This is a genomic window from Candidatus Competibacteraceae bacterium (genome assembly GCA_016699715.1).
Taxonomy (GTDB): Bacteria; Pseudomonadota; Gammaproteobacteria; order Competibacterales; family Competibacteraceae; genus Competibacter.
The window spans coordinates 2925001-2982671 of sequence record CP065007.1 but is presented as its reverse complement, the minus strand read 5'-3'; the positions used below and the strand labels follow the sequence as shown (position 1 = coordinate 2982671).

Here is a 57671-nt window from a genome sequence, read left to right as displayed (position 1 = left end):
TGCTGGGGCCACCCGGCGGTGACGGTCGCTGGAAGCTGGACTTTTCGGGCGTCTTGACCAGGTAGGACTGCCGCTACGGGAGCGGCTTATTCCCTTCAATCCCGCAAGCACACCACCCCCATCACGCGATCGCAAAGAAACAACCAGGGAGAAAACGGCGATGCAATTACGACTGCGCGGATTATTGGCCCTTCTGACACTACTGGTGCTAGCCGCTTGCGCCGCCGGACCGGCGCCGGCGCCGGTCCGGCTTACAGCCAGCGCGAGCGTACCCTCCGATGCGGCGTTTCCAGCCCCACCGGAACTTCAACCGCAGGTTGAGTTCTGGAGCAAAGTCTATGGGGTTTGGGGGCGCAATCAGATTGCCTTGCACGACGACCGCTATATGGATGTCATTTACGGGGTGATTACCTTGCCCGGCTCGGTGGGTGAAGGCCAAACCGCCGAGCAGAAGAGCTTCGCCAAGGAGCACTATGAAACCTTGAAGGAACTGTTGCGCCAGGTGGAGTTCAAGTCGGCGGCCAACATCCCGTTGACACCGACCGAACAAGCATTGGCGAATCATGTCCGCAAGAGCAGTGGCGGACCTGGTGCCATCGTCGGCGCCAGCGAACGGCTGCGCAGCCAGCGCGGCCTGCGCGAGCGATTCAAGCGGGGTCTGGAAATCAGCGGTCGCTACGATGCGACATTCCGCGGCGTGTTCCGCGAGGCCGGATTGCCGGAGGAACTGGCCTATCTGCCACATGTGGAGTCGTCTTTCCAGAATCATGCCGCTTCTTCGGTCGGCGCGGTGGGCATGTGGCAATTTATGCCGGGCACCGCGCGGCAATTCATGATGCTGAACGCGGCCGTGGACGAACGGCGCGATCCCGTGGCATCGGCGCAGGGCGCCTCTCGCTATCTGCGGGATGCCTACGACCGCCTGGGTAGTTGGCCGCTGGCGCTGACTTCGTACAATCACGGCGTCGGTGGCATGCGGCGCGCTCAGCAGGCCTACGGCAACGATATTGGCGCCATCGTGCGGAGCTACTCGGGGTCCAATTTCGGGTTTGCGTCGCGGAATTTCTATGCCGAATTTCTGGCGGCCCGCAATGTTGCCCGTAATCCTCAGCGGTTTTTCCCGGAGGGCGTCAGCTACGAACCTCCCCTCAACCTGGATCGCATCCGGTTGCGGCAATCGGTATCCATGCCAATGCTGGCGAGTTATTACGAAGTAAACTCGTGGGAGTTGATTGATCTGAACAAGGCATGGAAACCCGCGGCGCAAGATGGACGAGTTGCGCTGCCCGCGGGAACCATGGTTTGGTTGCCAGCTGGAACGGTATTACGCCTGACCCAGCGCGGCACCGCCGACCGGGCGCTGGCGCTGGCCGAACCTGTCAGCACCGCTCATCTGCGCTGATAACGTCCAAGTTTTCCCTCATAAAAACCCCTCCGATTGGAGGGGTTTCCGATGGTGCCAGGGACAGACGTCAACCCAATTTCTTGAGCAGTTCTCTTGCTTGTTGCTGTTGGGAGGCGGTGCCCTCTTGCAGTGCCTCCTCCAGCAGGCTGCGTGCTCCCACCTGATCGCCCATATCCAGATAGGCCGTGGCCAAGTCCAGTTTGGTTTCCACGTAATCGGCGGCGGTTTCCCGATTGCCGCCGCCGGGGGTTGACGCGCTGTCAGACACCATCGTGCCGAGATCGAGCGATCCGTCGCCGATCCCCCGCAGGTCCTCGTCCAGCTTCAACGGCTCGACGGACGCGCCGGGTTGCTCCAGTTCCTGGGTGATGTCGGTGAATTCGAATTGCCGGGAGGGTGGCGGCATGGACAGCGGTTCGATCTGAAGAGGGGGTGCCGGTGGAGCCGGCGGTTCGGTCATCGGTTCGAACGTGTCGGGTGCCCGCGGTGGCGGATTGGCTGTTGCGCTCGATTTGGCCGGCCCCAGTTCCAATGGCGGCAAGTCGGTTTTCGGCCGCGCGGTATTTTCCAACCCCAGGTCGCCAAAGTCGAAATCCAAATTGTCCAGCCGCAGCTCGGAAGGAAGGTCTGCCTGGGGAGATTGCGCGGGCACTTTGTCCGACGCCGGTTCCGCCGAGAGGAATGGATTGGCGGCTGTGCGGGTTACCGAAGCCGTGGGAGGCTCGGTATCAGGCAAGCGCGGTGTTTCCAGCTTCTGCGCCGAGGCAGCTTCTTTTCCACTCACCGCCGCGTCTCCTAGTCCGAAATCGATGTCCTTGAGCAGTTCGTCAATTGGTTTGGGAGGCGTTGCCTCAGGTTTGGATGCGGCGGGTTTAGACGCCGCGGGCATGGCTCCAGTCTCAGCTGAGGCCGGGGTCGTCGAACTCGCGACGGCGGGTCTCGGCCGAACGGAACGAGGCTCGCGAATCTGGGTGCGAGTCATCGGTGTGGAAGATTCCGGCGTAGGCTTGGGCTCGTCGATCGCTTCCGGCTGAACCGGTGGTTGCTTCGGTTTGGCGGGGCGCCGCAACAGTGGTAGCAGCACCACCGCGGCCACCGCCAGCACGATCATGGCGATGGCGATCCAGACTATGGGGTTGGCCAGCCAGCTGAATCCGTTTTCCTCCGGTTGCGCGGCCGGCGGTTTGGCGGTCGGTGGCGGCCGGACGGACGCCGGTTCCGGTTGGGCCACGGGAGGTGGGGGTTCCGGCTGCGCGGCCGGTTGCGCCTCGGATGCAGCGTCAATTGGCGTTGGCGACGTCTCTCCCTCCGTTTGCGGGATACTGGCTTGAGGGATGATCTCCCGCAACGGTTCGACCGGCACCGGCAACGGTTGGGGTTCCACGAGCGGCGTCGTCGTCGTGGCAAGCGGCGGTGGTTCCGGCTCCGGTGCCGGCTCCGGTGACGAGACCACCGCTTGCGCGCTCGGCTCGACCAGCCGCGGTGGGATCGGTGTGGTCGGTGGTAGTTGGGTTGGGGTGGATTCGGTGGGTGCCGCCGCAGCCACATCTGGAACGGGTGGGGTGGGTACACCCTGCACACCCAGCGCCTGCGGGGTCGGTACCTTGAGCACCGAACCGGCGCGCAGCGCGTTCGGATTGCCGTTGACGAACGCCCCTGGATTGCCGGCCACCAGGATCGCCATCATTTCCGGCAGCTTGACGGCGGTTGAAGGGCGAACCTGGCTGGCGATTCCCATCAGTGTTTCGCCGGATTTGACCGGCCAGGACCTGGCTCCCTCGAAGCTGACCGGCGGGGCCGGCGGCAACCCCGGAGCCGGCGGCTCAGCGGCGGCGGGTTCGGCCGCAATCGGTGGCGGAACCACGACCGGGGGCGGCGGTGGAGGTGGCAACCGGCGGTCGGCGTACAGTTCCGGATCGAGCTGGACTGGAAATCCCCGCAGCAACCGGCCACGCGGCCACGCCAGTTCCACTAGCAGGGTAAAATTGGGCTCGCGGAGCGGCTCGGTCGAGGTGATCTTGAGAAGGTTCGGGCCGCCGGGCGGCGTCTGAACCGAGAAACGCAGCTTCGATAGAAATTCATATCGCTCGGCTCCCGCCCAGTCGAAATCCTGCTGGCGCGGGATCCGGACGGTCAGGCCGATCAATTCAACGGGGTTGCTGCTGATCAGGGGGATTTCGGCTTCGAAGTTCTGATTGAGCGCCGAACGTACCTCGAGAGGGCCGACACCCAGGGCAAAGGCGCACAGCGGCGCCACCAGCCCGGCCAAAAGGGATAGTCGGATTAATATCCTGGTCGGCATGGACTGTCTCCATTCCGCCGCCGGAGCGTCGCTGTGCCGGCGGGATTGGCTTGGTATTGCCACCGGCGCATTGAGCCAGTGGCCTTCCCGCTTCGAGTGGTCGAAACCTGTCGAAGCTTCCCCTTAAAGATACTCCTTAATGCAGAGGATTTCCGCGATTTGGATGTAGTTTCGAGAAGCGGCGCGGAAAACCCCACCCACCGGCGGGCTGGCGAGTAAATGATCGGCGGGGGAAATTACGCTTCCAGCAAAATGCGCAACATGCGGCGCAACGGTTCGGCGGCGCCCCACAGCAACTGATCGCCGCAGGTGAAAGCACCCAGATATTGGGGCCCCATGTTGAGCTTGCGCAGGCGACCGACCGGCACGGCCAGAGTACCGGTGACGGCGGTGGGAGTCAGCTCGCGCATGGATATCTCGCGCTCGTTCGGTACTATCCGCACCCAGTCGTTAGCGGCGCCGATCATTTCGATCAGTTCGTCCAGAGGTACATCCCGGACCAGTTTGACGGTCAGCGCCTGACTGTGGCAGCGCATCGCCCCAACCCGCGCGCAGATGCCGTCGATAGGGACGGGATGGTCCGCGCGTCCCAGGATTTTGTTGGTTTCGGCCTGCCCCTTCCATTCCTCGCGGCTTTGGCCGTTATCGAGCTGTTTGTCGATCCACGGGATCAGGCTGCCGGCCAGCGGTACGCCAAAGTGGGTGGTTGGAAAATCGCTGGAACGCAGAGTGTCGGCCACGATGCGGTCAATTTCCAGAATCGCCGAGGCCGGCTGCTCCAACCGGTCGATCACGGCGGCATGGATCGCGCCCATCTGCTGGATCAGTTCGCGCATGTTCTGGGCGCCAGCGCCGGAAGCGGCCTGATAGGTCATGACGCTCGCCCACTCCACCAAACCGTGCGCGAACAACCCACCCAGTCCCATTAGCATCAGACTGACCGTGCAGTTGCCGCCGATGTAGTCCTTTGCTTCCCGCGCCAGTGCATCCTCAATCACGTTGCGGTTCACCGGGTCGAGAATGATGACCGCATCATCCTTCATCCGCAGCGCCGAGGCAGCGTCGATCCAGTAGCCTCGCCAGCCGGCGGCGCGCAGTTGCGGATAAATCTCATGGGTGTAATCACCGCCCTGACAGGTGACGATGACATCCAGCGCCTTTAAATCGGCGATGGAGCGGGCATCTTTCAGGACCGGGATATCCCTGCCGATGGCCGGACCTCGGCCACCTACATTGGAAGTCGTGAAAAACACCGGATCGATCAGGGCGAAATCGTTTTCCGCCATCATCCGATCCATCAGCACGGAACCCACCATGCCACGCCAGCCGACCAAACCCACTCGCTTCATCATCGCCATACCCTGAAATAGCTCGATCATCAAAGAGTTGCAAAAAACGGAAATTTTCCGCCCGAACAGGCCGTATCCTCGACCCCGGCCTTCGCCTTCTCACTCCATCAGTGCCGCCACCACGGCGTCGCCCATGGCCTGGGTACCGACCGGGGTCATGCTGGACGCCGTGATATCCAGGGTGCGCAGACCCTGATCCAGCACCCGGCCGACCGCTTCCTCGATCCGTCCGGCCAGTTGCGGCTGGTTCAGGCTGTAGCGCAGCAGCATGGCCGCCGACAGGATGGTGGCCAGCGGATTGGCCAGGCCCTTGCCGGCGATATCGGGCGCGGAACCGTGAATCGGCTCGTACAACCCCTTGCCGTGGCGATCCAGCGAAGCCGACGGCAGCATGCCGATCGAACCGGTCAGCATGGCGGCACAGTCGGATAGAATATCGCCGAACAGGTTGCCGGTCACGATCACGTCGAACTGCTTGGGCGCGCGCACCAGTTGCATGGCGGCGTTATCCACATACAGGTGCGACAGCGCCACGTCCGGATAATCTCCAGCCACCCGTCCGACTACTTCGCGCCACAATTCGGAGGCTTCCAGCACGTTGGCCTTGTCCACCGAACACAGCTTGCGGTGGCGCTTGCGGGCTGCTTCGAATGCGACCCGGGCGATACGCTCGATCTCCGACTCGCTATAGCGCATGGTGTTGAAGCCTTCGCGCTCGCCGTTCTCCAGGGTGCGGATGCCGCGCGGCTGGCCAAAGTAAATATCGCCGTTCAGCTCGCGCACGATCAGAATGTCCAGCCCGGCGACGATGTCCGGCTTGAGCGCCGACGCCGTCGCCAATTGCGGGTAAAGCAGCGCCGGGCGCAGATTGGCGAACAGTTCCAGGTCGGCGCGGATCGCCAGCAGGCCGCGTTCCGGGCGCAGCGGTCGCTCGATCCGCTCCCATTGAGGGCCACCGACCGCGCCGAGCAGGATGGCGTCGGCTTCGCGTGCCTGGCGACGGGTGGTCTCGGGGTACGGCGCACCGAGTTCGTCCACCGCGCAGCCGCCCAGCAGGCCATATTCCAATACCGCATCCAGACCGTGTTCCTGACGCAGGCATTCCAATACTTTCGCCGCCTCGGCGACGATCTCCGGGCCGATGCCGTCGCCGGGCAGGACAAGAATCTTATGGGTCATGCGTGTTCACTTCCTCCGCGAAATTCAGGAAAACAGCCAGGGCGCCTGCTGGCGCCGCCGCGCTTCGTAGGCGCGGATTTCGTCGGCATGGCGCAGGGTCAGATCGATGTCGTCCCAACCGTTGAGCAGGCATTCCTTGCGAAATGGATCGATTTGGAAACCGAGCACCGCGCCCTGGGGGGTGAGCACGCTCTGCGCCAGCAAATCCACGGTCAGTCGGTAACCGGGTTGCGCCGCGACCGCCTTGAACAAGTGCTCGACCGTCTCGACGGGCAGTCGCAGCGGCAGCAGGCCCGACTTGAAGCTGTTGGTGAAAAAGATGTCGGCGAAGCTGGGCGCGATCACGCAGCGGATGCCGTACTCGTCCAGTGCCCAGACCGCGTGCTCGCGCGAGGAGCCGCAGCCGAAATTTTCCCGCGCCAGCAGGATGCTCGCCTTCCAATAGCGCGGATGATTGAGGGGAAAATCGAGATTTCTCGGTCTTTCCGAACAGTCCATGCCCGGCTCGCCGTGATCCAGATAGCGCCATTCGTCGAACAGATAAGGGCCGAAACCGGTGCGCTTGATCGATTTCAGGAACTGCTTGGGAATAATCGCGTCGGTGTCCACGTTGGCGCGATCCAGGGGGACCACCAGACCGTCGAGTCGGGTAAAGGCTTGCATCGGCATCTTCCTCAGAATATCCGCACGTCCACGAAATGGCCGGCGAGCGCCGCCGCCGCCGCCATCGCCGGGCTGACCAGATGAGTACGCCCACCCTGCCCCTGCCGCCCCTCGAAATTGCGGTTGGAGGTCGAGGCGCAGTGCTCGCCGGACAGTAAGCGATCGGCGTTCATCGCCAGGCACATCGAACAGCCCGGCTCGCGCCACTCGAAGCCGGCGGCGGTAAACACCCGATCCAGCCCCTCGGCCTCGGCCTGTTGTTTTACCAAGCCGGAACCCGGCACCACCAGCGCCTGCTTGAGGTTCGGCGCAACCTTGCGGCCCTTGATCACCGCCGCCGCCGCGCGCAGATCCTCGATGCGGCCGTTGGTGCAGGAGCCGATGAACACCCGATCCAGCTTGATCGAAGTGATCGGCATGTTCGGCCGCAAGCCCATGTAACGCAACGCCCGTTCCATACCGTCGCGTTTGACCGGGTCGCTTTCCTGAGCGGGATCGGGAATGCGTCCTCCCACCGCCGCCACCATTTCCGGCGAGGTCCCCCAGGTCACCTGTGGCTGGATTGTCGCCGCGTCCAGCGCCACGACCTGGTCGAATTCGGCATTGGGGTCGCTGTGCAGTTCGCGCCAAGCCGTGACCGCCCGATCCCACCATGCATCTTGCGGCGCGAACGGCCGGCCCTTGACGTAGGCGAGGGTGGTGTCGTCCACCGCGATCATGCCGGCGCGGGCCCCGGCCTCGATGGCCATGTTGCAGACCGTCATCCGTCCCTCCATGCTCAGCGCCTGGATGGCGTCGCCGCCGAACTCGATGGCGTAACCGGTGCCGCCGGCGGTGCCGATCCGGCCGATGATCGCTAACGCGATATCCTTGGCGGTCACGCCCGGCCGGGTCCGACCGTCCACCCGCACCAGCATCGCCCTGGATTTTTTCTGGATCAGGCACTGGGTCGCCATCACATGCTCGACCTCGGAGGTGCCGATGCCGAAGGCCAGCGCGCCGAACGCGCCGTGAGTCGAGGTGTGCGAATCGCCACAGACCACGGTCATGCCTGGCAAGGTGGCGCCCTGCTCCGGCCCCACCACATGAACGATGCCACGGCGGGCGTCGCCGATGGGAAAGTAGCGCAGACCATGGGCGCGGGCGTTGGCATCCAAGGTCTCGACTTGCAGGCGCGACACCGGATCGGCGATGGTGGTGAAACCGGGATCGGTCGGGGTGTTGTGATCGGGCATGGCGACCATGGATTCCAAGCGCCACGGCCGGCGGCCGGCCAGTTGCAGGCCCTCGAAAGCCTGCGGCGAAGTGACCTCGTGCACCAGGTGACGATCAATGTAGAGCAGCGCCGTACCGCCGGCATCGGTTCGCACCAAGTGGGTGTCCCAGAGCTTGTCGTAAAGGGTCTTACCGGCCATGCCTTACCTCCCGCCTCAATATATCGTTCAGCTTAAGGCGCCTTAATGGATAATACAAATTCATATTTTTCATAATTCATATAAAATAAAAGAATCTATTGTGACCGCCAAAACGACACCCATTGCCATGGATATCGCCGGATTGCAAGCTTTCGTCACCATCGCCGACAGCGGGTCGTTCTCGCTGGCCGCCGAGCGGTTGCATTTGACGCAACCGGCGGTCAGCAAGCGGCTGGCGGCGCTGGAAGCGGAATTGGGTACGAGGCTGTTCGACCGACTGGGTCGGGTGGTGCGGTTGACCGAGGCCGGCGGCGTGCTGCTGCCGCGAGCACTGCGCATCCTGGCCGAGTTGGACGACACTGGCCGAGCGCTGCGCAATCTGTCGGGGATCGTCACCGGGCCGCTGGCTCTCGCCACCAGCCATCACATCGGCCTGCATCGCCTGCCGCCGGTCTTACGAACCTTTTCCAGCCGCTATCCGCAGGTGCGCCTGAATATGCGGTTCATGGATTCGGAACTGGCCGGGGCGGCGGTGCTGCGTGGCGAGGTGGATCTGGCGGTCATTACCCTGCCGCCACGGCTTGAAGCGCCACTGGAAGCGTTGCCGCTTTGGCCGGACCCGTTGATTGCGATTGCTTCGCCCGCGCATCCACTGGCGGAGCCGATCACCGTCACACCGGAAAGATTGAGTCAATATCCCGCCATCCTGCCGAGCGAGGCGACCTTCACCCGGCGGATCATTGAGGAGGGTCTGGCGCGGCTGGGGGTGATGCCGCTGGTGGCATTTTCCACCAACTATTTGGAAACCATAAAAATGATGGTGGCGGTTGGGTTGGGTTGGAGCATACTGCCACGCACCATGCGTGATGAGGAATTGATCGAACTGAACGTTGACGGGTTGCGGCTGGAACGCAGCTTGGGGGTGGTACGGCACACGGGCCGCACTCTGTCGAACGCCGCCCGGGCGATCCTGGACACTTTGCGGGAGTGATGCCACCGGCGGGGAGAAAGGGTTTGCGTAAGGGCCGCGCGACTTTGATTGTCGCGCTGGATGCCCTGGCCTCTTTTCGCCGTCTCCGGCGTCGATTTTTCCATGTCGGCTTGTTCTCTCTGGGAATTTAGTTAATTCTTTAAGCGCTTAAAGACAAACGCCCATCCGTGGCGGATTCGGTCGAACCCATTGAAGCCATCATCACGAGGAGAGGAGTCGCTTGATGAACACCTTCAGCCGTAATGTTCTAAGTGCCGCCGTCGGCGCGGTCGTTCTGGTTTTGGGCGGGGTAGCGCAGGCCGCCGATACCATTAAGATCGCCGTGGCCGGCCCGATTACCGGCCCGGTTGCCCAGTACGGCGACATGCAGATGATGGGTGCCCAGATGGCGGTTGAGCAAATCAATGCCAAGGGCGGCGTCAACGGCAAGCAGTTGGAAGCCGTGTTGATGGACGATGTCTGCGAGCCCAAGCAGGCGGTTGCCGTCGCCAACCAGATTGTGAATGACAAGATCAAATATGTGGTCGGTCACCTGTGTTCCGGTTCGACCCAGCCGGCCTCCAAGCTGTACGAGGACGAAGGCATTCTGATGATCACCCCGGCGGCCACCAACCCGGATATCACTCACCAGGGCTACAAAATGGTATTCCGCACCATCGGTACCGATGACCAGCAGGGACCGACCGCCGGAAAATACATCGCTGAGCAGATCAAGCCCACAAACATGGCGGTGATCCATGACAAACAGCAGTACGGTCAGGGGATTGCCGAGGAAGTCAAGAAAACCGTCGAGGCCAAGGGTGTCAAGGTGGCCCTGTTCGAAGGCGTGAGCAAGGGACAAACCGATTTTTCCGCGCTCTGCACCAAAATGAAAAGCGCGAATGTCGATTTCGTTTATTACGGCGGCTACCACCCGGAACTGGGCCTGATTCTCCGCCAATGCCGGGAGCAGGGCTTTGATGCGGGATTCATGGGACCCGAGGGCGTCGGCAACAAGGATATCAGCGCCATCGCCGGTCCAGCCTCGGAAGGGTTGCTGGTCACGTTGCCGGCTGATTTCAGCGCCGACCCGGCCAACGCCAACCTGGTTAAGGCCTTCAAGGACAAGAGCCAGGATCCTACTGGCCCCTTTGTGATGCCCTCCTACTCGGCGGTGCAAATTATCGTGGACGCGATCAAGGGTGCTAAGACCGAAGATCCGGTCAAACTGGCTGACTATATCCGCAAGCACAGCTTCGACACGCCGATCGGCAAGGTGGCCTTCAAGGAGAACGGCGACCTGAAGGAATTCCAGTTCGTAATCTTCGAGTGGCACGCCGACGCGACCAAGACGCCGGTCAAGTAACTGTTCAAGGCAGCATGGGTTTCCAGCCTGTGTTTGAACGGGCTGGAAACCCATGCTACATCGCCCGCCCAGCGCCCACATCCGGTTACTCCATGCTCGAATTCTTTCAGCAGGTCATCAACGGCCTGACCTTGGGCAGCATCTATGCCCTGATCGCCATCGGCTACACCATGGTGTATGGCATCATCGGTATGATCAATTTCGCTCACGGCGAGATTTACATGATCAGCGCCTATATCGGGTTGCTCACCATCACCGCACTCACCGTGCAATTCGGCGTAGAGACGGTTCCCCTGATTTTACTGTTCACCCTGGTGGTCAGTATTGTGATTACCAGCGCCTATGGTTGGACCATCGAGCGGGTGGCCTATCGACCGTTGCGCGGCAGACCCCGCTTGATACCGTTGATCTCAGCGATTGGTATGTCCATCTTTCTGCAAAACTATGTACAGATCGGCCAAGGCGCCCGGGATTTATCCATGCAACCGCTGATCAGCGGCGGCTGGCGATTTGGCCCCGAAGACGGTTTTCAGGTCTATCTGTCCTATATGCAGGTGTTGATCGCCGTCGTGACCGTGGTTTTCATGACTGCACTGACTCTGTTCATCGCCCGTTCGCGCCTGGGGCGAGCCTGTCGCGCCTGCTCTCAGGATCTGACGATGACCAACCTGCTGGGTATCGATACGAACCGGGTGATTTCCCTGACTTTCGTGTTGGGCGCGGCCCTGGCGGCAGTCGCCGGAGTGCTGATCAGCTTGTATATCGGCAAGATCAACCCCTTCATCGGCTTTGATGCCGGTATTAAAGCCTTCACCGCGGCTGTGCTGGGCGGCATCGGCAGCATTCCCGGCGCGATGCTGGGGGGTATAATTCTAGGGTTGTCGGAAAGCTTCGCCTCGGCCTATCTGCTTACCGAGTACAAGGATGTGGTGGCGTTTAGCCTGTTGGTGTTGGTGTTGCTGTTTCGTCCGACCGGGTTGCTGGGCAAGCCTGAGATCGAAAAGGTATAAACAGCGATGCCCAGACACTTTTCCGAGGCGGCGCTGGTCGCCCTGTTGGCCGGATTGCTCACAGTACCGATTCTCGGTATTCAGATTCAGGTCGAAGGCATCGACGTCTCCCTGGAAGGGGACCCACGGCCGGTATTGCTGGCCATGGCGGTGGTGTTTGTGGTGCGACTGCTTCAGGTTCCCTTGAAAGCGGCTTCTGGTCTGATGCACATCACCCGCCGATTACCCCTGCCGACCCATGTACCGACGGCCTATCGTCCGTTTTTACTGGCCCTGGTCATCGTTGCCGCCGCGATCTGGCCATTTACCGCCTCGCGGGGTTCGGTCGACATCGCCACGCTGGCGCTGATCTACATCATGCTTGGCTTGGGCCTGAATGTGGTGGTGGGTTTCGCCGGGCTGCTGGACTTGGGTTACGTAGCCTTTTACGCGGTGGGCGCCTATGGCTACGCTCTGCTGTCGATGCATTTCGGCCTGTCCTTTTGGGAGTGTTTGCCGCTATGCGTGATCATGGCGGCCACCACCGGTTGCTTGCTGGGGTTTCCGGTCTTGCGACTGCGCGGTGATTATTTGGCTATCGTCACCTTGGGCTTCGGCGAAATCATCCGCCTGCTGCTGAACAATTTGGATCATTTAACCGGTGGGCCGGATGGAATTGGCAATATTCCCAAACCGACCCTGTTTGGCCTGGAATTCGCCCGCCGGCCAAGCGTCGAAGGAGGAGCCACTTTTCATGAGTTCTTCGGCCTCGATTACAGCGGCGCTGACACCGTGGTCTTTCTCTACCTGGTGGCGCTGGTGATGACCCTGTTGATCCTTTATGTGATTAACCGCTTGATCCGCATGCCAGTGGGACGGGCCTGGGAGGCTTTGCGGGAAGATGAAATCGCCTGCCGCTCGCTGGGCTTGAATCCAACCACCATCAAACTCTCCGCATTCGGTTTCGGGGCGTCGACCGCCGGTTTCGCCGGTGCGTTCTTCGCGGCTCGGCAGGGCTTCATCAACCCGGAATCCTTTACCTTCATCGAATCCGCCATTGTCTTGGCCATCGTGGTGCTCGGCGGCATGGGTTCCCAAATCGGGGTCATTCTGGCCGCCATCGCCCTGACCGCGCTGCCGGAGATTGCCCGGCAGTTCGCCGAATACCGCATGTTGATCTTCGGCCTGGTGCTGGTGCTGATGATGATCTGGCGACCCCAAGGCTTGTTGCCGGCCGCTCGGCCCCGGCTGGAGTTACCGGTACGCGCGGAAGATTCCAATGAGTAATACCGTTTCTGAATAGAATTGAGCTGTTAGCCCAGCATCCAGGCTCATTGTTGGGCAACGCTGCGCTTTTGCCCAACCTACGACCTACAGGCAATAGCGTAAAATCTATGCAGAATTGGTATAAGGTGACTCCTCTCGCCACGCCCATTACCGCGCCGATGGGTTCCTTACTGCAAGTCCGTCATCTAAGCATGCGCTTCGGCGGGCTGCTGGCGGTGGATAATGTTCAGTTCGATGTGCGTCGCCACCGGGTTTTTGCCGTTATCGGCCCCAATGGCGCGGGTAAGACCACCGTTTTCAACTGCATCGGTGGTTTTTATCGACCGACTTCGGGAACCGTGCTGCTGGACGGTGAATCCATTCAGGGGCTGCCCAGTCATCGCATTGCCCGGCTGGGGCTGGTACGCACTTTTCAGAACGTGCGGCTGTTCAAGAACATGACCGTGGTCGAAAACCTGCTGATTTCCCAGCATACGCAACTGGAAACCCGGTTTTTGCGCGGTTTGTTTAAAACCCCCAAGTATCGTCGCGCCGAGGCCGAGGCGCTGGAACGGGCGGCGTTCTGGCTGGAAAAAGTCAATTTATTGCCGGTCGCCAATCGTGAGGCCGGCAATCTCGCCTACGGTCAGCAACGGCGGTTGGAGATCGCCCGCTGCATGATTACGCAACCCAAGTTGCTGATGCTGGACGAGCCGGCGGCGGGCCTGAATCCGCAAGAGACCCGCGATCTGGATCGGCTGATCAATGAGTTGCGCGCCGAACATGATGTGGCGGTGCTGTTGATCGAACATGACATGAGTCTGGTCATGGGTATTTCCGATGAGATCCTGGTCATGGAGTACGGCCGGCCGATCGCCACCGGTACGCCGGATGAAATCCGCAGCGATCCACGGGTGATCAAGGCCTATTTAGGGGAAGAGTGATGATGTTGAAACTGGACAGCGTCCACACTTTCTATGGCCAAATCGAGGCGCTCAAGGGCGTGTCGCTGGAGGTGCATCCCGGCGAAATCGTCACCCTGATCGGCGCCAACGGCGCCGGCAAAAGCACCCTGCTCATGACCATCTGCGGCTTGCCGCGGGCGACGAACGGCAGTGTGATCTTCGAAGGGCAGGACATCACCTGCAAGCCGACCCACGTCATCATGCAGTGCGGGCTGGCGCTGGTGCCGGAAGGGCGGCGTATTTTCTCCGGGTTGACCGTGCGGGAAAATCTGCAAATGGGCGGCTTCTTCGCCGACAAGGCGCGGCTGGAGACCGATCTGGAGCGGGTATTCACCCTGTTCCCCCGGCTCAAGGAGCGTCGTGGCCAGCGCGGCGGCACCTTGTCCGGCGGCGAGCAACAGATGCTGGCGATCGGTCGCGGCCTGATGAGTCGGCCCAACCTGCTGCTGCTGGATGAGCCCTCGTTGGGGCTGGCGCCGATCATCATCGCCCAGATTTTTCAGATTCTGAGGGAAATTCGCGAGGAGGGCGTGACCATTTTTCTGGTCGAGCAGAACGCCCACCGCGCCCTGCAACTGGCCGATCGCGGCTACGTACTGGAAAACGGCCGCATCGTGTTGGCCGACACCGGCGCCAACCTGCTGGCCAACGATGAGGTTCGCAAAGCTTATCTGGGCGGTTGAGCGCCTGGAGCCGGTGTCGCAAGCCGACCATGCCGTCGCCCGTCGCCCACGCGTGCTAGGCGGCGTCCATGCTGCCAAGTATCCGGCCTTGTTGTAGTATAAGCGCCCTTCCTTCCATCAATTCAGCATGACTACAAAAGGCAAGTTCCATGATTCTGGACAGAGTAGGTGCCGGTCACAATCTCCCGGACGAGTTCAATGTCATCATTGAAATCCCCGCACATTCCGATCCGGTGAAGTACGAAGTGGACAAGGAATCCGGCGCGCTGTTCGTGGACCGCTTCATGAACACCGCGATGCATTACCCCTGCAACTACGGTTACATTCCCAATACCCTTTGCGAGGACGGCGATCCGCTGGACGTGTTGGTAGTGGCTCCGTTGCCGGTCATCAGCGGTTGCGTGGTGCGCTGTCGGCCGCTGGGCGTGCTGAAAATGACCGATGAAGGAGGGGGAGACGCCAAGTTGCTGGCGGTACCCATCAAACAGGAATGCGCTCTGTACGACCACATTGAGTCGGTCGAACAGATGTCCAAGGCACAGTTGAATCAGATCGCCCATTTTTTCCAGCACTACAAGGATCTCGATACCGGCAAATGGGTTCGCCTCGATGGCTGGGGTGGTCTGGAAGAGGCCAAGGCCGAGATTTTGAAGAGTGTGGATCTCTATGGCCAGGGAAAAGACAAGTAAAGCGCGAACCCTTTTGTGGGCGTCCGTCACCGCCGCGCGCCGCGCGGTCGCAACGGGCCGAGCGTTGATGGTCGCCGATGATCGAAGCTGTATGTTATGGTTATCCTTGACCTATTCTTAGGGAAGTGTGAAAGGCCGTTCTGGATTCCTCCACCCGATGACTTGGACATGGTGTCGCGTCCAAACCGGGTTTCGGGATTCGCCCGGCCGGTCGCGCGAATAAACGAACAAATATCGCACAATAATTGGGAGAATATCATGCGGATACGTTATTCACACCCTGGAGGAACCTTGTCATGGCGGCGATAGGATTGATCATCGCGTTAGTCTGCGCTATCGGCGCGCTCGTCTACGGCGTCCAGTCGGTTAAATGGGTATTGGCCAAGGACCCCGGCAGTGCCCGGATGCAGGAAATCGCCGCCGCCGTCCAGGAAGGCGCCAGCGCCTACCTGAATCGGCAGTACACCACCATCGCCATCGTGGGCGTGGTCATTGGCGTGGTCATCTTTTTCACCTTGGGCGCATTGTCGGCCATCGGCTTCGCCATCGGCGCAATTTGTTCCGGTGTGGCCGGTTACATCGGTATGTACGTCTCGGTGCGCGCCAATGTCCGCACCGCGCAAGCGGCCCATGATGGTCTGAACGCGGCCTTGCAAGTGGCGTTTCGCGGCGGTGCGATCACCGGCATGCTGGTGGTCGGCCTCGGTCTGCTCGGCGTCGCCGGATATTACGTCATCTTACTGCTGATCAACTCAGCGCCCGACCAACTCCCTGATCTCGGCCCGCTGGTTGGCCTGGCCTTTGGCAGTTCGCTGATCTCGATCTTCGCCCGTCTGGGCGGCGGCATCTTCACCAAGGGTGCCGACGTCGGCGCCGACCTGGTCGGCAAGGTCGAAGCCGGTATCCCCGAGGACGATCCGCGCAATCCGGCGGTCATCGCCGACAACGTGGGCGACAATGTGGGCGACTGCGCCGGCATGGCCGCCGACTTGTTTGAGACCTACGCGGTGACCATCATCGCCACCATGCTGGTCGGCAGTCTGATGTTCACCGGAGACTCCACCCAGAACGCCATTATCCTGCCGCTGGTCATGGGCGGTGTGTCGATCATCGCCTCGATCGTCGGCACCTTCTTTGTCAAGGCCCGTGAAGGCGAAAAAATCATGAACGCCCTGTATCGCGGGCTGGCAGTAGCTGGTGGTATCGCCGCAGTGGCCTTCCTGCCCGTCATCTTCGTGCTGATGGGCGGCCAGAACCCCTGGGGCCTTTACGGTTCGGCACTGGTCGGTCTGGGCTTGACCGCAGCGATGGTAGTTTTCACCGAGTACTACACCGCTACTGAGTTCAGCCCGGTGCAAAAGCTCGCGGAAGCCTGCACCACCGGTCACGCCACCAACATCATCGCCGGTCTGGCGGTATCCATGAAAGCCACCGCCCTGCCAGTGCTGGCGGTCTGCCTGAGCATTGGTCTGTCCTACTCTTGGGCCGGGTTGTACGGTATCGCCATTGCCGCGACCTCGATGCTGTCGATGGCCGGCATCATCGTCGCCCTGGATGCCTACGGACCGATCACCGACAACGCCGGCGGCATTGCCGAAATGGCGGACATGGACGAGAAGATTCGCGGTATCACCGACCCGCTGGATGCGGTGGGCAACACCACCAAGGCCGTGACCAAGGGTTACGCCATTGGTTCGGCGGCGCTGGCGGCGCTGGTGCTGTTCGCCGATTTCGAGCATAAATTGGCGCTGGCGCACATTAAGGTCAGTTTTGAACTGACCGATCCGGTGGTGATCATCGGTCTGTTCATCGGCGGCATGATCCCGTTCCTGTTCGGAGCGATGGCGATGGAAGCGGTCGGTCGCGCCGCGGGCAGCGTCGTGGTCGAAGTGCGCCGGCAGTTCCGCGAAATCCCCGGCATCATGGAAGGCACGACCAAGCCGGATTATTCGCGGGCGGTGGATTTGCTGACCAAGTCGGCGATCAAGGAGATGATTGTGCCGTCGCTGTTGCCGGTGCTGACGCCGATCGTGGTAGCGTTCGGCATGGCGTGGCTGATGGGTCCCGAGGCCGGTCCGAAAGCCTTGGGTGGCCTGCTGATGGGTACCATCGTGACTGGCCTGTTCGTGGCGATTTCCATGACCGCTGGCGGCGGCGCCTGGGATAACGCCAAGAAGTACATCGAAGATGGCAACTTCGGTGGCAAGGGTTCGGAAGCGCATAAGGCTTCGGTCACCGGCGACACCGTCGGCGATCCCTACAAGGATACCGCCGGTCCGGCGGTCAACCCGCTGATCAAGATCATCAACATCGTCGCGTTGCTGATCGTGCCGTTGCTGGCCGCCATGTAGGGGGTTATGCAACACGGGCTTCCCGCCCGTGTTGCAACGGGCGGGAAGCCCGTTCCCCCCGCAAGTGTCAAGTATCTTTGATGAGGGGCGAGGAACCATCCTCGCCCCATACGTTTCCCCGCTACCGCTTCTCTCTTCCCCCGCCATGCCCCTGACTCATTTCAACGCCGCCGGCGAAGCCCACATGGTGGATGTTGGCGACAAGGCCATCACCCATCGGACCGCGGTCGCCGAAGGCTGTATTTTGATGCAATCGGCGACCTTGGAACGCATCATCGCCGGTGAGTACGCCAAGGGCGATGTGCTGGGCGTGGCGCGCATTGCCGGTATCATGGGTGCCAAGCGCACCGCCGAGTTGATCCCGCTCTGTCATCCGCTGGCCCTGACCCGGGTGGCGGTGGATTTACAGCCCCTGCCGGAGCGCAACGCCGTTCGCTGCCAGGCGACCGTGGAAACCCGGGGTTCCACAGGGGTGGAAATGGAGGCGTTGACCGCGGTGCAAGTCGCGCTACTGACGATCTACGACATGTGCAAGGCAGTGGATCGCGGCATGATCTTGAGCGATATTCGCCTGTTGGAAAAGACCGGCGGTCGGTCCGGCGCTTGGCGGCGTTCATGAACGACCTGCTCTATATCGTCGATCAGCCGGCGTTGACCGATTTCTGTGCCGGCCTGCGCGGCGTGTCCTGGCTGGCGCTGGATACCGAATTCATCCGCGAGCAGACCTTTTATCCGCGGCTTTGTCTGATCCAGGTTGCCAGCGCCGACCGGGTGGCCTGTATCGATCCGCTGGCGCTGCCCTCCCTGGATCCGCTGCTGGACCTGCTCTACGACCCGGCGGTAACCAAGGTGCTGCACGCCGCCCAGCAGGATCTGGAAATCTTCTACCATCTGCGCGGTGTGGTGCCGACACCGGTATTCGACACCCAACTGGCGGCGCTGGCGTTGGGTCAGGGCAACCAGATCGGCTACGCGGCCCTGGTGCAACAACTGCTTGGCGTGGAACTGGACAAAACCCATACGCGCGCCAACTGGCGCCACCGACCGCTGGCGCCGGAATGGCTGACTTATGCCGCCGACGACGTGCGTTATCTGCGGGAATTGTACCCGCGGCAACAGGCGGCGCTGGCGGCGCGCGGTTGGTTGGACGCCCTGGCCGAGGACTTCGCCGCGCTGGCTTCGCCCCATCGTTACCGGTCACAACCTCGGGAGGTTTGGCGGCGGGTCCGGGAGCACAACCGATTGCGCGGCGTGCAGCGGGCGGTATTAAGGGCGCTGGCGGCCTGGCGCGAGGAACGGGCCGCCGCCCACGACCGGCCGCGCCGCTGGATACTCGATGATCCGGTATTGATCGAACTGGCCCGGCGAATGCCGAAGACCCCGGACGAACTGTCCCGTATCCACAGCCTGCCGGCGACCACCGCCCAACGACAGGGCGAAGCGCTGCTGGCGCTGATTGCCGCCGCCCGCGCCGAACCTCCGGAACAATGGCCGGCTCGGATCTCTCGACCTCATTTTCCGCCTGAGCAGGCTGCGAAGGTAGACGAGATGTTGGGGCTGATTGCGGCCCGCGCGGACCACTACCGCATTCCATCACAGAATCTCGCCGACCGGTGGGATGTAGAAAAGCTACTGCTGGGCGAAGATTCGCCGTTGCTCCACGGCTGGCGGGCGGCGGTGGTCGGGCGGGAACTGCTGGTGCGATTGACCACGGACGCCAACTCACAAGTCGCGCCTTGACCGTCAGATGTGGGGCCCGCATATCCCGTCGGGCAACATGAGATTCAGGCAATATTCACGTTATCAGGAAGACACTGTTCTTCAATCAGTGTGGGTGAATGTGGGTGCTTTGTGACGGCGGTATCGCTGGTCATTACTTCACGACGGTGACCGCCGTCTTTTTTCTACCCCATCTTGTCGTTTTGGAGAGCCTTCATGCGTGCGCCACTCAAGATCGTCATTCTGACAGCGATTGTGGGGCTGAATGTGGCGTGTGCTCCACCGGGCGCGCCGTATTACCACACCCAGAATGGCGCATTGGTGGGCGCGACGGCGGGCGCGGTCATCGGCCATCAGATTGATCGTTACGATGGCGCCGTGGTTGGTGGCGTGGCCGGCGCGCTGATGGGTAGCGCGATCGGCAGCCAGATGGATTACCGCGACCAGCAAATCCAGTATTCACAATCGTATCAAGGCTATTACGATGATGCTGCTGGTTTTGTGCCACCGCCTCCCAGACGTTATCGTCCCCCTGCCGCGGATTATGACGGCGCTCCGCCCGTCTACGATAGCGGTTATCCAGACGATTACGCCCCTGATTATTGAGCGGGCAGGCACGACTATAAACCGATCATGCCCGTGGCTACATGGATAATTTGCGATGACAGTCGGTATCTTTGCTCCCATTGCAACCACCACGCATTGCCCAGCTTTCGATAAAATTCCTGTAAAATCAGTCTGATTTATTAAGACCGAATACCCTGCCAATCAGCCCCATCCGATCCGGCTCCTCCGATAGCAAGCGTTTCTCCGTGTCTTACCCTGTGCATCGCTTCGATGCCTTGACTTCACGCAAGAACCCAGTGTGCTGAAACGCTCGCGCTTCGCGTAGGGGGACGCCGCAAGTTCTTCCTTCCGCCCTCTCTTTTTCCTCCTCCCTATTTGATCGGCTCACTTTGATCCGATTCGGGCAATGCTGTTGTCACCTATTGATTTTTTATGTCTTTTTATTAGGCAGCAATTATTGCTTTTCTTAATCGATATGTGTTTTTTGATAGATTTATTATTTATTTATATAAATAAAACAGTCAGTTAATTTATGGTGGCTAAAAAAATAAATGGCAAGTTTTATGCATACCTTAAATTAAAATCCGTATCATAAAAATACATTTACACTTGAATGGGAAATTTCAGTAGCAGCATTCTTGGCACTGTATACAAAAATTTGAATACTCAAGACAAGAGATGTCACAAACCATGCCAGCAGTCGTTGCTTTACCTTCTCTCTTCGATAGCACCGATCTGCTGGTACTGCCGGTTTTGCCGGCTGTCGTGGGAGAACTGCTGGACGCTTTCGAGAGTGCGGAGAGCAGCATTCAAAAACTGGCCCGGCTGACCGGTTACGATGCAATTCTGAGCGCGCGCATGCTGGCGGTGGCGAATTCGGCCGCGTGCCGTGATGGGATGCCGCGCCAGGCGAATCTGGAATCCGTGTTTGCGACGCTGGGTGAGGAAACCGTCAGAAGCGTCATTGCCACGACCGCGATCCACCAATCGCTGGCGCCCTTGCGCGATATCCCCACATCGGCACTGGATCAATTCTGGCTTCATTCTCTAACCTGTGCTCATCTGGCCCGACGCTTGGCCATCATCATCGATTATTCGGAACCCGAGGAAGCCTATTTGTGTGGACTGCTGCACGATCTAGGCAAACTGGTCGTCGGTGTCCGCCACGGCAAGGCGTTTACGGCCATGCAGGAGATCCGCCATCTCGCTCGCTCACCGCACGAGATACCGGAATTGGAGCAGCGCCTATTCGATACAGACCACTGCGAGTTAGGCGCGGCGCTGGTGGGAACTTGGCGGCTACGCTCGTTTTTCGCGGACGCCATCCGCTTCCATCATATGGATGCGGACGATCTGCGCGGTGCCCATCCGCTGTCGCGCCTGCTCCACGTGGCCAACACCTTGAGCCAGGTGGAAGATCCCCAGGAAGAAGTATTTGCTCGCGCGGACAGTTTGCTGGGTTTGGACCGAAGCTTGTTGCGCCAAGCGCGGTTCGAGGCGGAACGCGAAGTCATCAATCTGGCGGCGGATCTGGGGATCGATATGTCGACGACTGGTGGCCGGCGCAAGAAGATCGAAGTCTCAGGCGAAATTTCATTCGCTCAGGCGGCCCGCGAGCGAATTCTGAGCGACGGAGCGAGTGGCCCGCTTGAGCATGCCGGCGACCAGCCGGCCTTGCTGGAAGCCATGGTCGCCCAGGATCGCCTGGGGCAGGCGGTCCACGAACATGCCCTGATGAGCGAGGCTCGGGGCGAAATGCACGGCGCCGGTGACGAATCGGCGCTGTTGCGAGCGATCTCGCGCTGTGCGTCGATCCTGTTCGATGTGACTGAGAATCACCTTTTCCTGCGGGACCCGCAAACCGGAATGCTGCGGGGCAGCGCATTCGAAGACCTGCTGCGCGAGATCGTCGTCGATCCCGACGGAGCCGCCAACGCAGTCAACCGGGCATTGCGGGAGCAGCGGATTAGCCACTCCCTGGATGCGGAAATACCTGCTGGCGTGGTCGACCGCCAGTTGAGCCGGCTGTGGGAAACGGAAGGAACGTTGTGCCTGCCGCTGTCGGTCGCCGGCCGCTCGCTGGGCGTGCTGGCCATGGGGATCTCACGCAAACAACTACCACGCCTGCAAGCCCGTGTCCGCTTGCTACGGCTATTCGCAGCCACCGCGGCTACCGAACTCGAGCAGTTGCGGCAACGCGAAATGACTCGACAGCGCGTTCAGGACGACCAGCGTTTGCTGGAACAGCAGCATTTGCGCGCCGCACTGCACGAAGTCTCCAACCCTCTCACTATCATGCGTCACTACTTGGCTCTGCTTGAGGCCAGACTGGAGGAGCAGGTTACCCGCGATGAATTGAAAGTACTGCAAGAGGAGATGGAACGGATCGGCCGCATTCTGCTGCGCCTGTCCGAGCCGGTCGGCGGCGAGCTGGATGATGCCGGTGTCAACCTGACTAAGATCGTTCAGGACCTGGCGCGGGTTTTGGATGACGCCCTATGTCGACCGCACGGTATCAGCCTGAAGCTGCATCTGGCGGATGTTCCTCTTGTTTTGCCTCGTGGTCGCGACGCCATCCGGCAGATGCTGCTTAACCTGATCCGGAATGCCGTCGAAGCGTTGGGGCAAGGTCGAGCGATTACCGTATCCACCCAGGATCGAGTCAACCTGCACGGGCGTCAGTACGTGGAAATGGCTGTCGCCGACAATGGTCCAGGCTTGCCCGATCATTTGCGCGCCAAGTTGTTTCAGCCTACCGTTAGCACGAAAGGCGGCGAGCACGCCGGACTGGGTCTTGCGATCGTCAAGAGCCTGGCCGAGGAATTGGGTGGGCAAGCCCTCTACCGCCCGAACAGCGGCGGTGGCTCCATATTCATAGTATTGTTACCGATAGCTTGATAGGTGATCCAAGACCGCAACAGTCTGGCTCGCTCTCCGTGAATGCCGCCCGTCCGTAGTGCCCTACACAATTCCATTCATCGATTCCAGCGAGATACAATCATTTTATTTTGGTATAACCTAATCTTAAATGATTTGCACGACCGTTGATCGCACGGTGGTGAGTGTGTGTTGTGAAAAAAATAAAACCGACTCTGACTTTGTTGCCAACTAGCTTCCAGTCCCCACACAAGCGCCCACAGAGGCACCGGGAGTGCTGCCTTGATTAAGCTGTTGAAGAGCGCCGATAGTGATGAGGAGGAATCAGACGAGCCGTTTTCGGTTCTCGTCGTGGACGATGAACTCGGCCTTTTGACCAGTCTCAAACGGCTGCTTGAAATCCATGGTTATGTCGTTGCGGTGGCTGTCAGCGGCGCGGTGGCCTTGACGCAACTGGCAGAGAATCGCTACGACCTGCTGGTGCTGGACCTGGGGATGCCGGGCATCGGTGGCGCGGCGGTATTGGATTTCACGATCGAACGCTGCCTGGATATGGCGGTTATCGTGATCAGTGGCACCACCTCGGTGGTTGAAGCAACCGCTGCCATGCGTCGGGGCGCCATTGATTACCTGCGCAAACCGTTTGGCCCGGATGAATTGCTGGCCAGTATTGCCAATGCGACTCGTAAGCTGCAACTGGAACGGGCCAACCGATTGATGCGCGACCGCGTCGAGGTATCCGAACGCCTGCATCGCTTCCTGGTCAACAATTCTCCCGACCTCATTTTCATGTTGGACGTGGAGGGGCGTTTCTCCTATCTCAACAAGCGAGTGGAAGCGCTGCTCGGTTTCGAAGCCGAGGCGTTGGCGCGGCAACCTCTGGCCTGTTTGGTGGCTCCGCCGGATCGGGACAAGGTGGCGACCCTATTGCGTCGCTTGGCCGCGGGAGCGACGGAACCTCAACTTGTGGAGTGGCATTTTCTCCGCCAAGAGGCTTTCCACAACGACCGCCCGACCCTGGATCTCTTTATGGTCGCCGAAGTGACCGCTTTTCCAATCGTTTCGGGAAACGGTTCGGAATCCCGCTTCACCGGTAGTTACCTGGTGGCTCGCGATGTCACTAGCCGCCGGCGGGCCGAGGAAGCCTTGCGCCAAGCGAGCACCCGTTTGGAGCATGTGGTCAGCGCCAGCCCAGCGGTCATCTACTCTCGCGATCCGCACTCCAGTCGGCCGCTCAACTTCATCAGCTCCAACATAAACGATTTATTGGGCTATCAGGCGGAAGATCTGCTTGCCGACGAGCAGCTGTGGGAACATCTGGTGCATCCGGAGGATCGCTCGCGTTTCAAGCGTGGCCAGAGCTGCGCGGATGAGTACGTTCAGACCAGTTGCGAATACCGCTTACGCCACCGCGATGGCGGCTGGCGCTGGATTCGGGATACCGTGCGTCTGATTTGCGATAGTGAAGGCTATCCCGTGGAACTGGTGGGTTCGTGGCTGGACAACACCGAAGCGCAACTGCTTTCCGAGCAGCTCAGCCATCAGGCCAACCACGACTCGCTCACCGAATTGCCTAACCGCCGCGCGTTCGAGCTGCGCTTGCGGCAAGCTTTGGAATGCAGTCGCGCGCAGAATGTCGAGCATGCCCTGTTTTACCTCGACCTGGACCAGTTTAAGATCATCAACGACACTTGCGGGCACATGGCTGGCGATGCCTTGCTGCTCCAGCTTGCCCGTATCCTGCAGGCGCGGGTGCGCAGGCAGGACATGCTGGCGCGGCTGGGGGGCGACGAATTTGGTGTGCTCATGGAGTACTGTTCGCTGCAAGACGCCATGCGGCTAGCCAATGCGCTGTGTGGCGCGGTCAGCGATTTTCGCTTTGCCTGGGGTGACAAGACCTTCCATGTGGGAGCAAGCATCGGCGTGGTGTCGATCACCGCCGCCAGCGAGAGTTCCGACAGCGTGCTCAGCGCCGCCGACAGCGCTTGTTACGCCGCCAAGGACGCCGGTCGCAACCGCGCGCATCTTTATACTGAAGACGATATCGAACTTTCCCGCCGCCAGGGTGAAATGTGCTGGGTGGCGCGCATCAACCAAGCGCTGGAAGAGGACCGCTTCCAACTCGCCTTTCAGCCGATCGTGCCCACCCTGGGCCGGTCCGATGGCCATCACTACGAACTGCTGCTGCGCATGGAGGATGAAATCGGTCAACTGGTGCTGCCGGGTAACTTCCTGCCGGCCGCGGAGCATTATCATCTGGCCGTCAAGCTGGATCGCTGGGTGGTGAGCACGGCGTTGGACTGGTTGTCCGACAATCCCGATCACCTCAGGAACCTGTCGCTATGTTCGATCAATCTGTCCGGCCTTTCCCTTGGCGACGTTCCGTTGTTGGAGTATCTGGTGGAGCGCTTGAAGCACCAACGGAACCTGAGCGACAAGCTCTGCTTCGAGGTGACCGAAACCGCCGCGATCGCCAACTTCAACAACGCACTGCATTTTATCGGCACCCTTAAGAGCATCGGCTGCCGCTTCGCCCTCGACGACTTTGGCAGCGGCCTGTCGTCCTTTGCGTATCTCAAGAAACTCCCGGTGGATTTCCTCAAGATCGATGGCGTCTTCGTGGAAGACATCGCCAACGATCCGGTATCCCTGGCCATGGTGAGTTCCATCAACGATGTCGGTCATGTGATGGGCATGGAAACCATCGCCGAGTTCGTGGAAAACGACCAGATTCTAGCCAAGCTGCGCGCCATCGGCGTGAACTACGCCCAGGGCTATGGGGTGGGTAAACCGCGTCCATTGGCGGAGCTGGTGGCGTACTGCCCGCGGGTTGGCCTGGATCTGCAACGTTAGCCGGTATCGGGCTGGACGCTTGATGAGCCGCCGCCGGGAATCCCGGCGACGGCCGTCCGTTTACAGGTTGGCCGAACGCCACCAGCTGTTGTGTTCGCGGCGCAATGCTTCGTGCGACGGCATTGGGTAGAACGCCAGGTCTTCGCCGTTGCCGATGTAGAAACCACTCTTGATCATGCGGTACGGAAATTCCAGGGAGTGAACCCGATGCACCAACTTGCTTTGCTTGGCATTGGGCTCCAGCTCCATCAACGCCTCGCGCAGGTGATGCATGAACGAGTAGGGCAGGTCACCGACCGGCCCGTTTTCGGGGTCGCTCGCCAGTGCGCCCAGGCCGAGTTCGACGAAGCACAATGCGGGGAAGCGAATGAACTTGGCCGGCTTGCTGGTGACGCTTTGGTAGTAGCTCACTGGGTCCTGCGCGCTGACCACCAGGCTGTTGACCGGCGCCAGATCCTGGAACATGTGCAGGGTCGGCGCTTCGCGCGGTGCGATCTCCCCCCGCTCCAGGCCCAGAGTATGGCCGTAGGCGGTACTCAGATACAGCTTGCCCAGCGCGCTGGTGGGAATGTGCTCCAGTACTCGGTAGATCGAGATGTAAACCGAGTTCTTCGGCGTCCCATCCGGATGCGGCACACAGCGCTTGAGCCCATCGTCGATGTCAAAAAATTCGTTGCGGAAGGCGGGGTCAACCTCGAAGAAGATCGCTTGCCCCTTGGATTTGTATTTGTGGCCGGTCGCGTAGTATTGCCCGAACTGTTCCGGCGGCAGCATGGATACGATCAGTGCCTCGGGAATCAGCGAGAAGTACAGATAAGCGCTCATGGTCGCGTGCCCTCTTCAAAGCAGTCATGGTTTTGATGCGTGCATCCTTGGAAACCGGCGGATTTGCCAGGAAGCATGTTGGGTTTTGGCTTCGATCCGAAGATCATGCCCTCAATTATAGGCGCGACCGGCCGTCGCGCGGGTGTCTTTTCTCTCCAATAGCGGTGTCCGGCGCGAAGATGCTGGTTATTGGGCCAGCTCCCGCTCCAGGGCATCGAGTGTTGTGACCGGTGGTCGACATGCCAGCCCGGTGCAAACATAGGCGATCGCCGATGCCGCGCCCGCCCGCCGTTCGGCCAGCAAACCGGCGGGGACAGCGGCCGTGGCGGGGATGGCCAGCGTCAGCCGCCGTGGGGCGTAAGGCCGGGCGCACCGTTCCCACCATTCCGCCAACGCCTCCGGTTGGCCACGCAGCACGATCGTTTGCATCGGTTCGAGAAAATCCTCCAGCGCCGCCAGCACGGCGTTGCAGGCATTGGGGACCTGTTCGAGCACTGGCCAGGCCCAACGCAAGGTCCGCTCGGCGGCTTCCAGATAATCCGTCCGGCCGGTGAGATGGCCCAGCTTCAACAGAACCTGCGCGGCGATACCGTTGCCGGCTGGCAAGGCGTCGTCGTGAGCCGGCTTGGGCCGCTGGATCAAGGCTTCGTGGTCGGCGGCGGTGAAAAAGAATCCGCCCGCTTCCCGGTCCTCGAACTGGTCGAGCAGCACCTCGGCCAAGGCCAGCGCGAAATCCAGATCGCCATCCCGCCACCGGCATTGCAGCAACTCCAGAATGCCGTCGATCAGAAAGGCGTAGTCGTCCAGATAGGCGTTCAAGCGCGCCTGACCATCCTTGTGGACCGCCAACAGCCGACCGTCCCGCCACAGCTGGGCACGGATGAAATCCAGGGCACGCTCCGCCGAGACCACGAACTCCGCCCGCCCGAGATGACGGCCGGCGATGGCCATGCCGCGAATCGCCAGGCCGTTCCACGCGGTCAGGATTTTCTCGTCGCGACCCGGCCAGAGGCGTTGCGAGCGGGTTTCGAGCAGCTTGCGCCGGGCGGCGGCCAGCCATTCGCCGACCTGCTCCGGCGCGACTTCCAAGCGACTGGCCAGTTCGGACGGCTCGGCGATCCGCCGTAGATGCCAGGCGTGATTCTCGAAATTGGGCGGCTGCTCCAAGCCATAACAGACGGCGAAGGCGACATATTCCTCGGTGCTCAGCAGCTCGCGGACCTGGTCGGGAGTCCATAGGTAAAATTTGCCCTCCTCGCCCTCGGAGTCGGCGTCGAGCGTGGCGTAGTAGCCGCCGGCCGGGTCCTGCATTTCCCGCAGCAGCCAGGCACCGGTTTCCTCGGCGGCCACGCGGAACAGCGGGTCCTGGGTCGCCTGCCAGGCTTGGGCGTACAGCGCCAACAACGGACCATTGTCGTACAGCATCTTCTCGAAATGCGGGATTTGCCATTCGGCATCGACCGAGTAGCGGTAGAAACCGCCGCCCAAGTGGTCGTAAATGCCGCCCAGTGCCATTTTTTGCAGGGTGGACAGCACGGCGGTTTCCGCCGACCGGTCCGGTGCGCCGCCCTGGATACTGGCGGCCCAGCACCGCAGCAGTTGCTCCAGGCTGGTGGGATGCGGGAACTTGGGGGCGCCGCCAAAGCCGCCGTGCACCGGGTCGAAGCTGTGGATCAACGCGTCCCGCGCCGCCCGCGACGGCGCGTCGGTCAAGGTCGTTGCCCCAGCCGCGGCGGGCGCGGCGATTTCGGCGCGCAGAGCGTCCAGCAGGGCCTGGTTCTGTTGGCGGAGTTCCGGCTGATGCTGGTGGTAATGGGCGTTGACCCGACGCAGGATATCGCTAAAGGCCGGCATCCCGTAGCGGGGCGTCTTGGGGAAATAGGTCCCGCCGACGAAGGGTACATGATCGTCGTGGGTCAGGAACATCGTGAGCGGCCAGCCGCCGGCCCGCCGATGCAGCATCTGAAAGGCGGTTTGGTAAATTTTGTCGAGGTCGGGCCGTTCCTCGCGGTCCACCTTGATGTTGACGAACAATTCGTTCATCACCTGGGCGGTGGCCTCGTCCTCGAAGGATTCGTGAGCCATGACGTGGCACCAGTGGCAGGCGGAATAGCCGATGGACAACAGAATCGGCTTGTTTTCGCGGCGAGCCCGGTCCAGCGCTTCCTCACCCCAGGAATACCAGTCCACGGGATTGTGGGCATGCTGGCGCAGATAGGGGCTGGTTTCGTGAATGAGGCGGTTGCTGTGTGGATGTTCGGTCATGGCGGATTTCCGGGGGCAGGGCGGTGAGCGGTGATTCTTCATGAGTGGCTTGCGAACCCTAATAGGTTCCCATCGACTTGTAAGCGCTTTCCGGCATGGAACGGCGCGCCGTCATTCCCAACTTGAACGATAAGTTGATAATGTAATGCCGCTTCCAAAAGCAGAGCGATCCACATGCCTTCCCTGACCACCGAACAAGTCATCGCCCTCGCCCCGGACGCCGCCTCCGTGAAAGCCGCCCGTGGCCTGGCGCGGCCCGGCAAATGGGCGACGGTCGGGCAAAACGACCGGGCGCTGTGGGGTGAGTGTAAAGGCAGCGCTCTCTATCAGGTCTGCGTCGATCCCGCCGAACCTGCGTTCAAATGCACCTGCCCCAGCCGCAAGTTTCCCTGTAAACACGCGCTGGGGCTGCTGCTGGTCGCTGCCAACCAGCCCGAAGCCGTCCTCGCCGGCGAGCCGCCCGCCTGGTTGAGCGAATGGCTGGTCAAACGGGAGCAAGCCGCCCGCCGCAAGGCCACCAGGGCCGGCGCCGACAGCGACCTTGACCCGGAACAGCAAACCAAACGGGCGGCGGCCAGGGACAAGCGGATCGCCGAACGGCAGCGCAAGGTCGAGATCGGGCTGGAGGAACTGGAGCGCTGGCTGCGCGACCTGGCCCGGCAGGGGTTGGCCCACGCCCAGCAGCAACCCGCCCGCTACTGGGACGGCATGGCCGAACGATTGTGGGACGCGCAGGCGCGGGGGTTGGCCAACTGGCTGCGGGAGCTGGCCAGCATCCCGGCCAGCGGCGAGGGCTGGGGCGAGCGCCTGCTGGCGCAACTGGGGTCGCTGTACCTGTTGCTGGAAGGCCACCGCCGGCTTGATGTCCTGCCGGAGCCGCTGCGGGCCGACATCCGCTCCCGCATCGGCTGGACCTGGCAGGAGGCGGATTTGCCGGACGACGCCTGGCTGCGCGACCGCTGGCTGCTGGTCGGCCAGCGCGCCTACGAGGAAGAGCAGATGCGGGTGCGGCGCAGTTGGCTGTGGGGCCGGAACCATGACCGACTGGCGCTGGTGCTGGATTTTGCCCATCAGAGCCAGCCCATGCCGCCCATGGCCGCGCCGGGAGCCTGGCTGGAGGCGGAACTCGGCTTTTTCCCCAGCGGCTATCCGCAGCGGGCGCTCTTGCGCCATGCCGTCGCCGTCGAAGATCGGGGAACGCCCCCTGGGCTGGCCGACGGCGCGGCGTTGCTGGACGGCTACGCCGCGGCACTGGCACGGCAACCGTGGTTGGCGATACTGCCGGCGGCCGTGGCCGAGGTTCTGCCGGTGCGGCGCGAGTCCGAAACCTGGTTCCTGCGCGACGCCGCCGCGAAGCGGCTGCCGTGCCATCCCGGCTTCGCCGACGCCTGGCGCTTGCTGGCCTGTAGCGGCGGGTCGCCCCTGACCGTATTCGGCGAATGGAACGGCCAACGGTTCTGGCCGTTGAGCGCCTGGCGCGACGGCCGGTTCACGGCATTTTGACGGAGGCACGACGATGGCATGGCGGGAACTGGTGACTTGCGCCCTGCTGGGCACCGAACGGCAAGCCCCGTCCGTTGCCGGCGACGAGAACGCGCTGGGTCAACTGCTCGGTCGGCTGGATGAGAGCGACCGCGAAGGCACGCTACTGCGCGCGGCGGGGGTGATGGCCTTGTGGCGGCGGGCGGGGTGGCAACTCGCCGACGACCCACAGCCCCTGTCACCACCTTGCGAGCCGGATGCCGCGTCCGATTGCGGTCCGCTGGCCCGCCAACATCTCGCCCTGTTGCTGCAAGGTCACGACCCGGAGCTGCTGCCGGAATGGCTGGAGGCGCTGGGCGAGGCCGGACGGCGCGCGCCCGAGGAATGTTTGCCGGCGCTGCTGGATGCCGGGGCGAAACAGACCGCGCTCCGCCCGGCGCTGTTGCCGGTGCTGGACCGGCGCGGGCGCTGGCTGGCCCGACACAACCCGATCTGGAGCTACGCCGTCGAGACCACCGACGAGACCGTTTGGCAAACCGGCCGTTTCGAGGAACGGCTGGCTTTGCTGCGCCAGTTGCGGGCGGTCCGGCCGGAACGCGGGGGGGAATTGCTGGCCGCGACCTGGAGCGAGGAGCTGGTTCGCCACCGGCGCGAATTCATCCAGATGCTGATGGCCGGGCTGAATCCGGCCGACGAGCCGTTGCTGGAAATCGCGCTCGACGACCGCAACCGCGAAGTCGCCCGCGTCGCCGCCGATTTGCTGGCGCGTCTGCCGCAATCCAGGCTGAGCCGGGACTTGACCGCGCGGGCCTTGCGGCTGCTGCGCTTTCAACCCGCCGGCCTGCTAAAGCTGAAGCGCGCCCGCCTGGAAGCGGATTTGCCGGAGGACGAGCCCGCGCTGCGCCGCGATGGCATCGCCAACCCGCCGTCCAACGTAAAACTGGGCGAAAAAGCCTGGCGACTCAGCCAGATCGTCGCCGCGACGCCGCCGGGGACTTGGTGTCGGGAGTGGCGGCGAACTCCGACGGAAATTCTGGCCGCCAGCCGCGATGGCGAGTGGCGGCAAGCCCTGCTGGACGGATGGGTACTGGCGACACAACGGCATCGCGACGCCGATTGGGCGGAGGCGCTGCTGCCACTCCATCCCGACCACGCCACGCTGACCGCCGCCCTGGCCGACATTCTGCCGCCGGCGCGATTCGAGGCTTATCTGCTGACGCTGTTGCGCGAATCCTCGGGCGGCGGCCGGGCATCGGCGCTGGTGGTGTTGAGCCACGTCGAGCGGCCCTGGAGCGTCGAATTGGGTCGGGCGGTGCTGGAACAGGTCCGCCAGCGAATCCGCCAGGACAAACAGCCGGATTGGTGGTTGGCCAATGCCTTGCGCGGCTTCGCCCGCTGGCTGCCGCCGGAATGCAGCGAGGAAGCCGTCGCCGGCTGGCCGACCCAATCCAAGCAATGGCCGCAATGGGAAAACGCCGCGAATGAGTTTCTCGACCGGCTGCGCTTCCGGCGGGCGATGCGGGAAGCCATCACGCAATAGGATCGAACCTTTCATCGGGAATCCATACTTCATGAGCACCCTGCTACGAGAACACGCGGAACAGCAGTTCGCCGAGGAACTGCACGTTCTGGCCGAGACCGACCCGCACCCCCGGCCGCCCAACTGGCATTTGTCGCCGCGGGCGGTCACGGTTTACCTGCTGGGCGGCGCGCTGGACAACGGCTTCGCCGTCACCCCCAAATACATCGGTAACCGCCGGCTGATGGAAGTCGCCGTGGCCACGCTGGCCACCGACCGCGCCCTGCTGCTGCTGGGCGTACCCGGCACCGCCAAGACCTGGGTGTCGGAGCATCTGGCGGCGGCCATCTCCGGCGATTCCACCGCGCTGGTGCAGGGCACCGCCGGCACCAGCGAAGAGGCGATCCGCTATGGCTGGAACTACGCGCGCCTACTGGCCGAAGGCCCGTCGCTGGCGGCGCTGGTTCCCAGTCCGGTGATGCGCACCATGCAAAACGGCAGCATCGCCCGGATCGAGGAGCTGACCCGCATTCCTTCCGACGTGCAGGATGCGCTGATCACCGTGCTGTCCGAGAAAACCCTGCCGATCCCGGAACTGGATACCGAAGTACAGGCGCTGAAGGGCTTTAATATCATCGCCACCGCCAACGACCGCGACCGGGGGGTCAACGAGCTGTCCAGCGCCCTGAAGCGGCGTTTCAACACCGTGGTGCTGCCGACCCCGGACACGCTGGAGGAGGAAGTCGAGATCGTTCAACAGCGGGTGGCCGCGCTGGGCCGGGCGCTGGAACTGCCGGCCGAAGCGCCGGCGCTGGAAGAAATCCGCCGGTTGGTGATCATTTTCCGCGAACTGCGCGCCGGCGTGACGATGGACGGCAAGGCCAAGCTGAAATCGCCCAGCGGCGCCTTGAGTGTGGCCGAGGCGATTTCGGTGCTGAACAACGGGCTGGCGCTGGCGGCGCATTTCGGCGACGGGCGCTTACAGGCTGGCGATCTTGCTTCCAGCCTGGTCGGGGCGGTGGTCAAGGACCCGGTGCAGGACGCCATCGTCTGGCGCGAGTATCTGGAAACCATCGTCAAGGAACGCGACGGCTGGAAGGATCTCTATCGCGCCTGCCGCGATGTTTCGTAGCACGGGCGGCCATGAACGACCCCGCGATTTTCGGCATTCGCCACCATGGACCCGGTTCGGCGCGCAGCGTAGTGAAGGCGCTGACGGAGTTGTGCCCGGATCTGATTCTGGTCGAAGGTCCGCCCGACGCCCAAGGCGTGCTGCCGCTGGCCGCCGACCCCGGCATGAAGCCGCCGGTGGCGCTGCTGTTGTACGATCCCACCGAACCGCGCCGCGCCGTCTACTATCCCTTCGCCGAATTTTCCCCGGAATGGCAGGCGATCCGCCACGGTCTGCAACACGACATTCCGGTGCGCCTCATGGATTTGCCGCAAACGATCCGCCTGGCGCTGGAGATCGCGGCGGAACCCGCGGCGGAACCGATCGAAACGGTGGACGAGGTTGCCGCCGATGCCGGTTCCAGCGAACCTCCGACGGTCACTCTCGCGGAAGAAAGCGGAGACGCGGCGACTGAAAACGATGAGGAAGACAATGCTTGCGCTCCGCCCGATCTGCGCCGCGACCCGCTGCGCTGGGTCGCCGAAGCGGCCGGTTACGGCGACGGCGAGCGTTGGTGGGAACATCTGGTCGAGCAGCGTCAGGACAGCCGCGAGCTGTTCCAGGCAATTCGGGAACTGATGACGGCGTTGCGGGCCGAGGCCGACGCCCAGTCGCCGCCGGAAGAAGAGGAACAGCGGCGCGAGGCGGCGATGCGGGTCCAGTTGCGCGCGGCGCGCAAGGAAGGCTTCGAACGCATCGCCGTCATTTGCGGCGCCTGGCACGTCCCGGCCCTGAGCGATTCGCCGCCAGTCCGCGAGGACAACGCCCGCCTCAAGGGATTGCCCAAGCGCAAGCTGGCCGCGACCTGGGTACCGTGGACCCATGGCCGGCTGACCCACGTCAGCGGCTACGGCGCGGGGGTTGAGGCGCCGGGGTTTTATCAGCATCTGTGGGACAGCGCCGGCGAACCGACCACCCGCTGGCTGGCGCGCATCGCCCAACTGCTGCGTGAGCACGATCTGATCGCGTCCACCGCCAGTGTGATCGAGGCGGCACGACTGGCCGAGGCGCTGGCTGCTTTGCGCAACCGGCCCCGGCCGACACTGGAAGAATTGAACGAGGCGGCGCTGGCTGTGCTGTGCCACGGCGAGGCCGCGCCGCTGCGGCTGATCGAAGAACAACTGACCATCGGCGAACGGCTGGGCGAAGTGCCCGACGGCACCCCGATGCTGCCGTTGCAGCAGGACGTGCAGCGCCAGCAGAAGCGGCTGCGGCTGCCGCCGGAGGCGGGTCAGCGCTTGCTGGAACTGGATTTGCGCAAACCGAACGATCTGGAACGCAGTTATCTGCTGCACCGTTTGAATCTGCTCGATATCCCCTGGGGGCGGGCCGAGCGCGCCAGTGGCAAGGGCACCTTCAAGGAGCACTGGCGGCTGCAATGGCAACCGGAACTGGCGGTGGCGGTGATCGAGGCCAACCTGTGGGGCAACACCGTGCGGGACGCCGCCACCGCCCGCGCCCGCGACCTGGCCCAACACGGCGAACAGTTGAGCCCGCTGACCGATCTGGTCGAACAAACCCTGCTGGCCGAACTGCCGGACGCCATCGGCGAAGTGATGGAGCGCCTGCAAAACGTCGCCGCGCTGACCAGCGACATTCCGCATCTGATGGACAGCCTGCCACCGCTGGCGCGGGTATTGCGCTACGGCAACGTCCGCCAGACCGATGCCGGGCTGGTCGGGCATGTGGTGGACGGATTGATCACCCGCATCGCCATCGGCCTCCCGTCCGCGTGCAGTTCGCTGGACGACGAGGCGGCGGAAGCGATGTTCGGTCGCTTACAGGCCCTGAATACCGTGATCGGACTGTTGCAGAACCCGGAGCAGACCACCGTTTGGCAGGGCGCGCTGGCGAAACTGTCCGATCAGTCCGGATTGCACGGGTTGCTGGCCGGTTACGCCTGCCGCCTGCTATTCGATCAGGGCGCGCTGCCGCCGCCGGAAACCGCCCGGCGCATGGGGCTGGCGCTGTCCCTGACCGGTGAGCCGATCCAGGCGGCGGCTTGGCTGGAAGGCTTCCTGCACGGCAGCGGGCTGTTGCTCCTGCATAACGAGGTGCTGTGGGGGATTCTGGATGCTTGGGTGAGCAGCCTGCCCGGTGAGGCGTTCACCCCATTGTTGCCGCTGTTGCGCCGCACCTTTGCCAGCTTTCCCGCGCCCGAACGGCGCCAGATCGGCGAACGGGTCAAGCACGGCGGGGTGGCGCGAACCGCCATCGCGGCCGAAACCGAGGTGGATGTGGCGCGGGCGGACCGGGTGCTGCCCGTGGCGGCACGACTGTTGGGAATGGTCTGAACGGAGCGGGCGCGGCATCGTCGTGGCCAGCCGCAACGGAAGCAAACGTCGTCATCGTCTACAGTTATCAGCACAACCCACCACTACCAAAACAACCATGCGGGACGTGCGGCAACGATGAGCGGCGAGCTGAGCTGTTTCAAGGCGTATGACATTCGTGGGCGGATTCCCGACGAACTGAACGAAGACCTGGCTTATCGTATTGGCCGAGCCTATGCCGCTTTGCTCCAGCCGCGTCGGGTGGCGGTCGGTCACGACGTGCGGCTGAGCAGCCCAGCGCTGAGCACGGCGCTGGCCAAGGGCTTGCTGGATGGCGGCGCGGAAGTTTGGGACATCGGGCTGTGCGGTACCGAGGAGATCTACTTTACGACTTTTCATTACCGGCTCGACGGCGGCATCATGGTGACCGCCAGCCATAATCCGATGGACTACAACGGCATGAAGCTGGTACGCGAGCAGGCCAAGCCGATCAGCGGCGACAGCGGGTTATTCACCATCCGCGATCTGGCCGCCGATGCTGAATTCGCGATCGCCAACCGTCGCCGCCAGTTGCTGCGACGCGAGAGCAAGAACGCCTATGTCCACCACCTGCTGAGTTATCTCGAAGGCGCCGCGCTCCAACCGTTGAAGATCGTGGTCAACGCCGGCAACGGCGGCGCCGGTTCGATCATCGATGCGCTGGAGCCGCACTTGCCGTTCCAATTCGTCAAAATCCACCACGAGCCGGACGGTGCCTTCCCCCATGGTATTCCCAATCCCCTGCTGCCGGAATGCCGGGAGGCCACGGCACAGGCGGTGCGCGAACATCGGGCCGATCTGGGCCTGGCCTGGGATGGCGACTTCGACCGTTGTTTCTTCTTCGATGAAACCGGCCGCTTCATCGAGGGTTATTATCTGGTCGGGCTGCTGGCGGAAACTTTGTTGATCCAGCACCCCGGCGCCAGGATCATCCACGACCCCCGGCTGACCTGGAACACGCTGGATGTGGTCTGCTCCGCCGGCGGCGTGCCAGTACAGAACAAAACCGGCCATGCCTTCATGAAGGAGCGGATGCGGCGGGAAGGCGCGCTGTACGGCGGCGAAATGAGTGCCCATCACTATTTCCGCGCCTTCGCCTACTGCGACAGCGGCATGATCCCGTGGCTGCTGGTCGCCGAGCGGCTCTGTCGTTCCGGCCAGCCGCTGTCGGCGCTGGTGAACCAGCGTATGCAGTCCTTCCCGTGCAGCGGCGAGATCAACTTTCGGGTGGACGACGCCCCGGCCACGATCCAGAAAATTCTGGCCGCCTATGCACCCCTGACACCGGTGGTGGACGAAACCGACGGGGTTAGCGTCGAATTCGCCGACTGGCGGTTCAACCTGCGCTGTTCCAACACCGAACCGCTGTTGCGTCTGAACGTGGAAACGCGCGGCGACCCGGAGTTGCTCAACCGGCGCGTCGCCGAACTGCAAAACCTGATCGGCGCGTGATCGCAAGAGCGCAACGATGGGTGAGACCAGCAAAACCCCGCGAAACCGAGGCATCGGATCGAGCGTTATCCCGGCGCTTCGAGATTCGGCTCGATTTCCCATAACTATATTTATAGCCAATCATTATTGGATCTCTGGTTCGTTATGCCAGAAAATATAACCCTGCCTCAACCAATACTCTCATCATTCCAGCCGAAACGAACGCCATGATTCATCTGATCGAGCCTCACGGGGGCGTCCTCAAGGAGCTTTATCTCAGCGTCGAGGACGCGGCTCCGTTCAAGGCCCAGGCCCAGGACTATCCGTCCTGGGATCTGACACCGCGCCAGCTTTGCGATCTGGAACTGCTGTTGAACGGCGGTTTCTCGCCGCTGGATGGCTTCCTGAATCGGGCTGATTACCAGCGAGTGGTCGAGGACATGCGGCTGGCCGACGGCACCTTGTGGCCGATGCCGATTACGCTCGACGTGTCCGAGGAGTTCGCTGACCAACTCGATTGCGGCGCTCGGGTGGCGCTGCGCGATCCCGAAGGCGTACTGATCGCGGTGCTGGAAGTGGGCGATGTGTGGCAGCCCGACCGATGCCACGAAGCCCAGCAGGTCTTCGGTGGCGCCGACGAGCAGCATCCCGGCGTGTTCCATCTGTTGCATCGAACCGGTCCGGTCTATGTCGGTGGCCGGCTGTATGGCATCGAACCGCCCACCCACTACGATTTTCCTCAGTTGCGCGGCTCACCGCGCGAACTGCGCGAGCGCTTCGCCAAGCTGGGCTGGCAGCGGGTAGTGGCGTTCCAAACCCGCAACCCGATGCACCACGCCCATCAGGAACTGACCCTGCGCGCCGTCCAGCAGGCCGAGGCCAACCTGCTTATTCATCCCACGGTGGGTCTGACCAAACCGGGCGACATCGACCATTACTCGCGGGTGCGCTGCTATGAGCATCTGCTGAACACCTACCCCGAACAAACCACCGCCCTGAGCCTGCTCAACCTGGCGATGCGGATGGCCGGCCCGCGCGAGGCGCTGTGGCACGCCCTCATCCGCCAGAACCACGGATGCAGCCATTTCATCGTTGGCCGTGATCATGCCGGCTCCGGTCAGGATCAATTCGGGCGTGCCTTCTACGAACCCTACGCCGCCCAGCGCCTGATCGCCCGCCATCAGGACGAACTGGGCATTCAGATGCTGGCGTTTCAGGAGATGGTCTACGTGCGGGAGCGTGCCCAGTACATCCCGACGGACGACCTGCGCGCCGATGAGACGATGCTGACCCTCTCCGGCACCGAATTCCGCCGCCGCTTGCAGGAAGGGCTGGAGATCCCCGAATGGTTCTCCTACCCCGAAGTGGTGGCGGAGCTGCGCCGCACCCATCCGCCGCGCCACCGGCAGGGCTTCACGGTGTTTTTTACCGGCCTGTCCGGGTCCGGCAAATCCACGATCGCCAATGCACTGATGGTCAAACTGCTGGAACTGGGCGGACGGGCGGTGACCCTGTTGGATGGCGACATCGTCCGCAAGCACCTGTCCAGCGAGCTGGGTTTTTCGCGGGAGCACCGCAATATCAACATCCTGCGGATCGGCTTCGTCGCCAGCGAGATCACCAAGAACGGCGGCATCGCCATCTGCGCCCCGATCGCGCCCTACACCGTGACCCGCCGCGAAGTCCGGGAGATGATCGCGCCGCTCGGCGGTTTCATCGAGGTCCACGTCGCCACTCCGCTGGAGACCTGCGAGGTCCGTGACCGCAAGGGGCTGTACGCCAAGGCCCGATCCGGCATCCTCAAGGAATTCACCGGCATCAGCGATCCCTACGAAGCGCCCGAGCGCCCGGAACTGGTGATCGATACCCGCGATTGCAGCCCCAGCGAGGCGGCCCAGCGCATCCTGCTCAAGCTGGAAGGGCTGGGTTACATTCGCGGGCGATCCTCTTGATCCTTCACTCTTGATGCCCGGATTGTTGATCGCCGGGCCAATCCAAACCGGTGAGTTGGCGAAATGCTTCCGAGGTGCGCGGTCCGGCCCGGCCGTCCACCTTCACGAAGAACCCCGGCAGGGTATTCAGAAACCGTTGCAGCGCTTCCACCCAGGGCGAGGTCACGGTTTCGTCGTAATACAGCAACGGCCATGTCACCGGATCGTCGGTGGCGGCGAACTCGATCCGGCCGCATTCCACCAATCGGCGCAGCAGTACCGCCGCGCCGCAACGCTGGGCAATGGCGTTCTCGTTCCAGGCGTCGTCGGTGACGTACTTGCCTTGGCGATAGTGGGTGGAGTCATTCCACAGATAGGGCGAGGGTACCTCGGGATGGTGCAATCGGTAGCCCCAACCGCCGCGCCCTTCCAGCACGAACAAGGTTCCGGCGACGCTCCAATCCCGCCATTGATCGAGGTGATACAGGCGCAGAGCATCGGCGGCGCTGTCTTCCCAGGTGAACGGCGGTTCACCCTCGACCGGTCGCCCATCCGGCAGATGCTGGGTACGGTCGCTCAGTGGGTCGCCGTTGTGGAGGTGCACGGTGAAATCGCAACCGGTATCGGCGTAGTGCAGCGCCGCCACCACGAACCAGGGTAGGTTCAAACGTTCGCCCACGATTTGGTAGCGTGCCCGTTGCGCGAGCAGGGTTTCCGTCAATTCTTCCACCTTGGCGGCCCGCTCCTCACGGATCACGCAGGTGGCGAATGCGCGCTGGTAATCGTCGCGCAGTTCATCGGTCAGTACCATGCGGCTCATCGTCAAATCCCATTGCGGTGGGTTGTGGACTCTTTGGAAGGGGCGTAACCAGTCGAGCGCGCCCTTGGTTCAGGCGACGAGTCGAAGCCGGGTGGATGGGGGTTGGCTCGGGATGTTCGCATAGAGGCGCGCCGTTTCGGTTTGGATGTAATGGTTCATGAACGGCTCCCATTCGTCGTTGAGCGCCACGCAGCGCAGGTTCAACAGGGCCTGGGCGCCGGGCAGGGTCCAATGCATCCCGGCCCGTTCCATCCGGTCCTTGACCGCATGGCGGCAGGCCCCTTCGATCACCCCTGAGGCGATGGGATAGCCGGCGGCGAGATACCGATCGTAATGAATGCGGTCGCGGTGGCGGTCGAAATAACCGTGAATCTGTTCCAGCCGGGCGCGGGCGGCGGCGGACAGGTGGCCCTGCTCGGCCAGGTCCTGTAGCCAGCGAATCACCCCGGTCCCCACCCCGTCGAGCAGGGCATGCACCAGCACCTTCATCAGTTTAGTCGCCAGCGGGCTACCGGACGGCTGAAACAGGTGAACGGCGTCCCACAAATAGCCGGTCGCATGGAGCAGATCGAGGATCTCGACCCGCGCGGTGTCGCCCAAGGTGTCCGCCGCGGCGTCCCACAACGCCGGCTGACCGTCCATCAGCAGGACCCAGGTTTGCCGGTGGTCGGGGTCGCGCTGGCGAGCCTCAGCCCGCAACCAGGGGAACACCACCTCGACCGGGCGCGGTGCGGCGAGCGCCGCCGCCACGGCGGCGGCCACCGGCAACACCGCGCACAGCCGTTTCTGTCGAGGCGCCGGTCGGGGCGTCGCCGAGGGTTCCGTGGGGGCGGTCGGATCGCGAAACAAGGACTCGACCACGGCGGTGGCGGTACGCGGATGCGGCTCGATCTGATAGGCCGCACCGAGCACGGCCATCTTCTTACGATCCGGCTTCGGCCCTCGGGTGTGGTCGTGGGCGGCGATGGTCGGGGCGTCGGCCGGCTTGCGGATCGGGACCCCCTTGCCATCGGCGCTCAGCACCACGAGCTGCTGGCCCGTCGCCGGGGCCGGCGGCGGTCGGGCCGCTTCATGACCGGCCACCGCCCCGGCCAGGGTCCGGGTCATCGCCTCCAGGCTGGCCACCGACTGTTTCAGACCCAGGATGCGCGCCAGCACCGTGTTGACCTGACCGTAGGGATTCTCCACCGCCAGCGCTTGATCCCAGTCCTGCAAGAGATAGGAAAACGCCCTCGGGCAACCCCAGCCGGGCATCCAGCGGCGCCGCCTCGATCGCCTGGCCTTCCCGCGTGCCGTAGACCACCCGCACCAGGGTGAAGTCGCCAAAGATCGACCGATAGGGTCGGCCATGGGGTTTGGGCAAGCGCTTGACCACTCGCCCGTCGGCCAGCGTCAGGGTTTTGCCGCAATCCCCGTCGCCCACCAAGGCAAAATACTGCGCTTGCATCTCATGACCCAGTCGCAACAGGCGCGACCACAGGCCGTGCTCCAGTTCGTGCGCCGGCAAGCCGTCGCGGGCGGCGTCGTACACGAACCCGGTCAGCACCGCCAAGTGCGCCGACAGGTCCAACCCCTTGCCTTCGGTCGTCAACGGCCACATCATCGACATCGGTGGGTTCCTCGGGTGATTGCTTGTTGGGTGACATCAATCTACCCACCTCCGGGTCAACCGGGCAAGGGACCCACCGCCCCTTTCCACCCCGGCGCGCTACCCCGCGCTCGACTGGTTACGCCCCTTTGGAAGAGAGTCGCCGCTTCAGGTTAGACGCCGGCGGAGCGCAATGCCAGTTTGACCGCGATCAGTACCCCAAGGATCAGCAGCAGGGTCATGATCAGCCCGACCAAAATATAGTGAATGGGACGACCATGCTGGAAATCCCGCGCGCGGTTTTTCTCGCTTTGCACCCCGAAAAAAGCGGATAGCACGCTCAGGATGATGCCCAGTGGACCGGGAGAAGAGGTGGAGGTGTTGCCAGTCTGGTCGGAATCGGGTTTGGAAGACATCGGGTTCCTCTAAACTTTGCTAAATTAACGACAGTCGCCCTCTGTGTGGCCCCTGCCGCCTTGCTGTGCGAACGCGGCGCTTGCGTCGCGGATTTCGTCGATTTTTCCGGGTCTACCGGATCATCCTTGCCATTATGCCAGTCAAACTGCTTTTGCTGTCAGCAACCGCGGCCGATGCTCCGATCGCTTGGCGGCGGAATCGACCCATCGGCCGCGCGGTGTTTCTGCGCCATGTCGGCGCTGTCGCCCGCCGGTTGCCGCCCGCGCGCTTCATTTTCAATCTGTGCGAGGACCGCTACCTGTTTCTGGTCGCGTTCGCCGCCGTGGGCGCGAACGGGCAAACCAGTCTGCTGCCCTCCAGCCGCGCCCACCTGCATCTGCGCGATTTGGCCGAGGATTATCCCGACAGCCAGCGCATCACGGACAGCGATATCGAGTCCTGGCTCGCGCCGGAGACGATGGAGAGCGGCGCCGTGCCCGCTGTCCCCGCGTTACCGGCCGACCAGGTGATGGCGATTGCCTTTACCTCCGGCAGCACCGGCCGCGCCAAACCCCATCCGAAACGCTGGGGCGAGCTGGTCAGCGGCGCGCGCCAGGCACGGCAACGCTTCGGTTTCGAACCCGGCATGACCCTTGTCGCGACCGTGCCGGCCCAGCACATGTACGGCCTGGAAACGACGATCATGACCTCGCTGGCCAGTGGCGTCAGCGTCCACGCCGGCCGGCCGTTTTTCCCCGATGACGTGCGCGTGGCCCTGGAATCGGCGCCGCCACCGCGAGTGTTGGTGACCACGCCCGTTCATCTGCAAGCCTGCATCCGGGCCGAACTGCGCTGGCCGGCCACGGCTTTTCTGATCTCGGCCACCGCGCCGCTGTCGCCCGCGCTCGCCGGACGGGCCGAAACCGTGTTCGGTGCGCCGGTACTGGAAATCTACGGTTGCACCGAAGCCGGCTCCATCGCCAGTCGCCGCACCCTGGACGGTGATCACTGGCGGCTGTACGACGGTTTTCACCTGTGGGACGGCGCGCTGTCCGGCGCGCATCTACCGGAGCCGGTGCTTCTCAGTGACGCTGTTGAACCCTGTGGCGAGGCGGAATTCAAGCTGTTCGGCCGACTTGAGGATCTGGTCAATATCGCCGGAAAACGCACGTCGCTGAGGTATCTCAATCACCAGCTCAACCAGATTGAAGGGGTGCTGGAAGGGGTGTTTTGGTTACCGGACGGAATCGGGAGTGAGGTCCAACGACTCGGAGCCGCGGTCGTTGCGCCGGGTCTGAGCGAGCGCCAGGTGCTCGCCGCGCTGGCGCAGCGACTCGATCCCGTGTTCCTGCCGCGCCCGCTGCTTAAAGTTGAGCGCCTGCCGCGCAACGAAACCGGCAAGATTACGCGCGACACTTTGCGGGCGTTCGCCCGGTCGCCGCCGTCGGCTACGGAGGCCGATCATGCGCTTTGAACAGCATTGCGTGATCGCCGCCGACCATCCCGGTCTGGCTGGGCATTTCCCTGGCAACCCGATTGTGCCGGGGGTGGTGTTGCTGGATGAGGTGCTGCGGGCGTTCGCGGCCTGGCGTCCGGCTGACCGACCGGTGGGAATCCCACAGGCGAAGTTTCTGGCGCCGCTGCGCCCGGAGCGGCCATTCACGATTCGGTTCATGGAGTCCGGTTCCGGTGGGACTCGCTTCGACTGTCTGGGGGACGATGGCCGGTTGCTGGCGCGAGGCCGCCTGACACTGGCGGGCGATTGAAGCGGGCTGGGGCCATCGGCGATTCGGTTGACGCCCTGCCCACCACGGGCGAAATTCGAAAACGCCCTGCTTCATCAGGGCTTTTTTATGGACGGTTTGTGGAATAATGCCGCTCATTGGAACCCTGGAGGACAACAGGCATGAAAAAGTTACTCGGCATCATCGTGGTCGTTTTGATACTGGCGGTGGTGGGCTTCGTCGGCGCGGCCTATTGGTCGGGCTATCAAGCGGAACGCTGGTACCAGGATGCCTTGGCGCAAGGCTCAAGCAACCCCAACGTCAAGCTCAGCACGGCCAGTTACCAGCGTGGACTGTTCTCGTCGCAAATCGAAACCCGCGTCCAGTTCACGCTGCCGGAAGAGCACGATCCGGACCAGCCGGACCCCTCGTTCACGATCCGGCAAGAGGTCTATCACGGCCCACTGCCGCTGGCGGGTCAGGGTGCGCCGGGCGTGCCGATGCAATGGACCGGCGCGGTGGTGCGCGCCACGCTGGACACGAATAGCAGCGCCTGGACTCGCGAACTGGCCCAGTGGTATGGCGACCAAGAGCCGGTGGTGGCTATTTCGCGGGTCGGTTTCGACGGCGCCAGCGATACCTCCATCACCATGCCTCCGCTGAACCTCGAACAAGTGGGTGACGACCTGCAAAGCCTCAAGTTTTCCGGGCTGCAAGGCCAGTTTCAGGTTGCGCCCCATAACGCCGCGATCCAGGGCGGCATGAGTGCCGACAGTCTGGAAATCGTCGGCAAATCGGTGGAAGCCGGTGCTGATCAGCCGGTTGGGATCGGCCAGTTTGACTTGCGCGATCTCACCATGACGGTGAACCAGCGCAAGGGAGCCTTCGATCTGATGTTCGGGGAATCCAGCCTCAAGATCGGCGAACTGCGCGGGCAGGATCAATCGGCGAAAGCGCCCTTTGCGATCGATAATCTGAGCGTGACCGGGAATCTGAGCCAAACGAGTCCACAACAGGTGGCCGGCGAGGTCCTGTTCAAAGCCGACAAGGTGACCGTGGATCAGCAAAGCGGCACCGGCAGCATACGGGTGGCGCTTCGCCAATTGGACGGTTCCACTGCCGCCCAAATCCAACAATGGCAGGAAAAAACCGCGGGCAATCCCGACGATCCCCAGGCGCTCGACGAACTGCTGGAACTGGTGAAGGCGTTGCTGCGCGGCAAACCGGAATTCGTGCTCGATACCCAGGCCACCCTGGCCCAAGGCGAGTGGCGAGGCAAGCTGACGCTGAATTTCCAGGACCCTGGTGCGATCAATCCGGCACAAGATCCGATGAGCTTGTTGGGTACGTTGGGAAAGGGATTGGCCGACATCACGGCGTCCAAGCCGCTGGTGGAAACCATGCTGATCGATCAGGCGAAAAAGGACTTGCGGGCACAGATCAAGGAGCAGGGTCGAGAAGTTGGTGAACAGGCCGTGCAAACCATGGCCGAGCAGCAGGTTGCACAGCAGCTTCAGGGACTGACAGCCGCCGGTTTCGTCCGACTTGAAGACGATCGCTACCAAACCACCGCGCGGTTCGAGGATGGCAGGTTGTTCGTGAACGATCAGGAAATTCCGCTGGCGCCGCCGGTTGCCGAGGAAAGTCTCGATGACTTGGAGACGATGCCGCTGACACCGGATGACGGCGTTCAGGAAGAAGAACCGCCGCTGGAACCGAACAGCAGCGCCGGGGAGCCGGCCCCGGACAAGCCGGCTCCGGAAAAGCCGGCCCAGCAATAAGCTTCGATGGCCATGACCGGCATTGAGGCGGAATTGCGGCGCTTGCCGCCAGAGCTGCGACCCGAAGTTGCCCAGTATTGGGAGGCGTTCGCCGCCGCCGCCCGCGCGACGGCTCTGGAGCCGCCGGAAGGCGAGGCGCTGCCGCGGCAATGGGTCTCGGTCTGGGCAGGCAGCGAGTTCGTCGCCCGCGCCTGCATCCGTGAGCCGGCGCTGCTGGCGGAACTACTGGCTAGCGGCGATCTGGAACGAACCCGGACGACGGGCGAGTGTCGGGTACGCTTGGAGCAGCCGTTGGCGGATGCGGCCGACGAGACTCAACTCGGTGTTCTGTTGCGCCGGTTCCGCCGCCGGGAAATGGTCCGCATTGCCTGGCGCGATCTGGCCGGGCTGGCGGACTTGACGGAAACGCTGGGTGACCTATCCGATCTGGCGGAGGCGGCGGTCGATGCCGCGCTGGAGCGCTTGCACGCCTGGCAGGGCCAGCGCTTCGGCGTGCCGCGCGATGCCGACGGCCAAGCGCAGCGCCTGGTGGTGCTGGGCATGGGCAAGCTGGGCGGGCGCGAGCTCAACTTCTCCTCGGACATCGACCTGATCTTCACGTTTCCGCGCCAGGGTCAGACCGACGGCGCGCGGGCCGTCGCCAACGAAGAATTTTTCCGCCGACTCGGGCAGCGGTTGATCAAAGTGCTGGCCGAGCCGACCGCCGACGGCTTCGTGTTCCGGGTCGACATGCGTCTGCGGCCGTTCGGCGATTCGGGACCGCTGGCGATTTCCTTCGCCGCTTTAGAGGACTATTACCAGAATCACGGCCGCGACTGGGAACGTTACGCCATGATCAAGGCCCGGGTGATCGCCGGCGACCGGGAAGCCGGCGAGCGCTTGCTGGCCGGGCTGCGGCCGTTCGTCTACCGCCGTTACCTCGATTATGGCGCGTTCGAAGCGCTGCGCGGCATGAAGACGCTGATCGCCCAGGAAGTCGAACGCAAAGGTATGCAGCGCAACATCAAGCTGGGGCCGGGCGGCATCCGCGAAATCGAATTCATCGGCCAGGCTTTTCAACTGATCTACGGTGGCCGTGAGCCGGCGTTGCGGGAACGCGGCATCCTGGCGGTGCTGGACTATCTGGCCGTCAGCGACCGGCTGCCGGCGGCGGCGGTGGCCGACCTCAAGCAGGCCTATGCCTTTCTGCGCCGGGTCGAGAACCGGCTGCAAGCCTGGGCCGACCAGCAAACCCACGAGCTGCCGGACGACGAACTGGCCCAACTGCGACTGGCCCACGCGATGGGCCAGCCCGACTGGGGCACGTTTGCCGGCGAGTTGGCGCGACACGTTCGGGCAGTGAGCCAGCAGTTCGCTCAGGTCTTCGGCGACGCGGCGACGGATGCCGGGACCCGCCAGGAGGGACTGGCGGTCCTGTGGGGAGACGAGTCCGGCGAGGAAGGCGCGCTCCAGGTATTGGCCGAGCAGGGGTTCGAAGACCCGGTGCTGGCCTGGAATCGGCTGCGGGCGCTGAAGACCGGGTTCAGCTACCGGGCGATGAGTCCACGCGGGCGCGAACGCCTGGACGTGCTGGTGCCGCGGGTGCTGGAAGCCGCCGCCGCCGGGCCACGGCCAGCGGCGACGCTGGAGCGCGTTTTCAATCTGCTGGAAGCGGTGGCCCGCCGCTCGGTGTACTTGGCGCTGCTGGCCGAGCATCCGCAGGCGCTGGCGCAACTGATTAAGCTGTGCGCCGCCAGCAGCTGGATCGCCACCCATCTGACCCGCTATCCGCTGCTGCTCGATGATCTGCTCAACCCCGCCACGCTCTACGCGCCGCTGGATCGCCAGCAGTTGGTGTCGGAATTGGAGCAGCAACTGGCGCGCGCGCCGGCGGGCGACGCCGAGGAATTGCTGAACGCTCTGCGCTATTTTAAGCAGGCCAACGTGTTGCGGGTCGCCGCCGCCGACATCAGTGGCGCGATGCCCTTGATGATCGTCAGCGACCATCTGACCGAAATTGCCGAAGTCCTGCTGCGCAAGGTGCTGGAACTGGCCTGGGCCGATCTGCTGCCCCGCTTCGGTCCACCCGAGTGCGTGGTGGATGGGGTAAAGCGGGAGGCGCGCTTCGCCATCCTCGCCTACGGCAAGCTGGGCGGCATCGAGTTGAACTACGGTTCCGACCTGGATCTGGTGTTTCTGCACGACAGCGTCGGTGACCAGCAAATGACCGCCGGTCCGCGCCAGATCGACAACACCGCCTTTTTCGCCAAGCTGGTGCAGCGGATCATCTATTTGCTGACCACCCGCACCGGTGCCGGCGATCTGTACGAGGTGGACACCCGGCTACGGCCCAGCGGTCGCGCCGGTCTGCTGGTCAGCTCCTTCGAGGCTTTCGCCGAATACCAGCAACGCCAGGCCTGGACCTGGGAACATCAGGCGTTGGCGCGGACGCGAGCGGTGGCGGGGCCGGCGGCGCTGACCGAGCGATTCCAAACCGTCCGCCGGGAGGTTTTGGGGCGCGGGCGCGATCCGGTTGCGCTGTGCCAGGAGGTCCGCGACATGCGTGAGCGGATGCGCGCCGAACTGGACGCCAGCACCGCCGAAACCTTCGATCTCAAGCAGGGCCGGGGTGGTATCGCCGACATCGAATTTATGGTGCAATATAAAATCTTGGCGAACGCCCACCGTTATCCGGATCTGCTGACCTACACCGACAATATCCGGCAGACCGACGGGCTGGAGCGATTCGGCATCCTGTCCGTCGCCGATGCGGCCCGGTTGCGTAACGCCTATCGAAGCCTGCGTCGGCGCATTCACTTACTCAAGCTGCAAGAACAGCCCGCCCGCATCCCGGCCGACGAGGCGCGGGAGATTCGCGAGGGTGTGAGCCGCATCTGGCGGCGGCTGATGGAAAGCGATTGAAGCGCCGGGCGTGGGGCGATGCATTCGAGCAACGGGCGCCGACGCGCGCGCAAGCAGCCTTGTTTTGGAGAGTCGAACGATGACGATGGCCGACCGTGATGGTCTGATCTGGTACGACGGCGAACTGGTGCCCTGGCGCGAGGCCAACACCCATGTGTTGACCCATACCCTGCACTACGGCATGGGGGTGTTCGAAGGGGTTCGGGCCTATGCCACCCACCGGGGTGCCGCGATTTTCCGCTTGCAGGCCCATACCGACCGGTTGTTTCGTTCCGCCCATATCCTCGGCATGCCGCTGCCGTACAGCAAGGCGGAAATCAACGAAGCCTGCCGGCAGGCGGTACGCGCCAACAATCTGGCCAGTGCCTACATCCGGCCGATGTGCTTCTTTGGCGCCGAAGGCATGGGGCTGCGCGCCGACAATCTCAAGGTCCACGCCATCGTCGCCGCCTGGGAATGGGGCGCCTATCTGGGCGCGGAAAACCTGGAGCGCGGTATCCGTATCCGCACCTCGTCGTTCAGCCGGCACCATGTCAACATTGCCATGTGCAAGGCCAAGGCCAACGGTAATTACATGAATTCGATGCTGGCGCTGTCCGAGGCCCTGCGTGACGGCTACGACGAAGCATTGCTGCTGGATACCGAAGGCTACGTGGCGGAGGGTAGCGGTGAGAACGTTTTTATCGTCCGCGATGGCTTGATCCATACCCCTGATCTGACGTCGGCGCTGGAAGGCATCACCCGTGACACCATCATCCGTTTCGCCGCCGACCTCGGGATTTCAGTCCGGGAAAAGCGCATCACCCGCGACGAGGTGTATATCGCCGATGAAGCCTTCTTCACCGGTACCGCCGCCGAGGTGACGCCGATCCGCGAAGTGGACGGCCGCGTCATCGGCAACGGCCGACGCGGTCCAATCACCCAGCGCCTGCAGGAAATGTACTTCGATCAGGTCCAAGGCCGACGCGATGAATTTCCCGACTGGCTGACACTGGTTTGAGTGATTCGTTGCCGCAGTATAAAGTTGTTTTAAAACAATTTGTTATAAACAAAATTTCAGGAGATTAATGCCATGGCCGCCGCTCCCGCCGCCGCTCTTGCCAAGGCGATGCCCAATGCTCAGAAGACCTACGAGGTCAGCCGAGCCGATTTACCGATATCCTGCCCGCTGCCGGAAATGACGCTGTGGAATTCCCACCCCAAGGTCTATCTGCCGCTCGAAGCCACTGGCAAAGCCAAGTGCCCGTACTGCGGCGCGGACTTCGTACTGGTGGACTGACTCGCGGTCCGGCGGCGGGTGGGATCGCCGGTGCGCCCGTTGGTCGTCTGGCGGTTCAGCGACGGCAAGACCGGGCACGACAACCAGAGCCGGGGATTGACGGAAGGCTTGGCTCGCTTGCGGCCGGTCGAAATCGTCACACCGCAACTCCTGCCCGCCACCGCCGCGCTGCTCGCTCTGGCGAGTAGCGCCCCGACCGCGTGGAGGACCTTGCCGGCGCCGGACTTGCTGGTGGGGGCCGGTCACGGTACCCATCTCTCGCTGCTGGCCGCCCGCCGGGCGCGGGGCGGGCGGGCGGTGGTGTTGATGAGCCCCAGCTTGCCGCTCGGCCTGTTCGATCTGTGCCTGATCCCCGAGCACGACGCGCCGCCAGCCCGCGCGAACGTGCTGACCACGCGCGGGGCACTGAACCGTCTCCAACCCTCCTCTAACCTAGAACCCCGGCAGGGCTTGCTGCTCATCGGCGGACCGTCCGCGCATTTCGGTTGGAACGACGCCGACCTGCGCGCACAAATTGCCGCCATACTCGCCGCCGACTCGTCGATGCGCTGGACCCTGACCACTTCGCGCCGCACCCCAGCCTCTTTTTTAAGCGCCTGCCACGATCCAGCGGACGACCGGCTGACGGTGGTTCCGGTCGCGGCAAGCGGCCCGGATTGGCTGCCGGCGCAACTGGCGCGGGCGGGGCAGATCTGGGTCAGCGCCGACAGCGTATCCATGGTCTACGAGGCCTTGACCGCCGGCGCGGCGGTGGGGGTGCTGGACGTGCCGCGCAAACGATCCAGCCGAATTAGCCGGGGATTGGACAAACTAACCGGTGAGGGCTGGATCACGCCCTTCGCCGACTGGCAACGCCACCCGCGCCTCAAGCGGCCGCCTCAAACCTTCAACGAAGCGGAACGCTGTGCCCGCTGGATCGCCGCGCGATGGTTCGCCTGAGCGTGGCGCAGTTGTTGCCGGCGCTGAACGGCGGCGGCGTGGAGCGTGGCACGCTGGAGATTGCGCGGGAACTGGCCCGGCGCGGCCATCGCTCGGTGGTGATTTCCGCCGGCGGGCGGCTGATGCCGGAATTGCTGCAAGAAGGCAGCGAGCATCTGGCCTGGCCGCTGGGCGCCAAGTCGCCGCTGACACTGCGCTGGGTTCGGCCGTTGCGGCGCTGGCTGGCCGAACAGCGGATCGATATTGTGCACGCCCGCTCGCGTTTGCCGGCCTGGATTGCCTGGCTGGCCTGGCGGCGGATGGACCCGGCGACCCGGCCGCGTTTCGTCACCACCGTGCATGGGCTGTATTCGGTTTCCCGTTACAGCGCCATCATGACCCGAGGCGAGCGGGTGATCGCCGTGTCCGAGACCGTGCGCGCCTATCTGCGACGCCATTATCCCGAACTGCCGACCGAGCGTATCCAGGTCATCCAGCGCGGGGTGGACCCGGTGGATTTTCCCTACGGTTACCGGCCTGTTCCCGACTGGCTGGCCGACTGGTATCGGCACTATCCGCAACTGCGTGATGCGGTGGTCTTGACGCTGCCGGGACGGCTGAGCCGGCTCAAGGGCCACCAGGAATTCATCGAGCTGATCGCCCGGCTACGGGTGGCCGGGCGGGCGGTCCATGGACTGATTGTCGGTGGCCCGGAGCCACGCCGCCACGCTTACGCCGATGCGCTGCGGGAAAACGTCCGGTCGCGTGGCTTGGCCGGCATCGTGCTGTTTACCGGCCACCGGGCCGACATGCGCGAAATTTATGCGGTATCGACGCTGGTGCTGTCGCTATCGGCCAAACCGGAATCGTTCGGCCGCACGGTGCTGGAAGCCTTGAGCCTCGGCCGGCCGGTGGTTGCTTACGCGCACGGCGGCGTCGGCGAGATCCTGGACCGACTGTATCCCGCCGGCCGGATTCCGCCAGGTGATGCGGAGACGCTGGTGGCGCGGGTGGCCGGCTTGCTGGACGCTCCCGCGCCGGTTCCAGCGGAACCGGCGTTTCCCTTGCGGCGGATGCTGGACGACACGTTGGCGCTTTACGCGGCGTTGCATCGTTCACCGAGGGCGCCCGCGTGAAACTCGCATCGTCCGGGCCGACCCTGATCGTGCAGCCGCTGCCCGGCATCGGCGACATGGTCTGGCATCTGCCGCATATCCATGCCATCGCCGCGACCACAATCACGGGCCAGGTCGATATTCTGACCAAACCGCGCTCCCAGGCCGACCGCTTGTTAGGCGCTGATCCCCACGTCGCTCAGATTCTATGGCTGGAGCGCGAAACCGGTCGCCATGCCGGTTTCGGTGGCGTGTTGCGACTGGCGACGGCGTTGCGGCAAGGCGGCTACCAGCGGGTGTGGATTCTGCACGGCAGCGCCCGCTACGCGCTGGCGGCGCGGTTGGCCGGCATTCCCGAGCGACTGGGGTACGGGGTGGGCTGGCAGTCGCTGCTGTTGACCGCGCCGGTGCGGTTGCCACCCGAGCGGCGCCACGCCCACCCGATCCTGCGGGCCGATGCCCTGCTGGATGCGTTGGAAATCGTGCGTGCCGAACCGGAACCTCGGCTCGCGCTCGCCGCCGAGGCCGATCAGGCGGTGGCAGTGCGGTTCGCGGCCTGGCCGACGCCGTGGATCGCGCTGGGCGTCGGTAGCAGCGAAGCCTGGAAACAATGGGGCGCGGCCCGCTTCGCGGAATTGACTCTGGCGCTGAACCAGCGGCGGGCCGGTTCGATCTTCATCGTCGGTGGATCGGCGGAACAACCGCTGGCGGAAGATATTTTGGCGCGGGTACGCGGCGACGACGGTGTGGCGGTGGATGCGGTGGCGCTGCCGTTGGAGCAGGTGGCGGCTTTGCTGGCCCGTTGCCGCTGCTATGTCGGCAACGACACTGGCGTGCTGAATATGGCCGCCGCCTTAGGGGTGCCGGCCATCGGGCTGTTCGGCGGTTCGGCGCCGCTCTGGCATTCCCGCTTTATTCATCCGCTCCTGCCGCCCGCCGGCGAACGCGGCATGGCGGCCATCGCGGTTTCTCAAGTTCTGGAAGCGCTCGCGCGCTGGAATGGCCCGGATGTCCATCGCGCGCTTGCATAATGCCTTGCGGGAGGCTTTTTTCCGCCAAGGCTGGTTGTTACTGGCGGTGTTGCCGTTGACCCAGATCGGCGGCCGCGCGCTGTTCAATGTCGTTGCCGGGCTCTACGTAGCGTGGGGCTTGCTGAGCCTGTGGAGTCGAGGGGACCGGTTGGACCGCTCGACGACCCTGCTTTACCTGGCCTTGTTGGGTGTGGCGCTGGCCGGCATACCGGGTTCGGTTGACCCGGTGGGCGGTCTCCGCGTCTGGATACAATTCGCCGCGCAGACCTCGACTTTACTGCTGGTGCAGGCGGCCCTGCGGGAATCTCCAGAGAACATCGATCGTCTATTGGCCGCCATGGCGCTGTTCGGCGGAATCGCTCTGGCTGGCTTGTACCTGTTGCTGCCTTACCACTGGTTCGAATGGTCCGGTCGACTTTTCAACCCACTCACACAATTGCAGGAAGACAATCTGCCGTTTTTGCTGCCGTTTCTGTTGGGTTGGATCTGGCGATACGGCGACCGCCGTTGGCGATATGGCGCAATGCTTGGTGTGGTAGTGGCTGCCCTGGGTTATGTGGCGATCTCCGAAGGGCGGGCGGCGCTGGTCGGTTTGATCGTGGGGTTGGCGGGGTTCTGCTGGGCGGTATTGGCATGGCGGCCGCGTTGGGTCGCGCTGCTGGCGGTAGGGGTGCTGGTGGCGGGCGTCGCCGCCAATATCGGGCCGTTCCTCAAGGCGGAACTGGACCTCGAACATCCCCTGGATGCCTTTACCGCCGGGCGCACCATTGTGTGGCGGCACGCGCTGGAACATCCTCCCGCGCGGCCCTGGCTGGGTGTGGGAATCGCCAATGCGTCGCATAGTCAGGAGCTGCTGCGCTTTGAACTGGGTGGCGCGCAAGTACAAATCAAGCATTTCCACAATTTTCTGATCGACGCCTGGTATGAAACCGGGATTTTAGGAGTAGGGTTGCTGCTGACGCTAGCCGGTACGGTATCCGTCCGGTTGGCGCGAATCTGGCGGCGGCTGTCGGTCGACGATCGCCAGCGCGCCGGGATATTGCTGGCGGCGGCACTGTCGATCATCGCCGCCGCTTTGCTGAGCTTTTCTTATACTTCCCGGCAGTTTGCCTGCTACCTCTTTGCCTGCCTGGGTGGATTGATCCACGTCGGCCGTGCGCGCGCCGGCGCGACTAGCCCAGCAAATGGCGATACAGATCCAAATAAGCGTTAACGACCGCTTCCTCGCTGTGTCGGGCCATTAGCGTCTGATGGCCGCCGCTGGCGAGTTCGTGGCGCAATGATTCGTCGCGCAACAGCAATTCCATGGCCGCCGCCAGCGCGGCGGGGTCGTCCGAAGGTGTCAGCCAGCCGTCCCGCCGGTCGGCGATGATGTCCTGCAAGCCCCGGGCGCGGGTCGAGAGCACCGGACGACGGTGGGCCCAGGCTTCCAGCACGACATTGCCCACTCCTTCCTGCCGCGAAGAGCAGACGCACAGGTCGGCCAGCTCCTGAAAGCAGCCGGCATCGTCGCGCCAGCCCGGCCAGCGCACCCGGCCGGCGATGCCCAGTTGCGCCGCCTGCTGCTTAAGATCGACCGCCAGCGGTCCGTCACCGACGATGAGCAGATAGACCGATCGACCGTGAATGTGTCTGGGAAGCGTCGCGAACGCCGCAAGTAGATCGTCGAACCCCTTGACCGGATGCAGGCGGCCCACCGCCGTCACGATGAGCGCATCTTCGGGTATCGCGCACTCCTGGCGTAGTTGCCGCAGGGCGAGGGCGGGACTGGGAGGGTGGGGTGCGATGAAATTACTGATGTGAAACACCCGGTTCGCGGAAAAACCGTGCTGAATCAGATGATCGCGGATGCCTGGACTGACCGCGACCCAGGCATGGGCGTGCCGGTAGCGGCGCGGGTTGTAATAGCCACCCAACCGGGCGACATGGATCGGCCGGCGGCCGGCGGCGATCTCGGTCAGCCGGCTGGCCCGGCCCATGTAGGTTTGCACGATGTCCGGTCGGTGCTCGCGCATGATTTCCGCGATTCGCCAGCGGGACCAGACATCCCAGATCGCCCGCATGGGCACATGGATTTGCTCGGTTTCCGGTCGCAGCCGGGCCGAAACCTGGCCGCCGGCCACATTGATGGCCAATACAGGCTGCTGGCGCGCCTGCAAGGCATTGACGAGGCGGACATAAAAAAGTTCGGCTCCGCCCACTGCCTCGCCGCCGATGATATGGGCCGATGCGATCATGAATACCCGAGAACCTGAAAGTCATGCATGATATGGCGCGTGCTCCAAAATGAAAACTTCGTTCAGGACAGACGATTCATGACAGACCGCACCCCGCTTTCGGTATTCATCACCACCTACAACAACGACCGCACCCTGACGGCCTGTCTGGAGAGCGTCAAATGGGCCGATGAGATTATCCTGCTGGATTCCTTCAGCACCGATGACACGCTCGACATCGCCCGACGCTACGGGGCGCGGATCACCCAGCACGAGTTCATGGGATACGGCCCACAGAAGCAGATGGCGCTGGCGGCGACCACCCATGACTGGGTACTGCTGCTGGATGCCGACGAGGCGCTGTCGCCGGTCCTGCAGATTGAAATCGACCAGTTGCTGGACACGGGACCCGCCGCGGACGGTTACGAAATGCCCCGGCAGGAGCAACTGTTCTGGCGGATGTACCATCCAGCGACCCGGATGAATTACTACCTGCGCCTGTTCGACAAACGCAAGGGCGATATCGACGACATGCCGGTCCACGCCGCGCCCAAGATCAAGGGGCGGATCGGCCGGCTCGACGCGCCGCTGTATCATTACGGCGAAACCGACATTCACACCAAGGTTGAGAAGATCAATGCCTACTCGACCGGTCTGGTGGCGGACAAGATCAAGAAAAAACGCTGGGGCATACCGTTCGTCATGTTGTTCTATCCACCGCTGTTTTTCATCCGCAGCTATTTGTTCAAGCGTAATTTTTTGAACGGTTGGGCGGGAGTGATCAACTCGGCGGTGGCGGCGTTCTACGTCTTTCTCAAATACGCCAAGCTGTACGAGCACTATCAAGTAGCCCAATACGGGACCCGGCTGTTGCCGGAAGACGCGCCGCCGCCGCCGGTCCGGCATCGATCCCAGGGTGCCGATCGCGCTCTTTGAGAACCTCGCGTGGGTTGGCCAGTCACTTCACTTTCGCGTTGATTCCGTGCAATTGCCGCCAGACCCGCGGTGGCGTCAGCATTGCCATGCAGGTGTGGTGGGAACAATCCTTGCGATAGCAGTTGATGCAAGGCAGGTCGGCTTGCAGTGTCGTGACATTATCGCCCAGTGGCTTGACCCGGCGTGGGTCGGTCGGACCACACAGTACCAGCATGGGCACGGTCGTGGTCGCGGCCAAGTGCGCGGTGCCGGTGTCGTTGGCGACGATGAAACGCGCGGGCTCGCACAGCGGCGGAATATCCAGGATCGCGGTCTGCCCACACAGGTTGATCAACCAGGGGCCACAGGCCTGGGCGATACGCTGACACTCCTCGATTTCATCCGGACCGCCGACGAGCACGACATGATCCAGTCCCTGGCGGTGGAGTTGATGCGCCAGCGCGCTGTAACGATCAGCGCCCCAGCGCTTGAGGTGGCCGCTGGCATTGCAGCCCGGCAACAGGATCGCATAGTGATCCGCCATGAGTTTGTGGCGCGCTAACAGATCTCGGGCGCGGGTCCGGTGGCGGTCGGAAACGTGCAGCACCGGTCGCGGTGTCGTTGCCGAAATGCCGCCGGCTTGCAGCGCGGCGCGACCGCGGGTGATGCTGTGCGCGGGTCCGGGCAGTTCGGCCGGGGCAATGTTATAGGGAAACTGACGGCGGTTGCCCAAACGGAAAGGGATCGGGCGACCGCCGAGTCCCAGCAGACCCAGCAACAAACGGGATCGGTCGTTGCATTGCAGGTCGATCACCAGGTCATAGCGCTGAGCCCGTACTTGGCGTAACCACTCGATCACATTGGGTAAAGTGCGTCGGCGGTCGCGCAGATCCACCGCGAAGACCTGCTGGAATCGCGGATCTCCCGAAAAAAGTTCCCGCCAGGCGGGCAGGGTATTGAGATGAATTTCCCGATCCGGAAACGCCCGGGCGATATCCTCGAACAGTGCGGTGGCGATAATCACGTCGCCCATGGCGCTCCACTTCAGCACCAGGATACGGCGTATGGCGGGGTTGGCCGGCAGATCGGCGCAATAGAACATCGGAGGCATCCGGACTCAGGGCCGATAGACGCTTGGACTGCCCGGCGGCCGGGTCTTGAAGCGACGGTGAACCCAGAGATACTGCGCCGGTGCCTGACGGATGTAGTGCTCCAGCAATTCGTTGATGCGCTGGGCGTCCGATGCAACATCTCCGCTCGGAAAATTCTCCAGCGCCGGCAGGATGGTTAGCTCGTAACCGGCTGTTCCCGCTAGGCGGCGCGGAAAGTAGGGTACCACCGCCGCGCCGCTCAGCGCCGCCAGTCGGCTGGTGGCGGTGATGGTGCAGGTGGGCACTCCAAAGAAAGGCACGAAGACGCTGTTACGCATACCATGGTTCTGATCGGGCGCATACCACACCGCCCTTCCCCGTTTGAAGGCGCGCAACAGGCCGCGCAGATCTTCGTGCGGCAATGGCGGCAGCCGGGACCGGCGCTCGCGTTCGCGACGCATGACAGCTTCGTACAGCGAATTCTTGTGCGACCGGTACATGGCATGGAACGAGTGGCGCCAAGTGATGAACCGGGCGCCCAATTCCAAGGGGGTGAAATGTCCGGTGAGCAGGATCACGCCCTTGCCACGGGCCATGGCTTGCTCCAGATATTGCGTGCCCTCGACGCGCGCCAGCCCGTACAGCTTTTCGTCCGGTGCCCACCAGGCCATGGCGGTTTCGAACAAGCCAATACCCAGCGCGGCGAAATGCTCTTCCAGCAGGTCGGCTCTTTGAGCTGGCGTCAGCTCTGGGAAACACAAGGCCAGATTGATGGCGGCGATGCGGCGGCGGCGGCGCATGATTTTGCCGGCCCAGTGGCCAATTTGCCGGCCAGCAAGCAATTGCCAGCGGAACGGTAGCGCGGCCATCCCTTTCATCGCGCCCAGCCCCAGCCAGACCGGCCAGTAGCGCGGCGCCAGAAAATGCCAGGAACACAGTCGGACAGGTGTGGTCACGAGATACGATCTTCCATAACGGACCTATCATTGTAAGCGGCGCCCGCCTGACAACACACCTTACAAATTACGGCCATGAGTTGGAGAGCGATATGACACCCGTTTTTTTAGTGACCGGCGCGGCCGGTTTCATCGGCAGTCATTCGGTGGAGTGGTTGCTGCGGCATGGGTGGCAGGTGATTGGGGTCGACAACCTGCGCACGGGACGTCTGGACAATTTGATTGATGCGCGCTCGTCTCCCAACTTTACTCTAGTGATCGCCGATGCTGGCGACGAAGCAGCAATGCGTCCCCTGTTTCAGCAACATCGCTTTGCCGGCACCCTGCATCTTGCGGCGCTGGTCAGCGTGCCGGAAAGTTTTCACGAGCCAGGGCTCAACTACCGCCTCAATCTGG

Annotated in this window: 46 protein-coding genes (2 of these 46 only partly in view); 33 read left to right on the top strand and 13 right to left on the bottom strand. The window is 63.0% G+C overall.

Annotated features, from left to right (window positions below; genetic code table 11):
• Window positions 1-65 carry the final stretch of a type II secretion system protein N gene (locus tag IPM89_13400; GenBank protein ID QQS53825.1) on the top strand. Its footprint begins 697 nt before the window's first position, so only the last 65 of its 762 coding nucleotides appear in the window; the start codon falls outside the window, past its left edge; it ends in the stop codon at window positions 63-65.
• A 95-nt stretch (window positions 66-160) separates the two neighbouring features.
• Window positions 161-1402: a lytic transglycosylase domain-containing protein gene (locus IPM89_13395; GenBank protein QQS53824.1), complete on the top strand. Its 1242-nt coding sequence runs from the start codon at window positions 161-163 to the stop codon at window positions 1400-1402.
• A 70-nt stretch (window positions 1403-1472) separates the two neighbouring features.
• On the opposite strand, the gene IPM89_13390 is transcribed toward IPM89_13395, so the two are convergent.
• From IPM89_13390 to leuC, 5 genes are all read right to left on the bottom strand, one after another.
• Complete coding sequence (locus tag IPM89_13390; GenBank protein ID QQS53823.1) at window positions 1473-3707, bottom strand: hypothetical protein; 2235 nt, start codon at window positions 3705-3707, stop codon at window positions 1473-1475.
• A 236-nt stretch (window positions 3708-3943) separates the two neighbouring features.
• The gene (asd, locus tag IPM89_13385) at window positions 3944-5056 is read right to left on the bottom strand and encodes an aspartate-semialdehyde dehydrogenase (GenBank protein QQS55929.1); all 1113 of its coding nucleotides are present in this window, start codon (window positions 5054-5056) and stop codon (window positions 3944-3946) included.
• Window positions 5057-5155: 99 nt separating this feature from the next.
• Window positions 5156-6235 carry a 3-isopropylmalate dehydrogenase gene (gene leuB, locus IPM89_13380; GenBank protein QQS53822.1) on the bottom strand — a complete coding sequence of 360 codons (1080 nt, stop codon included), beginning with the start codon at window positions 6233-6235 and terminating at the stop codon, window positions 5156-5158.
• A 24-nt stretch (window positions 6236-6259) separates the two neighbouring features.
• Entirely contained in the window at window positions 6260-6898 is a 639-nt protein-coding gene (leuD, locus tag IPM89_13375; GenBank protein ID QQS53821.1) for a 3-isopropylmalate dehydratase small subunit, read from the bottom strand.
• 11 nt (window positions 6899-6909) lie between these two features.
• Complete coding sequence (leuC, locus tag IPM89_13370; GenBank protein QQS53820.1) at window positions 6910-8313, bottom strand: 3-isopropylmalate dehydratase large subunit; 1404 nt, start codon at window positions 8311-8313, stop codon at window positions 6910-6912.
• Between the two features lie 127 nt (window positions 8314-8440).
• Here leuC and IPM89_13365 point away from each other — a divergent pair, with 127 nt between their 5' ends.
• The 13 genes from IPM89_13365 (at window position 8441) to IPM89_13305 (ending at window position 25608) form a co-directional block, all read left to right on the top strand.
• Window positions 8441-9304 (top strand): LysR family transcriptional regulator, encoded by an 864-nt coding sequence (locus tag IPM89_13365; protein QQS55928.1) that lies wholly within the window; start codon window positions 8441-8443, stop codon window positions 9302-9304.
• Between the two features lie 223 nt (window positions 9305-9527).
• Window positions 9528-10649 (top strand): branched-chain amino acid ABC transporter substrate-binding protein, encoded by a 1122-nt coding sequence (locus IPM89_13360; protein ID QQS53819.1) that lies wholly within the window; start codon window positions 9528-9530, stop codon window positions 10647-10649.
• A 92-nt stretch (window positions 10650-10741) separates the two neighbouring features.
• Window positions 10742-11659, top strand: coding sequence for a high-affinity branched-chain amino acid ABC transporter permease LivH (livH, locus tag IPM89_13355; GenBank protein ID QQS53818.1), 918 nt, complete (start codon window positions 10742-10744; stop codon window positions 11657-11659).
• Window positions 11660-11665: 6 nt separating this feature from the next.
• Window positions 11666-12925, top strand: coding sequence for a high-affinity branched-chain amino acid ABC transporter permease LivM (gene livM / locus IPM89_13350; GenBank protein QQS53817.1), 1260 nt, complete (start codon window positions 11666-11668; stop codon window positions 12923-12925).
• Between the two features lie 158 nt (window positions 12926-13083).
• A complete protein-coding gene (livG, locus tag IPM89_13345) occupies window positions 13084-13848 on the top strand; it encodes a high-affinity branched-chain amino acid ABC transporter ATP-binding protein LivG (GenBank protein QQS55927.1) in 765 nt (254 codons plus the stop codon).
• A gap of 2 nt (window positions 13849-13850) precedes the next feature.
• Window positions 13851-14552 carry an ABC transporter ATP-binding protein gene (locus IPM89_13340; protein QQS55926.1) on the top strand — a complete coding sequence of 234 codons (702 nt, stop codon included), beginning with the start codon at window positions 13851-13853 and terminating at the stop codon, window positions 14550-14552.
• Window positions 14553-14701: 149 nt separating this feature from the next.
• Entirely contained in the window at window positions 14702-15241 is a 540-nt protein-coding gene (gene ppa / locus IPM89_13335) for an inorganic diphosphatase (protein ID QQS53816.1), read from the top strand.
• A gap of 296 nt (window positions 15242-15537) precedes the next feature.
• A complete protein-coding gene (locus tag IPM89_13330) occupies window positions 15538-17592 on the top strand; it encodes a sodium-translocating pyrophosphatase (protein QQS53815.1) in 2055 nt (684 codons plus the stop codon).
• 145 nt (window positions 17593-17737) lie between these two features.
• Window positions 17738-18211, top strand: a complete 474-nt coding sequence (gene moaC, locus IPM89_13325; protein ID QQS53814.1) for a cyclic pyranopterin monophosphate synthase MoaC — start codon at window positions 17738-17740, stop codon at window positions 18209-18211.
• Window positions 18208-19332, top strand: coding sequence for a ribonuclease D (rnd, locus tag IPM89_13320; protein ID QQS53813.1), 1125 nt, complete (start codon window positions 18208-18210; stop codon window positions 19330-19332). Before moaC ends, rnd begins: the two co-directional genes overlap by 4 nt.
• A 195-nt stretch (window positions 19333-19527) precedes the next feature.
• The gene (locus IPM89_13315) at window positions 19528-19917 is read left to right on the top strand and encodes a glycine zipper 2TM domain-containing protein (protein ID QQS53812.1); all 390 of its coding nucleotides are present in this window, start codon (window positions 19528-19530) and stop codon (window positions 19915-19917) included.
• 651 nt (window positions 19918-20568) lie between these two features.
• Window positions 20569-22776 (top strand): HDOD domain-containing protein, encoded by a 2208-nt coding sequence (locus IPM89_13310; GenBank protein ID QQS53811.1) that lies wholly within the window; start codon window positions 20569-20571, stop codon window positions 22774-22776.
• Window positions 22777-23037: 261 nt separating this feature from the next.
• Window positions 23038-25608, top strand: a complete 2571-nt coding sequence (locus IPM89_13305) for an EAL domain-containing protein (GenBank protein ID QQS53810.1) — start codon at window positions 23038-23040, stop codon at window positions 25606-25608.
• Between the two features lie 60 nt (window positions 25609-25668).
• On the opposite strand, the gene IPM89_13300 is transcribed toward IPM89_13305, so the two are convergent.
• Together IPM89_13300 and IPM89_13295 are read right to left on the bottom strand one after the other, a co-directional pair.
• Window positions 25669-26433 (bottom strand): hypothetical protein, encoded by a 765-nt coding sequence (locus tag IPM89_13300; protein QQS53809.1) that lies wholly within the window; start codon window positions 26431-26433, stop codon window positions 25669-25671.
• Between the two features lie 186 nt (window positions 26434-26619).
• The gene (locus IPM89_13295; protein ID QQS53808.1) at window positions 26620-28698 is read right to left on the bottom strand and encodes a thioredoxin domain-containing protein; all 2079 of its coding nucleotides are present in this window, start codon (window positions 28696-28698) and stop codon (window positions 26620-26622) included.
• A 174-nt stretch (window positions 28699-28872) separates the two neighbouring features.
• Between IPM89_13295 and IPM89_13290 the strand changes: the two genes are divergently transcribed.
• From IPM89_13290 to IPM89_13265, 6 genes are all read left to right on the top strand, one after another.
• On the top strand, window positions 28873-30201 hold the full coding sequence (locus IPM89_13290) for an SWIM zinc finger family protein (protein QQS53807.1): 1329 nt from the start codon (window positions 28873-28875) through the stop codon (window positions 30199-30201).
• 13 nt (window positions 30202-30214) lie between these two features.
• Window positions 30215-31720, top strand: a complete 1506-nt coding sequence (locus IPM89_13285; GenBank protein QQS53806.1) for a hypothetical protein — start codon at window positions 30215-30217, stop codon at window positions 31718-31720.
• A gap of 31 nt (window positions 31721-31751) precedes the next feature.
• Complete coding sequence (locus tag IPM89_13280; GenBank protein ID QQS53805.1) at window positions 31752-32831, top strand: AAA family ATPase; 1080 nt, start codon at window positions 31752-31754, stop codon at window positions 32829-32831.
• Between the two features lie 11 nt (window positions 32832-32842).
• Complete coding sequence (locus IPM89_13275) at window positions 32843-35164, top strand: hypothetical protein (GenBank protein ID QQS53804.1); 2322 nt, start codon at window positions 32843-32845, stop codon at window positions 35162-35164.
• Between the two features lie 117 nt (window positions 35165-35281).
• Window positions 35282-36634 carry a phosphomannomutase gene (locus tag IPM89_13270; GenBank protein ID QQS53803.1) on the top strand — a complete coding sequence of 451 codons (1353 nt, stop codon included), beginning with the start codon at window positions 35282-35284 and terminating at the stop codon, window positions 36632-36634.
• Between the two features lie 209 nt (window positions 36635-36843).
• A complete protein-coding gene (locus IPM89_13265; protein QQS55925.1) occupies window positions 36844-38565 on the top strand; it encodes a bifunctional sulfate adenylyltransferase/adenylylsulfate kinase in 1722 nt (573 codons plus the stop codon).
• A gap of 4 nt (window positions 38566-38569) precedes the next feature.
• Here IPM89_13265 and IPM89_13260 read toward each other — a convergent pair whose 3' ends face one another.
• The 3 genes from IPM89_13260 to IPM89_13250 all read right to left on the bottom strand — a co-directional run bounded on the left by IPM89_13260 (window position 38570) and on the right by IPM89_13250 (window position 41368).
• Complete coding sequence (locus tag IPM89_13260; GenBank protein QQS53802.1) at window positions 38570-39364, bottom strand: hypothetical protein; 795 nt, start codon at window positions 39362-39364, stop codon at window positions 38570-38572.
• A 69-nt stretch (window positions 39365-39433) separates the two neighbouring features.
• Window positions 39434-40579 carry an ISKra4 family transposase gene (locus IPM89_13255; protein QQS53801.1) on the bottom strand — a complete coding sequence of 382 codons (1146 nt, stop codon included), beginning with the start codon at window positions 40577-40579 and terminating at the stop codon, window positions 39434-39436.
• Window positions 40580-41125: 546 nt separating this feature from the next.
• Window positions 41126-41368 carry a DUF2970 domain-containing protein gene (locus IPM89_13250; GenBank protein ID QQS53800.1) on the bottom strand — a complete coding sequence of 81 codons (243 nt, stop codon included), beginning with the start codon at window positions 41366-41368 and terminating at the stop codon, window positions 41126-41128.
• Window positions 41369-41502: 134 nt separating this feature from the next.
• Here IPM89_13250 and IPM89_13245 point away from each other — a divergent pair, with 134 nt between their 5' ends.
• The 10 genes from IPM89_13245 to IPM89_13200 all read left to right on the top strand — a co-directional run bounded on the left by IPM89_13245 (window position 41503) and on the right by IPM89_13200 (window position 53310).
• A complete protein-coding gene (locus IPM89_13245) occupies window positions 41503-42822 on the top strand; it encodes an acyl-CoA synthetase (GenBank protein QQS53799.1) in 1320 nt (439 codons plus the stop codon).
• On the top strand, window positions 42812-43114 hold the full coding sequence (locus IPM89_13240) for a hydroxymyristoyl-ACP dehydratase (protein ID QQS53798.1): 303 nt from the start codon (window positions 42812-42814) through the stop codon (window positions 43112-43114). The genes IPM89_13245 and IPM89_13240 overlap by 11 nt, the downstream gene beginning before the upstream one ends.
• 140 nt (window positions 43115-43254) lie before the next feature.
• Complete coding sequence (locus tag IPM89_13235; GenBank protein QQS53797.1) at window positions 43255-44853, top strand: YdgA family protein; 1599 nt, start codon at window positions 43255-43257, stop codon at window positions 44851-44853.
• Window positions 44854-44859: 6 nt separating this feature from the next.
• On the top strand, window positions 44860-47754 hold the full coding sequence (gene glnE / locus IPM89_13230; protein QQS53796.1) for a bifunctional [glutamate--ammonia ligase]-adenylyl-L-tyrosine phosphorylase/[glutamate--ammonia-ligase] adenylyltransferase: 2895 nt from the start codon (window positions 44860-44862) through the stop codon (window positions 47752-47754).
• Between the two features lie 79 nt (window positions 47755-47833).
• The gene (locus tag IPM89_13225) at window positions 47834-48754 is read left to right on the top strand and encodes a branched-chain amino acid transaminase (protein ID QQS53795.1); all 921 of its coding nucleotides are present in this window, start codon (window positions 47834-47836) and stop codon (window positions 48752-48754) included.
• Window positions 48755-48862: 108 nt separating this feature from the next.
• A complete protein-coding gene (locus IPM89_13220) occupies window positions 48863-49033 on the top strand; it encodes a zinc-finger domain-containing protein (GenBank protein ID QQS55924.1) in 171 nt (56 codons plus the stop codon).
• 18 nt (window positions 49034-49051) lie between these two features.
• Complete coding sequence (locus IPM89_13215) at window positions 49052-49972, top strand: mitochondrial fission ELM1 family protein (GenBank protein QQS53794.1); 921 nt, start codon at window positions 49052-49054, stop codon at window positions 49970-49972.
• Window positions 49960-51087: a glycosyltransferase family 4 protein gene (locus tag IPM89_13210; protein QQS53793.1), complete on the top strand. Its 1128-nt coding sequence runs from the start codon at window positions 49960-49962 to the stop codon at window positions 51085-51087. The genes IPM89_13215 and IPM89_13210 overlap by 13 nt, the downstream gene beginning before the upstream one ends.
• On the top strand, window positions 51084-52097 hold the full coding sequence (locus IPM89_13205) for a glycosyltransferase family 9 protein (GenBank protein ID QQS53792.1): 1014 nt from the start codon (window positions 51084-51086) through the stop codon (window positions 52095-52097). The genes IPM89_13210 and IPM89_13205 overlap by 4 nt, the downstream gene beginning before the upstream one ends.
• Window positions 52075-53310, top strand: coding sequence for an O-antigen ligase family protein (locus IPM89_13200; protein ID QQS53791.1), 1236 nt, complete (start codon window positions 52075-52077; stop codon window positions 53308-53310). The genes IPM89_13205 and IPM89_13200 overlap by 23 nt, the downstream gene beginning before the upstream one ends.
• Here IPM89_13200 and IPM89_13195 read toward each other — a convergent pair.
• Window positions 53270-54334 (bottom strand): glycosyltransferase, encoded by a 1065-nt coding sequence (locus tag IPM89_13195; protein QQS53790.1) that lies wholly within the window; start codon window positions 54332-54334, stop codon window positions 53270-53272. The genes IPM89_13200 and IPM89_13195 overlap by 41 nt on opposite strands.
• A gap of 78 nt (window positions 54335-54412) precedes the next feature.
• Between IPM89_13195 and IPM89_13190 the strand changes: the two genes are divergently transcribed.
• The gene (locus IPM89_13190; protein ID QQS53789.1) at window positions 54413-55249 is read left to right on the top strand and encodes a glycosyltransferase family 2 protein; all 837 of its coding nucleotides are present in this window, start codon (window positions 54413-54415) and stop codon (window positions 55247-55249) included.
• Window positions 55250-55271: 22 nt separating this feature from the next.
• Here IPM89_13190 and IPM89_13185 read toward each other — a convergent pair whose 3' ends face one another.
• Both IPM89_13185 and lpxL read right to left on the bottom strand, forming a co-directional pair.
• Window positions 55272-56330, bottom strand: a complete 1059-nt coding sequence (locus IPM89_13185) for a glycosyltransferase family 9 protein (protein ID QQS53788.1) — start codon at window positions 56328-56330, stop codon at window positions 55272-55274.
• A gap of 15 nt (window positions 56331-56345) precedes the next feature.
• Window positions 56346-57257 carry an LpxL/LpxP family Kdo(2)-lipid IV(A) lauroyl/palmitoleoyl acyltransferase gene (lpxL, locus tag IPM89_13180; protein ID QQS55923.1) on the bottom strand — a complete coding sequence of 304 codons (912 nt, stop codon included), beginning with the start codon at window positions 57255-57257 and terminating at the stop codon, window positions 56346-56348.
• A 98-nt stretch (window positions 57258-57355) separates the two neighbouring features.
• Between lpxL and IPM89_13175 the strand changes: the two genes are divergently transcribed.
• Window positions 57356-57671: the 5' end (the start) of an NAD-dependent epimerase/dehydratase family protein gene (locus tag IPM89_13175; protein ID QQS53787.1), read on the top strand. Its footprint extends 638 nt past the window's final position; only the first 316 of its 954 coding nucleotides appear in the window; its start codon is at window positions 57356-57358; the stop codon falls past the right edge of the window.

What these genes read in the sequence shown, in the direction of transcription:
- IPM89_13285 (QQS53806.1), top strand. Translation starts at nt 30,215, where the DNA reads ATGGCATGGCGGGAACTGGTGACTTGCGCCCTGCTGGGCACCGAACGG.
- IPM89_13250 (QQS53800.1), bottom strand. Translation starts at nt 41,368, where the DNA reads ATGTCTTCCAAACCCGATTCCGACCAGACTGGCAACACCTCCACCTCT.
- glnE (QQS53796.1), top strand. Translation starts at nt 44,860, where the DNA reads ATGGCCATGACCGGCATTGAGGCGGAATTGCGGCGCTTGCCGCCAGAG.
- IPM89_13315 (QQS53812.1), top strand. Translation starts at nt 19,528, where the DNA reads ATGCGTGCGCCACTCAAGATCGTCATTCTGACAGCGATTGTGGGGCTG.
- livH (QQS53818.1), top strand. Translation starts at nt 10,742, where the DNA reads ATGCTCGAATTCTTTCAGCAGGTCATCAACGGCCTGACCTTGGGCAGC.
- IPM89_13365 (QQS55928.1), top strand. Translation starts at nt 8,441, where the DNA reads ATGGATATCGCCGGATTGCAAGCTTTCGTCACCATCGCCGACAGCGGG.
- IPM89_13295 (QQS53808.1), bottom strand. Translation starts at nt 28,698, where the DNA reads ATGACCGAACATCCACACAGCAACCGCCTCATTCACGAAACCAGCCCC.
- IPM89_13290 (QQS53807.1), top strand. Translation starts at nt 28,873, where the DNA reads ATGCCTTCCCTGACCACCGAACAAGTCATCGCCCTCGCCCCGGACGCC.
- asd (QQS55929.1), bottom strand. Translation starts at nt 5,056, where the DNA reads ATGAAGCGAGTGGGTTTGGTCGGCTGGCGTGGCATGGTGGGTTCCGTG.
- leuB (QQS53822.1), bottom strand. Translation starts at nt 6,235, where the DNA reads ATGACCCATAAGATTCTTGTCCTGCCCGGCGACGGCATCGGCCCGGAG.
- IPM89_13200 (QQS53791.1), top strand. Translation starts at nt 52,075, where the DNA reads ATGTCCATCGCGCGCTTGCATAATGCCTTGCGGGAGGCTTTTTTCCGC.
- IPM89_13395 (QQS53824.1), top strand. Translation starts at nt 161, where the DNA reads ATGCAATTACGACTGCGCGGATTATTGGCCCTTCTGACACTACTGGTG.
- rnd (QQS53813.1), top strand. Translation starts at nt 18,208, where the DNA reads ATGAACGACCTGCTCTATATCGTCGATCAGCCGGCGTTGACCGATTTC.
- leuC (QQS53820.1), bottom strand. Translation starts at nt 8,313, where the DNA reads ATGGCCGGTAAGACCCTTTACGACAAGCTCTGGGACACCCACTTGGTG.
- IPM89_13340 (QQS55926.1), top strand. Translation starts at nt 13,851, where the DNA reads ATGTTGAAACTGGACAGCGTCCACACTTTCTATGGCCAAATCGAGGCG.
- ppa (QQS53816.1), top strand. Translation starts at nt 14,702, where the DNA reads ATGATTCTGGACAGAGTAGGTGCCGGTCACAATCTCCCGGACGAGTTC.
- IPM89_13310 (QQS53811.1), top strand. Translation starts at nt 20,569, where the DNA reads ATGCCAGCAGTCGTTGCTTTACCTTCTCTCTTCGATAGCACCGATCTG.
- IPM89_13190 (QQS53789.1), top strand. Translation starts at nt 54,413, where the DNA reads ATGACAGACCGCACCCCGCTTTCGGTATTCATCACCACCTACAACAAC.
- IPM89_13210 (QQS53793.1), top strand. Translation starts at nt 49,960, where the DNA reads ATGGTTCGCCTGAGCGTGGCGCAGTTGTTGCCGGCGCTGAACGGCGGC.
- IPM89_13225 (QQS53795.1), top strand. Translation starts at nt 47,834, where the DNA reads ATGACGATGGCCGACCGTGATGGTCTGATCTGGTACGACGGCGAACTG.
- IPM89_13270 (QQS53803.1), top strand. Translation starts at nt 35,282, where the DNA reads ATGAGCGGCGAGCTGAGCTGTTTCAAGGCGTATGACATTCGTGGGCGG.
- IPM89_13185 (QQS53788.1), bottom strand. Translation starts at nt 56,330, where the DNA reads ATGTTCTATTGCGCCGATCTGCCGGCCAACCCCGCCATACGCCGTATC.
- IPM89_13240 (QQS53798.1), top strand. Translation starts at nt 42,812, where the DNA reads ATGCGCTTTGAACAGCATTGCGTGATCGCCGCCGACCATCCCGGTCTG.
- IPM89_13330 (QQS53815.1), top strand. Translation starts at nt 15,538, where the DNA reads ATGGCGGCGATAGGATTGATCATCGCGTTAGTCTGCGCTATCGGCGCG.
- IPM89_13195 (QQS53790.1), bottom strand. Translation starts at nt 54,334, where the DNA reads ATGATCGCATCGGCCCATATCATCGGCGGCGAGGCAGTGGGCGGAGCC.
- livM (QQS53817.1), top strand. Translation starts at nt 11,666, where the DNA reads ATGCCCAGACACTTTTCCGAGGCGGCGCTGGTCGCCCTGTTGGCCGGA.
- IPM89_13280 (QQS53805.1), top strand. Translation starts at nt 31,752, where the DNA reads ATGAGCACCCTGCTACGAGAACACGCGGAACAGCAGTTCGCCGAGGAA.
- IPM89_13220 (QQS55924.1), top strand. Translation starts at nt 48,863, where the DNA reads ATGCCCAATGCTCAGAAGACCTACGAGGTCAGCCGAGCCGATTTACCG.
- IPM89_13260 (QQS53802.1), bottom strand. Translation starts at nt 39,364, where the DNA reads ATGAGCCGCATGGTACTGACCGATGAACTGCGCGACGATTACCAGCGC.
- IPM89_13275 (QQS53804.1), top strand. Translation starts at nt 32,843, where the DNA reads ATGAACGACCCCGCGATTTTCGGCATTCGCCACCATGGACCCGGTTCG.
- IPM89_13390 (QQS53823.1), bottom strand. Translation starts at nt 3,707, where the DNA reads ATGCCGACCAGGATATTAATCCGACTATCCCTTTTGGCCGGGCTGGTG.
- IPM89_13245 (QQS53799.1), top strand. Translation starts at nt 41,503, where the DNA reads ATGCCAGTCAAACTGCTTTTGCTGTCAGCAACCGCGGCCGATGCTCCG.
- leuD (QQS53821.1), bottom strand. Translation starts at nt 6,898, where the DNA reads ATGCAAGCCTTTACCCGACTCGACGGTCTGGTGGTCCCCCTGGATCGC.
- IPM89_13300 (QQS53809.1), bottom strand. Translation starts at nt 26,433, where the DNA reads ATGAGCGCTTATCTGTACTTCTCGCTGATTCCCGAGGCACTGATCGTA.
- moaC (QQS53814.1), top strand. Translation starts at nt 17,738, where the DNA reads ATGCCCCTGACTCATTTCAACGCCGCCGGCGAAGCCCACATGGTGGAT.
- livG (QQS55927.1), top strand. Translation starts at nt 13,084, where the DNA reads ATGGGTTCCTTACTGCAAGTCCGTCATCTAAGCATGCGCTTCGGCGGG.
- IPM89_13235 (QQS53797.1), top strand. Translation starts at nt 43,255, where the DNA reads ATGAAAAAGTTACTCGGCATCATCGTGGTCGTTTTGATACTGGCGGTG.
- IPM89_13360 (QQS53819.1), top strand. Translation starts at nt 9,528, where the DNA reads ATGAACACCTTCAGCCGTAATGTTCTAAGTGCCGCCGTCGGCGCGGTC.